This window comes from Aeromonas sp. S41-2, from assembly GCF_027705845.1.
Taxonomy (GTDB): domain Bacteria; phylum Pseudomonadota; class Gammaproteobacteria; order Enterobacterales; family Aeromonadaceae; genus Aeromonas; species Aeromonas hydrophila.
Genome location: NZ_JAPDCG010000003.1, coordinates 173,508 through 230,107, shown reverse-complemented (window position 1 = coordinate 230,107; position 56,600 = coordinate 173,508). Strand labels below are relative to the sequence as shown.

The 56,600-nt window shown below is 61.1% G+C and carries 53 protein-coding genes, 2 tRNA genes and 1 pseudogene; 16 read left to right on the top strand and 40 right to left on the bottom strand.

Going from position 1 to position 56,600, the window contains the following annotated elements:
- Positions 1-49: 49 nt before the first annotated feature.
- Positions 50-1,201 (bottom strand): murein transglycosylase A, encoded by a 1,152-nt coding sequence (gene mltA, locus OKC44_RS09050; RefSeq protein ID WP_011706178.1) that lies wholly within the window; start codon positions 1,199-1,201, stop codon positions 50-52.
- A 150-nt stretch (positions 1,202-1,351) separates the two neighbouring features.
- Here mltA and OKC44_RS09045 point away from each other — a divergent pair, with 150 nt between their 5' ends.
- On the top strand, positions 1,352-1,603 hold the full coding sequence (locus tag OKC44_RS09045; RefSeq protein ID WP_024945260.1) for a DUF1289 domain-containing protein: 252 nt from the start codon (positions 1,352-1,354) through the stop codon (positions 1,601-1,603).
- Positions 1,604-1,638: 35 nt separating this feature from the next.
- Here OKC44_RS09045 and OKC44_RS09040 read toward each other — a convergent pair whose 3' ends face one another.
- From OKC44_RS09040 to OKC44_RS09010, 7 genes are all read right to left on the bottom strand, one after another.
- Positions 1,639-2,796, bottom strand: coding sequence for an AGE family epimerase/isomerase (locus tag OKC44_RS09040; protein ID WP_270812375.1), 1,158 nt, complete (start codon positions 2,794-2,796; stop codon positions 1,639-1,641).
- A gap of 92 nt (positions 2,797-2,888) precedes the next feature.
- Positions 2,889-3,641, bottom strand: coding sequence for a PTS system mannose/fructose/sorbose family transporter subunit IID (locus tag OKC44_RS09035; protein ID WP_270812374.1), 753 nt, complete (start codon positions 3,639-3,641; stop codon positions 2,889-2,891).
- Positions 3,641-4,444: a PTS mannose/fructose/sorbose/N-acetylgalactosamine transporter subunit IIC gene (locus OKC44_RS09030; protein WP_139387907.1), complete on the bottom strand. Its 804-nt coding sequence runs from the start codon at positions 4,442-4,444 to the stop codon at positions 3,641-3,643. The genes OKC44_RS09035 and OKC44_RS09030 overlap by 1 nt, the downstream gene beginning before the upstream one ends.
- A 12-nt stretch (positions 4,445-4,456) precedes the next feature.
- On the bottom strand, positions 4,457-4,951 hold the full coding sequence (locus tag OKC44_RS09025; RefSeq protein WP_024945264.1) for a PTS system mannose/fructose/N-acetylgalactosamine-transporter subunit IIB: 495 nt from the start codon (positions 4,949-4,951) through the stop codon (positions 4,457-4,459).
- A 9-nt stretch (positions 4,952-4,960) separates the two neighbouring features.
- Positions 4,961-5,392, bottom strand: a complete 432-nt coding sequence (locus tag OKC44_RS09020) for a PTS sugar transporter subunit IIA (RefSeq protein WP_270812369.1) — start codon at positions 5,390-5,392, stop codon at positions 4,961-4,963.
- Positions 5,393-5,397: 5 nt separating this feature from the next.
- Complete coding sequence (locus tag OKC44_RS09015) at positions 5,398-6,339, bottom strand: class I mannose-6-phosphate isomerase (RefSeq protein WP_270812365.1); 942 nt, start codon at positions 6,337-6,339, stop codon at positions 5,398-5,400.
- 18 nt (positions 6,340-6,357) lie between these two features.
- Complete coding sequence (locus OKC44_RS09010; protein ID WP_270812363.1) at positions 6,358-7,164, bottom strand: hypothetical protein; 807 nt, start codon at positions 7,162-7,164, stop codon at positions 6,358-6,360.
- 212 nt (positions 7,165-7,376) lie between these two features.
- Between OKC44_RS09010 and OKC44_RS09005 the strand changes: the two genes are divergently transcribed.
- On the top strand, positions 7,377-8,384 hold the full coding sequence (locus OKC44_RS09005; protein WP_270812361.1) for a LacI family DNA-binding transcriptional regulator: 1,008 nt from the start codon (positions 7,377-7,379) through the stop codon (positions 8,382-8,384).
- Between the two features lie 21 nt (positions 8,385-8,405).
- Here the strand turns inward: OKC44_RS09005 and OKC44_RS09000 are convergent, their stop codons facing one another.
- The 4 genes from OKC44_RS09000 to fruB form a co-directional block, all read right to left on the bottom strand.
- Complete coding sequence (locus OKC44_RS09000; protein ID WP_270812359.1) at positions 8,406-8,978, bottom strand: glucose-6-phosphate isomerase; 573 nt, start codon at positions 8,976-8,978, stop codon at positions 8,406-8,408.
- A 185-nt stretch (positions 8,979-9,163) separates the two neighbouring features.
- Positions 9,164-10,900 (bottom strand): PTS fructose transporter subunit IIBC, encoded by a 1,737-nt coding sequence (gene fruA, locus OKC44_RS08995; protein ID WP_270812358.1) that lies wholly within the window; start codon positions 10,898-10,900, stop codon positions 9,164-9,166.
- Positions 10,897-11,886 carry a 1-phosphofructokinase gene (pfkB, locus tag OKC44_RS08990; protein WP_270812356.1) on the bottom strand — a complete coding sequence of 330 codons (990 nt, stop codon included), beginning with the start codon at positions 11,884-11,886 and terminating at the stop codon, positions 10,897-10,899. Before pfkB ends, fruA begins: the two co-directional genes overlap by 4 nt.
- Entirely contained in the window at positions 11,886-12,986 is a 1,101-nt protein-coding gene (fruB, locus tag OKC44_RS08985; protein WP_024945270.1) for a fused PTS fructose transporter subunit IIA/HPr protein, read from the bottom strand. The genes pfkB and fruB overlap by 1 nt, the downstream gene beginning before the upstream one ends.
- A gap of 305 nt (positions 12,987-13,291) precedes the next feature.
- On the opposite strand from fruB, the gene cra reads away from it, so the two are divergent.
- The 4 genes from cra to OKC44_RS08965 all read left to right on the top strand — a co-directional run bounded on the left by cra (position 13,292) and on the right by OKC44_RS08965 (position 17,128).
- On the top strand, positions 13,292-14,278 hold the full coding sequence (cra, locus tag OKC44_RS08980) for a catabolite repressor/activator (RefSeq protein ID WP_029303091.1): 987 nt from the start codon (positions 13,292-13,294) through the stop codon (positions 14,276-14,278).
- Positions 14,279-14,584: 306 nt separating this feature from the next.
- Complete coding sequence (locus OKC44_RS08975) at positions 14,585-15,778, top strand: aromatic amino acid transport family protein (RefSeq protein ID WP_201886167.1); 1,194 nt, start codon at positions 14,585-14,587, stop codon at positions 15,776-15,778.
- A gap of 256 nt (positions 15,779-16,034) precedes the next feature.
- Positions 16,035-16,439, top strand: a complete 405-nt coding sequence (locus OKC44_RS08970; RefSeq protein ID WP_103826848.1) for an antitoxin Xre-like helix-turn-helix domain-containing protein — start codon at positions 16,035-16,037, stop codon at positions 16,437-16,439.
- A complete protein-coding gene (locus OKC44_RS08965) occupies positions 16,439-17,128 on the top strand; it encodes an RES family NAD+ phosphorylase (protein WP_270812349.1) in 690 nt (229 codons plus the stop codon). Before OKC44_RS08970 ends, OKC44_RS08965 begins: the two co-directional genes overlap by 1 nt.
- 106 nt (positions 17,129-17,234) lie before the next feature.
- Here OKC44_RS08965 and OKC44_RS08960 read toward each other — a convergent pair whose 3' ends face one another.
- On the bottom strand, positions 17,235-18,635 hold the full coding sequence (locus tag OKC44_RS08960; RefSeq protein ID WP_024945273.1) for a DEAD/DEAH box helicase: 1,401 nt from the start codon (positions 18,633-18,635) through the stop codon (positions 17,235-17,237).
- Between the two features lie 323 nt (positions 18,636-18,958).
- On the opposite strand from OKC44_RS08960, the gene OKC44_RS08955 reads away from it, so the two are divergent.
- Positions 18,959-19,774, top strand: a complete 816-nt coding sequence (locus tag OKC44_RS08955) for a substrate-binding periplasmic protein (RefSeq protein ID WP_219313475.1) — start codon at positions 18,959-18,961, stop codon at positions 19,772-19,774.
- A 100-nt stretch (positions 19,775-19,874) separates the two neighbouring features.
- On the opposite strand, the gene aroC is transcribed toward OKC44_RS08955, so the two are convergent.
- Both aroC and prmB read right to left on the bottom strand, forming a co-directional pair.
- The gene (gene aroC / locus OKC44_RS08950; protein ID WP_016350634.1) at positions 19,875-20,963 is read right to left on the bottom strand and encodes a chorismate synthase; all 1,089 of its coding nucleotides are present in this window, start codon (positions 20,961-20,963) and stop codon (positions 19,875-19,877) included.
- A gap of 12 nt (positions 20,964-20,975) precedes the next feature.
- On the bottom strand, positions 20,976-21,911 hold the full coding sequence (gene prmB, locus OKC44_RS08945) for a 50S ribosomal protein L3 N(5)-glutamine methyltransferase (RefSeq protein ID WP_024945276.1): 936 nt from the start codon (positions 21,909-21,911) through the stop codon (positions 20,976-20,978).
- Positions 21,912-21,976: 65 nt separating this feature from the next.
- Here prmB and smrB point away from each other — a divergent pair, with 65 nt between their 5' ends.
- Positions 21,977-22,501, top strand: a complete 525-nt coding sequence (gene smrB / locus OKC44_RS08940) for an endonuclease SmrB (RefSeq protein WP_011706199.1) — start codon at positions 21,977-21,979, stop codon at positions 22,499-22,501.
- Positions 22,502-22,594: 93 nt separating this feature from the next.
- On the opposite strand, the gene OKC44_RS08935 is transcribed toward smrB, so the two are convergent.
- A complete protein-coding gene (locus tag OKC44_RS08935; protein ID WP_011706200.1) occupies positions 22,595-23,005 on the bottom strand; it encodes an SRPBCC family protein in 411 nt (136 codons plus the stop codon).
- Between the two features lie 220 nt (positions 23,006-23,225).
- Here OKC44_RS08935 and OKC44_RS08930 point away from each other — a divergent pair, with 220 nt between their 5' ends.
- Positions 23,226-24,521 (top strand): sensor domain-containing diguanylate cyclase, encoded by a 1,296-nt coding sequence (locus OKC44_RS08930; protein ID WP_270812343.1) that lies wholly within the window; start codon positions 23,226-23,228, stop codon positions 24,519-24,521.
- Positions 24,522-24,574: 53 nt separating this feature from the next.
- Here the strand turns inward: OKC44_RS08930 and OKC44_RS08925 are convergent, their stop codons facing one another.
- The 5 genes from OKC44_RS08925 to OKC44_RS08905 all read right to left on the bottom strand — a co-directional run bounded on the left by OKC44_RS08925 (position 24,575) and on the right by OKC44_RS08905 (position 29,628).
- A complete protein-coding gene (locus tag OKC44_RS08925) occupies positions 24,575-25,204 on the bottom strand; it encodes a histidine phosphatase family protein (RefSeq protein ID WP_270812340.1) in 630 nt (209 codons plus the stop codon).
- 49 nt (positions 25,205-25,253) lie between these two features.
- Positions 25,254-25,652, bottom strand: a complete 399-nt coding sequence (locus OKC44_RS08920; protein WP_270812337.1) for a GFA family protein — start codon at positions 25,650-25,652, stop codon at positions 25,254-25,256.
- 134 nt (positions 25,653-25,786) lie between these two features.
- Positions 25,787-26,167 (bottom strand): VOC family protein, encoded by a 381-nt coding sequence (locus OKC44_RS08915; protein WP_270812334.1) that lies wholly within the window; start codon positions 26,165-26,167, stop codon positions 25,787-25,789.
- Between the two features lie 466 nt (positions 26,168-26,633).
- Positions 26,634-28,082, bottom strand: a complete 1,449-nt coding sequence (locus OKC44_RS08910; RefSeq protein ID WP_201973513.1) for a chitinase — start codon at positions 28,080-28,082, stop codon at positions 26,634-26,636.
- 316 nt (positions 28,083-28,398) lie between these two features.
- On the bottom strand, positions 28,399-29,628 hold the full coding sequence (locus OKC44_RS08905; protein ID WP_270812330.1) for a methyltransferase: 1,230 nt from the start codon (positions 29,626-29,628) through the stop codon (positions 28,399-28,401).
- A gap of 213 nt (positions 29,629-29,841) precedes the next feature.
- Between OKC44_RS08905 and OKC44_RS08900 the strand changes: the two genes are divergently transcribed.
- The gene (locus OKC44_RS08900) at positions 29,842-30,420 is read left to right on the top strand and encodes a PhnA domain-containing protein (protein ID WP_016350625.1); all 579 of its coding nucleotides are present in this window, start codon (positions 29,842-29,844) and stop codon (positions 30,418-30,420) included.
- 401 nt (positions 30,421-30,821) lie between these two features.
- Here OKC44_RS08900 and OKC44_RS08895 read toward each other — a convergent pair whose 3' ends face one another.
- Positions 30,822-31,811 carry a Wadjet anti-phage system protein JetD domain-containing protein gene (locus tag OKC44_RS08895; RefSeq protein ID WP_270812327.1) on the bottom strand — a complete coding sequence of 330 codons (990 nt, stop codon included), beginning with the start codon at positions 31,809-31,811 and terminating at the stop codon, positions 30,822-30,824.
- Positions 31,812-32,057: 246 nt separating this feature from the next.
- Here OKC44_RS08895 and OKC44_RS08890 point away from each other — a divergent pair, with 246 nt between their 5' ends.
- Positions 32,058-33,335: a lipase family alpha/beta hydrolase gene (locus OKC44_RS08890; protein WP_270812324.1), complete on the top strand. Its 1,278-nt coding sequence runs from the start codon at positions 32,058-32,060 to the stop codon at positions 33,333-33,335.
- Positions 33,336-33,406: 71 nt separating this feature from the next.
- Here OKC44_RS08890 and OKC44_RS08885 read toward each other — a convergent pair.
- Positions 33,407-34,294 (bottom strand): annotated as a pseudogene (locus OKC44_RS08885) (PhzF family phenazine biosynthesis protein).
- Positions 34,295-34,480: 186 nt separating this feature from the next.
- On the opposite strand from OKC44_RS08885, the gene OKC44_RS08880 reads away from it, so the two are divergent.
- Positions 34,481-34,684, top strand: coding sequence for a hypothetical protein (locus tag OKC44_RS08880; RefSeq protein ID WP_270812321.1), 204 nt, complete (start codon positions 34,481-34,483; stop codon positions 34,682-34,684).
- 77 nt (positions 34,685-34,761) lie between these two features.
- Here the strand turns inward: OKC44_RS08880 and OKC44_RS08875 are convergent, their stop codons facing one another.
- From OKC44_RS08875 to cmoM, 13 genes are all read right to left on the bottom strand, one after another.
- The gene (locus OKC44_RS08875) at positions 34,762-35,592 is read right to left on the bottom strand and encodes a hypothetical protein (protein ID WP_442865718.1); all 831 of its coding nucleotides are present in this window, start codon (positions 35,590-35,592) and stop codon (positions 34,762-34,764) included.
- Positions 35,589-36,098, bottom strand: a complete 510-nt coding sequence (locus tag OKC44_RS08870; protein ID WP_270812320.1) for a GNAT family N-acetyltransferase — start codon at positions 36,096-36,098, stop codon at positions 35,589-35,591. Before OKC44_RS08870 ends, OKC44_RS08875 begins: the two co-directional genes overlap by 4 nt.
- 52 nt (positions 36,099-36,150) lie before the next feature.
- A complete protein-coding gene (locus OKC44_RS08865) occupies positions 36,151-36,636 on the bottom strand; it encodes a GNAT family N-acetyltransferase (RefSeq protein ID WP_270812319.1) in 486 nt (161 codons plus the stop codon).
- 67 nt (positions 36,637-36,703) lie between these two features.
- Positions 36,704-37,315 carry a DJ-1/PfpI family protein gene (locus OKC44_RS08860; RefSeq protein ID WP_270812317.1) on the bottom strand — a complete coding sequence of 204 codons (612 nt, stop codon included), beginning with the start codon at positions 37,313-37,315 and terminating at the stop codon, positions 36,704-36,706.
- Positions 37,316-37,379: 64 nt separating this feature from the next.
- Positions 37,380-37,880 (bottom strand): peptide deformylase, encoded by a 501-nt coding sequence (gene def, locus OKC44_RS08855; RefSeq protein WP_219253008.1) that lies wholly within the window; start codon positions 37,878-37,880, stop codon positions 37,380-37,382.
- 12 nt (positions 37,881-37,892) lie between these two features.
- Positions 37,893-38,363, bottom strand: a complete 471-nt coding sequence (locus OKC44_RS08850; RefSeq protein ID WP_270812316.1) for a GNAT family N-acetyltransferase — start codon at positions 38,361-38,363, stop codon at positions 37,893-37,895.
- A 315-nt stretch (positions 38,364-38,678) separates the two neighbouring features.
- Positions 38,679-38,984, bottom strand: a complete 306-nt coding sequence (locus tag OKC44_RS08845) for a putative quinol monooxygenase (RefSeq protein WP_270812314.1) — start codon at positions 38,982-38,984, stop codon at positions 38,679-38,681.
- A gap of 149 nt (positions 38,985-39,133) precedes the next feature.
- A complete protein-coding gene (locus OKC44_RS08840; protein WP_270812735.1) occupies positions 39,134-39,523 on the bottom strand; it encodes a septal ring lytic transglycosylase RlpA family protein in 390 nt (129 codons plus the stop codon).
- 227 nt (positions 39,524-39,750) lie between these two features.
- The gene (locus OKC44_RS08835) at positions 39,751-40,854 is read right to left on the bottom strand and encodes a RelA/SpoT domain-containing protein (protein WP_270812312.1); all 1,104 of its coding nucleotides are present in this window, start codon (positions 40,852-40,854) and stop codon (positions 39,751-39,753) included.
- Positions 40,855-41,000: 146 nt separating this feature from the next.
- Positions 41,001-45,428, bottom strand: a complete 4,428-nt coding sequence (gene mukB / locus OKC44_RS08830) for a chromosome partition protein MukB (protein ID WP_270812310.1) — start codon at positions 45,426-45,428, stop codon at positions 41,001-41,003.
- 27 nt (positions 45,429-45,455) lie between these two features.
- Positions 45,456-46,193 (bottom strand): chromosome partition protein MukE, encoded by a 738-nt coding sequence (mukE, locus tag OKC44_RS08825; RefSeq protein ID WP_011706220.1) that lies wholly within the window; start codon positions 46,191-46,193, stop codon positions 45,456-45,458.
- Positions 46,174-47,493, bottom strand: coding sequence for a chromosome partition protein MukF (gene mukF, locus OKC44_RS08820; RefSeq protein ID WP_017410171.1), 1,320 nt, complete (start codon positions 47,491-47,493; stop codon positions 46,174-46,176). The genes mukE and mukF overlap by 20 nt, the downstream gene beginning before the upstream one ends.
- A 77-nt stretch (positions 47,494-47,570) precedes the next feature.
- A complete protein-coding gene (gene cmoM / locus OKC44_RS08815) occupies positions 47,571-48,347 on the bottom strand; it encodes a tRNA uridine 5-oxyacetic acid(34) methyltransferase CmoM (RefSeq protein ID WP_029303111.1) in 777 nt (258 codons plus the stop codon).
- A 299-nt stretch (positions 48,348-48,646) separates the two neighbouring features.
- Here cmoM and elyC point away from each other — a divergent pair, with 299 nt between their 5' ends.
- The 4 genes from elyC to OKC44_RS08795 all read left to right on the top strand — a co-directional run bounded on the left by elyC (position 48,647) and on the right by OKC44_RS08795 (position 53,912).
- Entirely contained in the window at positions 48,647-49,417 is a 771-nt protein-coding gene (gene elyC, locus OKC44_RS08810; RefSeq protein WP_270812733.1) for an envelope biogenesis factor ElyC, read from the top strand.
- A 135-nt stretch (positions 49,418-49,552) separates the two neighbouring features.
- The gene (gene tpiA / locus OKC44_RS08805; RefSeq protein ID WP_016350610.1) at positions 49,553-50,308 is read left to right on the top strand and encodes a triose-phosphate isomerase; all 756 of its coding nucleotides are present in this window, start codon (positions 49,553-49,555) and stop codon (positions 50,306-50,308) included.
- Between the two features lie 147 nt (positions 50,309-50,455).
- Entirely contained in the window at positions 50,456-51,427 is a 972-nt protein-coding gene (gene pfkA, locus OKC44_RS08800; RefSeq protein WP_011706225.1) for a 6-phosphofructokinase, read from the top strand.
- Between the two features lie 1,228 nt (positions 51,428-52,655).
- Positions 52,656-53,912: a M20 family metallo-hydrolase gene (locus OKC44_RS08795; RefSeq protein ID WP_270812308.1), complete on the top strand. Its 1,257-nt coding sequence runs from the start codon at positions 52,656-52,658 to the stop codon at positions 53,910-53,912.
- An 82-nt stretch (positions 53,913-53,994) separates the two neighbouring features.
- Here the strand turns inward: OKC44_RS08795 and yjjG are convergent, their stop codons facing one another.
- The 4 genes from yjjG to OKC44_RS08775 form a co-directional block, all read right to left on the bottom strand.
- Positions 53,995-54,675 (bottom strand): pyrimidine 5'-nucleotidase, encoded by a 681-nt coding sequence (yjjG, locus tag OKC44_RS08790; protein ID WP_024946307.1) that lies wholly within the window; start codon positions 54,673-54,675, stop codon positions 53,995-53,997.
- A gap of 8 nt (positions 54,676-54,683) precedes the next feature.
- Positions 54,684-56,180 (bottom strand): M17 family metallopeptidase, encoded by a 1,497-nt coding sequence (locus OKC44_RS08785; RefSeq protein ID WP_044799917.1) that lies wholly within the window; start codon positions 56,178-56,180, stop codon positions 54,684-54,686.
- A gap of 173 nt (positions 56,181-56,353) precedes the next feature.
- Positions 56,354-56,430 (bottom strand) — tRNA-Met (locus OKC44_RS08780).
- Between the two features lie 96 nt (positions 56,431-56,526).
- A tRNA-Met gene (locus OKC44_RS08775) sits at positions 56,527-56,600 on the bottom strand.

The following is a 56,600-nucleotide window of genomic DNA, read 5'->3' as shown; positions in this document are numbered from 1 at the left end:
CTATGCCTAGTGAGCGGGCGGCTGATGTGCCACCCGCCCCCACAGCGCCTTACAGCCAGGGCGCGGCGGTCGGCCCATGGTGCAGGCCCAGCTTCCAGACCCGGCCGAAGTGCTTGTAGTGGCCGGCCGCGACACCGGCCTTCTCGCCCATGCCGTGGTACAGATCGAGGTGGCCCTTCTTCACCGCACCGCCCACATCCAGCGCGATCAACAGCCGCAGCTGGTGCTTGCCGGTCCAGTTGCCCTCTTTGTCCAGCAGCGGCACTTCCGCCAGGATCGGTGTGCCCATCGGCAGCAGGGTCTTGTCGGCGGCCACCGCCGCCATCGGCAGCAGCGGAATGCCGGCGGCCCCGATCACGTCGTTGGTGGGGCGACGCTCGAAGAAGACATAGGAGGGGTTCTGCTCCACCAGCTCCTTGACGCTCTCTTCCGGCTGACGGTTGGCCCACTCCTTGATGGCCTTCATGGACATCTGCTCCTTGGGCACTTCGCCACGATCGATCAGTACCCGGCCGATGCTGACGTAACCGTGACCGTTCTTGCCGCTGTAACCCAGATATTGCAGCCGATCGTCGTCGCCATAGTGAACGAAGCCCGAGCCCTGCACGTCCATCAGAAAATTGTCGATGAGGGACTTGCTGTAACCCAGCTCCAGCCCGCGGTTGGCCAGGGCCCCCTGATGGATCTGGGCCCGGCTCGGGCAGCGCCCGCCGCATTTGGGCATGGCATAGATGGGGTACTTGTACTTGGCATCCGGGCGGTGACGCACCTCCAGCACCGGCGAGTAGTAACCGGTGAACAGCACGTTGCCCATCCGATCCGAGCCGCCCAGCTGGGCCAGGCTGATGCCGTAACGGGTGATCTGAGCGGGATCGCCGCCATTGGCCACCCAGCGGGAGAGTTGATGGTAAAGCTCGCCGTAGCGGCGGGTCATCTTGCCGGAGCGCTCCAGCACCAGCCGGCTCTGGGGGCCGAACTTGCTGTAGTCGGCGCGCTGTCGGCTGTTGACCCGCTCCACTCGCACCAGATCATCAGGCAGGGGACCGTCCAGATACTGCTTGCCCAGATTTTCCGGCACCTCGCAGTTGAGAAAACATCTGGCATCGGGTTTGTTTTTGGGCACCTGAGCTTGCTCAGAATTGCCCGCACAACCGGCCAACCCCAGCACTGCGGCGGTCAGCCAGTAAGCGTGTTTATTCATATGTCCTCATATAACACCAAGGGTTATGTTCGGCGGGGAAGATGCCAAATTTGCAGGGGGAAAGCAAACGCCTTCAGGCCTGTGACGGCGGATTTCTCCAAAGAGGATCTTCTGGGTTATAACAAGGTAACAGGGTGTGAGAGGCCATGGATGGAACAGCTCGAAATCTTCCCGCTGCAGAGCCCCTGCATCGGGGTCTGCGAAGTGAACAACAAGGGCTACTGCAAGGGGTGCCTGCGCAGCCGCGAGGAGCGTTTCAACTGGCTCACCATGAGCCATGCCCAGCAGCAAGAGGTGATGCGCCTGTGCCGGGGTCGCAAGGCGCGGGTGGAAGCCGCTCGCCGCAAAGCGCTGGAGGGAGCCCAACCCGAGCAGCCGGAGCAACCTGGCTGGGATTTTTAAACCCAGCCCTTCTTTTATCCTTCTTTTATCCCTCTTTACCCCTCCCTTTGCGCCACCCGCACCAGCTCGCTGAACGCCACGAACAGGTGATAGAAGGTGCTGGCCGGTGCATGGCCGGCCAACGGCGCCCCCGTCACATCCACCTGATCTATCCACTGACCCGGCAGCGCCGGCATCAGGTAATAGTCAAAGATCCGTCCCACCACTGCGCCAATCCGGCGGGCTGTCTCAGCCTCCCCTCGCCGCTCGTAGGCTGCCAACAGCGCCTTGAGCTGCTCGGTCTGACACCAGAGCCGGCTGGTCGTCCGATGGGGCCGCCCGTCATCACTGAGCTCATCCAGCACCAGTCCGGTCGGCCCGTGGCCGTGAGCGCCGGCAAAGCGGGTCAGGATGGCGATCCCCTCGTCTATCTCGCGCTCACTCGGCCCACACTCCCCCCCTTGCGCCAATGCCCGATAGCGGGCCAGCAGCCAGCACCACTCGTAGTGATGGCCCGGGTCGATCAGGTGCGAATCGGGATGGGTCGGGAGAAGCCGCTCATCGAAGAACTCCCGCAGCAAAGCGGGCTCCAGAAAACGCTGGCGAAACAGCTGATAGAGCCGATGGGTGCGCCCTTGCCAGCGCGGCTCATCAAAGCACTCCGCCGCCACCAGCAGCGCTTCGAACAGATGCATATGGGGATTTTGACTACGCAGCGCGCTTGCTGGAAAGCGGGAGTGAAACCCGCCATACAGGGGATCGGCAAACAGCAGTTCGATGGCCTGATAGCGCGACTCGGCCTGCTGCTGCCAGCGCGGCTCGCCGCTCAAGCGGTAGAGCCAGCACTCGGCCAGCAGGGCAAAGGCGTATTCGTAGCAGCACACCGAAGTGTCAGCAGGCGAGCCATCTGCATTGAGGGAAAACTGCTGGTTGCCGGTACCATCAGCAAAGCGCCTCATGCCGAACCTGGTGCAGCACTCTGCCAGCTCGCCCCCCACATACCAGCCGAGCAGGGCGGCGTGGCTGAACACATAGATCTGGCGGCTCTGCACCCGAAAACGAATGGGCTGCCAGAGCGGCGCGCCTGCGCCATCCAGCCCCTCGGCAAACAGCCCCCGTTCCCAATCAAAGCCGCTTGCCCCCCAGTGAGGCAGCGCCTCCTCCACCAGCCAGCGTCGGCAGCGCTGCGCGGCCTCTCTTATCTCGTCATGCATCTCATCACCTCTCCAGCCAACCCATCACCCAGCCCATAAAAAGGGAGAGCCCTGCTCTCCCCTGTCTGTACTCACCTCACCCCTTGAACGGCCTAGAACAGCCCGACGGCGACCCCGACAAAGGCCACGACCAGCAGCCCCAGCATGGCCTGCAACTGGATGTTGACCCCGTCGGAGGTGACGAAATCGAGCCCGGTGGAGAGATTGACGTAACTGGCCGCCACCCCGCCCATCACGAAGACCCCGAGCAGGGAGAGCGCCTCGCGCAGCTTGACCGACTCCGAGCTCACCAGTGCCTCCACCGAGCCGGTTCCCATCCGGTAGCCCTTCATGAACAGCATGTAGGAGCCGGTGATGACGATGGCGTTGAAGCTGATGATGTAAAAGAGCGGCCCCAGCACGCTGCCGCCAGCGGCCAGCGCCATGCCGATGCTGAGCAGAATGGGCACCAGCATGCCCGGGATCATGGAATCCCCGATCCCGGCGATGGGCCCCATCAACCCCACTTTCAGGGTGTTGATGGTCTCGCCATCGATCCGCTCGCCGTTGGCCCGCTTCTCCTCCAGCCCCACCGCCAACCCGTTGATGATGGCGCCAAGCTGAGGCTCGGTGTTGTAGAAGGAGGCGTGGCGTTTCATCGCCTCCGTCCGCTCCGCCTTGCCGGGATAGAGTTTTTTCAGCGCCGGCATCATGCCAAGGCAGAAGCCGAAGGATTCGAGCCGCTCGAAGCTCATGGAGGAGAGGTTGTACATCATCCAGGCGCGCCAGCAGGCACGCAGATCCTTGGGAGTGAGGGCCACCGGCGCCTTGTTCACCGGCTGACCCGCTTGCGGCTTTGCGTCCATCAGAATTCATCCTCATCGTCGGTTTGGGTGGCAGCGCGGGTAGCCGGTGCAGGGCGCGGCTCCGGCTTGTAGTTGTAGTGGATGAGCGCAAGCAGGGCGCCGATCATCACCAGCCCCACCATGTTGAGCTTGAGAAAGACGATGCCGACAAACCCCACCAGGAAGTAGATCAGCATGCTGCTCTGCTTGATGATCTGCTTGAGCAGGATGGCGATGCCGACCGCCGGCAAGATTCCCCCCACCACCGTCATGGTGCGGATCACCAGCTCCGGCAGGCTGTTCATGAAGCCTTCGATGTACTGGTTGCCAAAATAGACGGCGATGAAGGTGGGCACGAAGCGCAGCACGAAGTTGCTGGCCTGCGGGAAGATGGCGCTGTTGAGGTAGACCCCCTGCTCATCCCCCTGCTCCAGCGCCACGTCGGCCCTGTGGTTCCAGTAGGAGTTGAGCACCATCATGAAGTTGAAGAGGATGGTGCCGGCGATGCCGATGGTGGCGGCAATGGCCACCGCCACCGACGGCTCCTTGCCCGACAGGATGCCCAGCGCAATGGCCGGAAAGGCGACGAAGTTGAGATCCGCCGGCATGGAACCACCCGGCGTCACCATGGCGATATAGACCGCCTGCACCGCCACCCCGATGAGGATCCCGGTCTGGATATCACCGAGGATGGCCCCCACCAGCATGCCCGAGACCAGCGGACGGGTGATGGTGTACCAGCCCCCGGTCAATCCCAGCAGCCAGGGGCTGCTGAGGGCACCGAGATAACAGAGTATCCCGATGAGTGTTGCTTCCAGAAACATGATGTCTGCTCCCTATTTCAGCTTTTTCTGGGCATCCGCCCAGCTGTAGTGGCTGGCATCCGGCACCAGCCGAAAGTCAATGTCGTGGCCAAGTCCAGCCAGGTAGTCGAAGGCGGCGATCTCCTGCGCCGTGACCGACTGGTTGGGGCCTATGGTGGTGGTCTGCTCGCGGGCACTCATGGGCCCGACGTTGATCTTGCCGTTGTGGTTCTCAAGGGAGATGCCGGCGGTGCAGAGCCGCTGCAGGGTGACCGGCGACTTGCCGATCACGAAGTAGCGCTTGTCGCTGGCGATCACCTTGGGCAGCTTGGCAATCGCCGTCGCCACGTCGAACAGCCATACCCGGGTGTCCGGTACGGCACCGATCATCACCTGGGAGAGCAGCGGATCGGCCGCCACCTCGTCATCGATCGCGACGATGCCGTCGCAAGGCAGCTCCCTGGCCCAGCGTGTCACCAGCTGACCGTGGATCACCCGATCGTCAATGCGTACAAATGAAATGGCCATCTCGCTCTCCTAGAAGTTGTCGTCTTGCTGGTGCGCAACCGCCGGGGCCGCGATCACCATGGATTCCAGCGCCTGAACCAGCAACTGGCGGGCCGCCTCGTGCACATCCACGGCATCCAGCAGCTCGGCGCTCATCAGCAGCATGGGGAAGTTGACCCCGGTCACCACCGCCAGCGGCTGTGGCCATTCGGGGTCAAACGCGCAGCGGCACGCCACGTTGTAGGGGGTGCCGCACTCCATGTCGCACAGCACCAGCACCCCGTCAGCCCCCGCGCCATGGCAGCGCAGGGTTTGTTCAAACTCGCTACGAAAGGCCTCGATCCCCCCCTCTTCGGTGAGGGAGACGGTCGCCACCGCCGGCAGTTTGCCGTAAACCATGCTGGCGCTGGCCAGCAGGGCCGGCGCCAATGAACCATGGGTTGCGATAAGGATCCTCAGCATCTTGGTTACCCCCTCACATAGGCCTTGATGGTGGCGATGGTTGCCCCTTCACTCTCGCCGCTCGGGCGGATGCGATAGCGCCCTACCGATGCCGGTACGATGAAGGTCTCGGCGTAGTGCACCACAAACGGCGCGAACGCATGGTCGGGACTCTCCACCGTTGCTTCCCGCCCCTCAATCAGATTGAGTACCTGCACGGTACCGTCGGTGTCGTGCTCCACCGGCACGCTGAACCAGTGGCGACGGGTCTCGATGAATTCCCGCTCGTGCAGCCCGGTGCGCTCCTCACGCCAGCCCGGCCCCTCGGCGATGAGCTCGATGCGATTGACCAGATGTTCACGGGTCCAGTCGGTATCGCGCTCCCACTGGATCACCTTGCTGCCGTGCGCCAGGTGGATGGGGCGCGGGATGCCGTCGAGCCCGACCCGGCCCCAGTCCCATAGCTTGAAGGTGAAGATGTAGGGGGTGGCGCTGATCTCGAGCACCATGGCCCCCTCCCCCGAGCAGTGGACGGTCCCGGCCGGGATCAGGAAGTGATCGTGTTTACGGGCCGGGAAGCGGTTGATGAAGCGCTCGTCATCGAAGGGCTTCTCGCCGCGCTGGGCGGCGGCCAGATCCGCCAGCATCGCCTGCGGGTCGATATCGGTGCGGGTGCCGAGGTAGACGCAAGAGCCCGGCTTGGCATCGAGCAGGTAGTAGCTCTCGTCCTGGGTGTAGTGCATGCCGAACTCCTGCTGGATGTATTCGGTCAGCGGGTGCACCAGCAGGCTGAGCGGCTGCCCCCCCACCGTGTCGAGAAAATCGAACCGGATCGGGAACTCGGCGCCAAAGCGGGCATGTACCCGCTCCCCAAGCAGCGCGCTAGGCTGGCACAGCACCAGGTTTTGCGACGGGATCTCCACCCTCACCTCGCCAAAGCGCAGGTAGAGGCTGTTCTCCTCGGGCACGCAATCAAAGCACCAGGCCTAGTTGGGTTGGGCCGGGTCCAGATCACACACCTGCTTCATCCACTGCCCGCCCCAGACCCCGGGGTCGAAGAAGGGCACCACCCGAAACGGCTGGCGCGCCGCCTGATGCAACCCCGCCAGCAGCGCCTGCCCCGTCACCAGGGTCGGCTTGCCTCGGGTGTTGGTATCGAGCAGGAAATCGATGGTGGGCAGCTGGGCCAGTTTATGGCGGTCAAACACCCGCCACTCGATGAAGAAGGCACGCTTGTAGCGGCGCAGTATGTCCTCCTCCTCGTTGCCGGCCCCCCAGTTGCCCAGCTCCTTGCGCCGCAGTCGCTGCTGGATCTCCCAGCGGGCCAGATCGGCATAGACCCGCACATCCCCTTGCACCACCAGCGAAGCGCCACTGCCCATCACTACCACCAGGCCACGGGTTATCTCTGCGACCTGCTGTTGCAGGCGCGCCAAGGCGACCGGGTCAAAAAACTCCACCATCTTGTGGGGGGCCAGCACACCAAAGACCCGGTCGTCGGTGATGAAGCGCTCCAGCATCGCCAGCACTTTTGATTCGGGCAGGCGGGCCTGCTCCACCTCGATGAGCGTGTGGGGCCCAAGCTTCGCCAGCAGCTGGCTACGCAGCTCGTCCTGATCCACGCCGTGATAGCAGTCGATCACCAGCACCACCCTTGCCCCACCTTGCCCGTCTGCCGCGGCCTGCAGTCGCCGGGCTATCTCGTGCCAGCCGGCGCAGGCGGCGCCCTCATGGCCGGCGACCACCACTTCCGGGAATTTGTCGTAGTTGGAGACGTAACTCGAATGAATCATTGGCTTGCTCTCTCGTTGACACCTGGGAGAGAGATAAATCGATTAACCTGTTAACCACAACCTGATAAACAAGATTAACCTCATAAAATGGTGTATTTGATCGCCAAAATGGGCGAAATATGTGATCATGACGGCAATTTCATCATGGCAAGTTAACAGCCAAAGGTTAATCGATATACCTTTGAGGCCTACTCCCTGACAGGATCCATCCCATGAGCAATGTGACCGTTGCCGACATCGCCCGCCATCTGGGGGTGTCGACTGCCACCGTCTCCATGACCCTGCGCAACAAGGGGCGCATCTCCGAGCACACCCGCCAGCGGGTACTCAGGGCCATCGACGAGCTCGGCTATGTCTACAACCAGACCGCCGCCAACCTGCGCAACAAGAGCAGCAACCAGGTCGGTCTGTTGCTGCACGACATCACCAACCCCTTCTATGCGGAGATGACGGCGGGCCTCAGCCGGGAGATGGAGCATCACGATCTGATGCTGTTTCTGGCCAACAGCGAGGAGTCGGCCACCCGGCAGCAGCAGTTCACCGACTCGCTGCAGCGCAACAACGCCGCCGGCATGGTGATCTGCGCCACCCAGACCACTCCCCGCAGCTTCTTCGAGAGCCTGCAGCGCCGCCGCATGCCCACCATTCTGATCGTGCGGCCGGTGCCGGACGTGGCGATCGACTTCGTCGGCACCGACAACTTCCTGGGCTGCCAGCTGGCGACCGAACACCTGCTGAAGCTGGGCCACCGCCACATCGCCTTTGTCGGGGGCAACCCCGCCTCCATCAGTCGCTCCCAGCGCCTCGGCGGCTACATGAGCAAGTTGCTCGAACACGGCATCTCTCCCAGGCCGGAGTGGATCATCGGCTGCGGCGCCAGCCGGGTGGAAGGCACCCGCGCCATCACGGCGCTGCTGGAACAGCATCCCGAGGTGACGGCGGCGGTCTGCTATCAGGACGTGGTGGCGCTCGGCGCCATTCTGGCGCTGCGCAAGCTGGGGCGGGTCATCGGTCAGAACTTTGCACTGGTGGGCTTTGACGATCTGCCGGAGACGGCGCTGGTAGACCCGCCCCTCACCACCGTCTCGGTGGCGTCGCGGGAGATCGGCCGAAAAGCCGGCGAACTGCTGCTCGAGCGGATGGCCGGCAACGACGAACCCGCCAAGAGCATCATACTGCCCCCCACCCTGGTGGTGCGCCAATCCTGCGGCAGCCCCTAGCGGGCCGCCGCACACGCTGTTTCAAGTGGCTTGCCCCGCAGAAGTGACAATGCGGGGCGTGCCATCCTCCCCGGCCAGCACCCGCAGGCCAAAGCCGCGTGTTCCCAACGCACCGTAATCGTGACCGGCGACGGCGGGCCAGACCGCCAGCGCCGAGAGCTGCGTCTCGCCGGTGTTGATGAGTCGATGGGCCACATGGCCAGGGATATGGTGAACGCTGCCGGCAAAGACCTGCTCCAGCCGGCAGACACCGGCCATATCCTGAAGCAGCAACACCCCCTGCCCGCACAACCCGAAGTAGTATTCCGCCTGCTCGGCGCGTGCATGGAGATGACCGCGGGTCATGAAGAACTCCTGGCCAACCCGGCCCGCCTCCAGATAGGTGACCCCCATATTGAGATCCCCCTCGCCGCCATGGCCGGGCAACATGGCAACCCGATAGAGCCGTGTCTCTGACGGGAGCGCCGCCTCGGCATGCGGGTCAACAAAGAGGCCCTGCAGGTCAGCCAGGGTGGTGCTCTTTTCCACCAGCTCGGCGCCAGCGAGTCTACCGGTCGCAAAGTCAAGAATGGGGGGGATCATGGGGATCATCATCTGCTCCTGGGGATCGGGTTATCGACAGGCGCGTCGGCGCCCTTCGGGGTCCCACGCTAGAGGGTTAATCCATTAACCACAAACCAGATTGCCCTTTCCTCGTCACTTTTTTGGACAATAAATGTGGGCAATAAAAAAGCGGCCCAAAGGCCGCTCTCTTGTATGGCGTGTTGCTGGTTAGCGGATTATGCCGTGGCCAGTTTGGCCTGCTCTTCACCGCGCTTGAGCATGGCGTAGGAGACGCCGGTCAGCAGCGAGCCTGCCGCAATCGCCACGATATACATCATGACGTTGCTGATGGCGTGCGGGATGAACAGCACGAACAGACCACCGTGGGGCGCCATCAGCTCGCAACCGAACAGCATGGAGAGCGCACCGGTCAGGGCGCCGCCGACCATGCAGGCCGGGATGACCCGCATCGGATCCTTGGCGGCAAACGGGATGGCCCCCTCGGAGATGAAGCACAGACCCAGCACGAAGGAGGCTTTGCCTGCTTCCTGCTCAGCCTTGATGAACTTGGTGCGGGCCAGGAAGGTGGCGATCCCCATCCCCAGCGCCGGCACCATGCCGGCGGCCATCACGGCAGCCATGGGGGCGTAGGTTTTGGAGGCCAGCAGGCCGACCCCGAAGGCGTAGGCCGCCTTGTTGACCGGGCCACCCATGTCGAAGCACATCATGGCGCCGATGATGACACCCAGCAGCACGGCGTTGGCGGAGCCCATATTGTTGAGGAAGGTGGTCATGGCATTCATGATGCCGGCCACCGGGCCACCCACCACGTAGATCATCACCAGGCCGGTAAACAGGCTGGCAAACAGCGGAATAATCAGGATCGGCTTGAGCGCTTCCAGGGTCACCGGCAGGCGTACCTTGTCGCTCAGGTACTTGGCGCTGTAACCGGCCAGGAAACCGGCCACGATGCCGCCGAGGAAACCGGCGCCCAAGGAACTTGCCAGCATGCCGCCGATCATGCCGGGAGCGAGGCCCGGACGGTCAGCGATGGAGTAGGCAATGTAGCCGGCCAGCACCGGGATCATCAGGGCAAAGGCGGAGCCGCCACCGATCTTCATCAGGGCCGCGGCCAGAGTGCCTTCCACCTTGAACGCCTCGATCCCGAACACGAACGAAAGCGCGATGATGAGGCCACCCGCCACCACCATGGGCAGCATGAAGGAGACCCCGGTCAGCAGGTGCTTGTAGGGGCCAGCCTTCTCTTCTTTCTTGGGTTGGCTGGCACCGCTGTGGCGATAGGTTTTCGCCTCGCTCCAGGCCTTGTCGAGCTCGGCACGGGTTTTCTTGAGCGCCGCACCGGTACTGGTGCGATAGACCGGCTTGCCGTCGAAACGGGCCATGTCCACCTCGATGTCGGTGGCGAGGAACACCAGATCGGCAGCGGCAATTTCCTCGGCAGTCAGGGCGTTCTGGGCACCGACCGAACCCTGGGTCTCGACCCGGATCTGATGACCCAGCTGTTTGGCCATGGTCTCCAGCGCTTCTGCCGACATAAAGGTGTGAGCCACCCCGGTCGGGCACGCAGTCACCGCCACGATGCGCTTGCCAGCGGCGGCCGGTTTGGCGGCAGCATTGGCAACGGCGGAGGCGGCTTGATGGCGATAGACGCTGGCGCCGCTGGCGGCGGCTTCCAGCAAGGCGGCCGGATCCTGCAAGGCAAGATCCATGCTGCCCTGATAGACCCGTTTGCCATCATAGGCGGCGAGATCCACCGGAGCGCTGGCAACAACCAGCACCAGGTCGGCCGCGGCAATCTGCGCCTTGTCCGGTACCTGACGGGGCTGCACACTGGAGCCGACGTCGAGGGTGAGCTCCCAGCCAGCCAGTTTGGCCTGCTGTTCTATCCGTTTTGCAGCGAGAAAGCTGGTGGCAATGCCCGCCGGGCAAGCCGTAACCAAGATTGCTTTCATTGGGCATCTCCTGAGTTTTCCATTGAGGGGGTATGGCATTGAAACGGTGCCAGCGCATCCAGACGCTGTACGCGCACCTGTTCAAGCAAGGGGTTGAGCACACTGATATCGCTAAAACCGACCGCCACCTGACTGACCGCCAGCGCGGAGACGGCAGTGGCCAGCCGCAGGGTCTGCTCCGGCGTCCAGCCAAGGCTGAGACCATGGGCGAGACCTGCCACCAGGGAATCGCCGGCACCAACCGTGCTGACCACCTGCATGCGCGGCGGAATCGCCTGCCAGACGGCATCCGGTGCAAACCAGATGAGGCCATCGGCGCCGTTGGAGATCACCACGTTGGGGATCCCGCTTGCCTGTAGCGCGCGGGCACATTCGGCCTGCTCGCTCAAAGTCTTGATGGGGCGGCCCGCCCACTGGCTCAGCTCCTCCAGATTGGGTTTGACCAGGGTCGGCGCCGCCTTGATCCCTTCGCTTAAGGCCGCGCCGCTGCAATCGAAGATCACCTGCTTGCCCTTGGCCTTGAGCAGGCGGATCAGATGGGCGCAGTAATCGGGGGCCACCCCTTTGGGCAGGCTGCCCGCCAGCACGAACCAGTCGGCGCGCGCTGTCAGCTCATCGATGGCCTGCTCCAGGGCGCTCACTTCTCCTTGGTGGATGGTGAGCCCCGGCAGATTGAGATCGGTGACCCGACCGGATTGCTCGGAGATCTTGACGTTGATGCGGGTGTTGCCCGCCACTCGCACAAAGTGATCATCCAGCGCCCGCTCTGCAAACAGGGAGACAAAGCTCTGCTGGTTATCGGCGCCAAGCCAGCCGGTGACGCCCACCTTGCGGCCCAAGTCCTTGAGCACCATGGCAACGTTGATCCCCTTGCCCGCCGCACGCAGGTTGGCCTCGCTCACCAGGTTCACCTCGCCCAGACTCATCGCCTCGAGACGGGTGGTGAGATCGAGCGCCGGATTGAGGGTGATCGTCACTATGTCCATCAGTGCGCCCCCTCGCCCAGCCCGGCCGCAATGGCGGCGCCTATGCCCTTGAGCGCCGCTTCGGCATCCGGGCCTTCGACGCGAAACGCCAGACGGTGCCCGCACTTGACGCCCAGACCGATGACCTTCATCAGGCTCTTGGCGGAGACCGCCTCGCCACTGCCATCCAGATTCGCCACGCGGATGTCGGATTCATACTCCTTGGCCACCTTGACCAGCATGGCGCCCGGACGGGCGTGCAACCCGTGGGGGTTGATGATGGTGAAGGTGTCGGACAGACCGCTGGCCGGCCCCGCTTGCAGCATGGCCAGTCCCTCGTTGCCCGCCAGCGTGGCCAGCTGACCGGCAGCCGCCAGTTTGGCCAAATTGTCGAGCTGCGCCAGATGGCTGCTATCTGCGGCGCACAGCAGCAGCAGGGCGCTGACCGGTTGTTCCCCTGCGTTCAGTGCAGTGCTCGGGGTGGCCAGCACCCAGCCGGTCTGGGCGGCTTGTGCCCGCGCCAGCCAGATGCCCTCGCCCAGGTAGGCGGGTTCACTTGCCAACAGGGCGCTCACCATGGCGGCATCGCCCCAGCCGGCGGACTTGGCGCGGGCGGCTGCGCCCAGCAACAGCTGGTCGCGATCGTCCGCCGGGAAGTCGGCCAGGGCCAGGAACTGCACCTCTTTGGCCGCCGTCGCACCGGTCAGGATATTGATGATGGTGTCGGCATCGGTGGCCTCTTTCAATTGCGCCGCCGCCTGCTCGTCACCCAGCACGTGGGTGAGCTGGCGCAAAATGCCCAGATGCTCGTCGGATTTGGCGGCGATGCCGATGGCGACGTAGGCGATTTGCCCCTCGTCCCACTCGATCCCCTGCGGGAACTGGGCCACCATGACGCCGGTGTTCTTCACCAGATGCCGGGTGTCGGTGGTGCCGTGGGGAATGGCGATGCCGCTGCCAAGATAGGTGGCGTGCTGCGCTTCACGCGCCAGCATGCCATCTACATATCCCGCTTCCACCAGACCGGCTTCGGTCAGTTTGCCTGCCAACAGGGCAATGGCCTCGGCCTTGGTCGCCACCGACTGCCCCAGCAAGATCTGCTGTCGCGCCAACTTCAACATAGAGATTCTCCATCAGGTGCCGGGCGGCCTGACCGTACCGGCTCATCAAACATAACCATTCGTACCACTCGCCTGCTGACAATAGACCGGATTGCATCCCTTCGCGGGTCATACCCGATTTTTATGCCCGGCCATCGATTGTCTGCTGACAAGCTGAATCGTTTCACTTACACTCAGACTGAATCGTTTCAGCGAATTGATCAAGTACCCACAAAGAGTGCTTTTCAATGATATGATCCCGCGCACACTTTTCGGTGCCCTCACCAGGCAGTGCCCGTGGGCCTTGCAACTCAAACAGAGCCAACATGATGAAACTGGATGAAATCGCCGCCCTCGCCGGTGTCTCGCGCACCACGGCCAGCTATGTGATCAATGGCAAGGCCGACCAATACCGCATCAGCCAGGCCACCCGCGACAAGGTGATGGCGGTGGTCACCGCCCACAACTACCAGCCGGACAGCCGCGCCGCCTCCCTGCGCGGTGGCCAGACCAAGACCCTGGGCTTCATCCTGCCCGACCTGGAGAACGCCAGTTACGCCAAGCTCGCCAAACGGCTGGAGCAAGGGGCGCGGGTTCAGGGTTATCAGCTGCTGATCGTCTGCTCGGAAGATGACCCCGCCACCGAGAAGGAGCTGGCCGAGATGCTGGCCAGCCGCCACGTGGATGCACTGCTGGTGGCCAGTTGCCTGCCACCCGAAGACCCCTTCTACCTCGGCCTGCAGACGCGCGGCATCCAGGTGCTCGCCATCGACCGGGCCATGGCGGCCGACAAGTTCGTCACCGTGGCCAGTGAAAACCAGAAGGCGAGCTGCGATCTCACCGCCTCCCTGCTCTCGCCGGCAATCAAGCACATCGCCCTGATCACCGCGCTGCCGGCGCTCACGATCAGCCGAGAACGCAAAGCAGGCTTCGAGCAGGCCGTCGCCAGCCACAGCACGGCTTGCCATCTGTGTGAAGGGGCCCACTTCTCCCGCGCCGAGGGCTACCGCCTGATCAAGACGCTGCATCTGCAGCTCGGCCAGCTGCCCCAGGCACTGGTGGCCACCTCCTACATCCTGATGGAGGGGGTACTCGACTATCTACTGGAACAGGAGACCGACATGAGCCGGCTGGCCATGGCCACCTTCGGCGACGATCGCCTGCTCGATTTTCTCCCCTTCGGCATCAACTCCCTGCCCCAGCAGCACGATGCCCTCGCCAGCCAGGCGCTGGAGCTGGCCCTCAAGGCGATTGGCGGTGAATACCAGTGCGGGTTGCACTATGTGAGCCGTACCCTCAAACGCCGCCGTTAATCCTCTCTACATCGCGCGCCGCTGCGACCCGGTTCGCAGCGGCGCGTTTTTTCACCAGCCAAAGCGCGCTCCTGTCATCTTTTATTTCCACTTATTCTGTCCACCCAGAACAAAATCCGCCTTTACACGCTTGTATCCAACATTTTAATTCGCTAAGTTGGCAACCATCTTTTACAACCAGCGGATTTTTCGTAACGATGGGTTCACTCCGATATTGCTAGCCTCCGGTCTCGACCCCGGAGGCGCCTTGCCAACACCTCATATGCCTGCTGCGCACGGCGCAGTTTCTCGATTCGGATGGACACCATGAATACCAAAACCCTGGGATGTACCCTGTTGATTGCCGGCACCACCATAGGCGCCGGCATGCTGGCCCTGCCGCTGGCTTCCTCCTCCCTTGGCGGACCCGCCACCCTGCTGCTGATGATCGGCCTGTGGGGCCTGATGGCCTTTACCGCCATGCTGCAGGTGGAAGCCAGCCTCAACACCGGCAAGTGGTACCTGCACCAGCTGGCGGATCACCTGCTCGGCCCCTGGGGCAAGCGCATTGCCTCCTTCTGCATCCTGATGCTGTTCTACTCGCTAGCCTCCGCCTACATCAGCGGCGGCAGCAGCCTGCTGGCCCAGGCGCTGGCCGATGCCGGCCTGCCCCTCAGCCAGGAGCAGGCGGCCTGGGCCTTTACCCTGCTGTTTGGCGGCATGGTCTGCGTCGGCACCAAACAGGTGGATTACCTCAACCGACTGATGTTCACCGTCAAGCTGGTGATCATGGTGGGTGTGCTGGCGCTGCTGCTGCCGCGTGCCGAGGGGCAGCACCTGCTCTCCATGCCGCTCGGTCAGGGCTTGTTGCTGGCGGGCCTGCCGGTCATCTTCACCTCGTTCGGCTTTCACGGCTCCATCCCGAGCGTGATGCTCTACTTAGGGGATTGCCCCAAGCAGCTGCGTCGGGTCTTCGTGTGGGGCTCCGCCCTGCCGCTCATCCTCTACGTGCTGTGGCAAATCGCCATCCTGGGGCTGCTCGGTCAGCAATCCCTGATCCAGACCGGCGGGGCGCTGGACAGCCTGCTGGCCAACGTCGGCAACCTGGTGAGCTGGCCTGCCTTCAACCAGGCGATGCATCTGTTCGCCGATCTGGCGCTGGCCACCTCCTTCCTCGGGGTGACGCTGGGACTGTTCGACTTTATGGCCAAGGTGACCCGTCGCAAGGACAACTGGCAGGGCCGCACCCAGACCGGCCTCATCACCTTCGTGCCGCCGTTGCTGTTTGCCCTCTACTTCCCGCAGGGCTTCATCATGGCGCTCGGCTACGCCGCCATCGCGCTGGCGGTGCTGGCGGTGCTGCTGCCGGTGACCCTGGTGTGGCAGAGCCGCAAGCGGGCCGAGGCGCACCACTACCGTGCCCCGGGCGGCGTGCTGGCCCTGGGCCTTGCCGGCGCCATGGGGGTGCTGATCGTCGGGGTGCAGATAAGCGTCAGCATGGGACTGCTGCCCGCGCTCTAAGCCAGAGTCGGTGCATGCCCTAAAGCAAAAGCACAAAAGCCCCACCAACCCAGTTGGCGGGGCTTTTTCTATGCCATCGGTATATGCCATCGATATAAAGGGGTCCGCCTGCGCGGTGATCATCTCCTTGATGCATCAAACGTTCATATATGCACCATCATCGACACCCTGTATATATATGAACAATTCTTGTACACTGATAACAGATCGCCTTTTTGGCAACAGAACACACGCTCAATCCAGCAAGGAGCCTGACATGGTCGCAACCGCACACCTTCAACGGCAAGATGGCGCCGTTGATCCCAGCAAGGCGCTGCCGGTGGTGTTTCGCATCCTGGACAAATGGCAGTGCAACACAGATGAACAGTTGCGACTGCTCGGCATCTCTTCGCGTTCAACTTTGAACAAGTACAAGGAGTCCCACGGCGGGATCAGACTGAGTGCGGATCTGCAGGAGCGAATGAGCTACCTGCTCAACATTCACAAGAGCCTGCGGGTACTGTTCAGCGCGGACGAGAGCATCTATGGCTGGGTGCGCAAGTCCAACAGCCACCCCTTCTTCGCCGGCCGCAGCGCCATGGAGGTGATGCAGGGTGGCAGGGTGGCCGATCTCTATGAAGTCGCTACCCGCCTGCACGCCTGGCGCGGAGGCATGGCCTGATGCAGACGCCCCCACAGCGCGCATTCAAGGACGAGTCCGCCTACCGGATCATCCCGAGCCGCTACCCCACCATCTGCCTCTATGAGGATGTGGCCAACGCCGACGAACTGGAGGCAGTCTGGGCCATCGAAGCGCTGACCAACGACAGGTTGAGGGAAGAGGCCGGCGAGCTGACGCGGGTGCCGAAAGCGGACTGGCTGGTGGGCTTGGCCGGCGGCAGCCATGTGATGGCTGCCTTCACTCACCTCAATCCAGAAGGGGCCCGCTTCACCACCGGCGATTTTGGCGGTTATTACTGCGCCCCCAGCCTCGACACCGCCATCAAGGAGACGGTCTACCACCAGGAGCGCGTCTTCGGCTACACCCGTGAACCCGCCCAGAAGGTGCAGATGCGGGTGATCCATGCCGAGTTCAGCGCCAGCCTTATCGACATTACCGGCGAGGCCTTTCTCGCCACACCGCTCTACCATGCGACCGACTACGGGTATTCCCAGGCCTTCGCCCGCGAGCAGAAAGCCCTGGATGTGGACGGCATCTGTTACCGCTCGGTGCGCCACAGCGGCCACGACTGCTACCTGCTCTATCGCCCGCGCCTGGTCAGTCGCGTTCATCAGCCCCGCCATCTGGAGTACCACTGGAACGGCAGCGCCATCGCCAACGTGCTGCAGATCACGCTCTATGGCGAGTGACGGGCACTGCCCGCCTCACTCGACCGATTCCCGGATATAGAAAAGCCCCGCCAGAGTGGCGGGGCTTTTTACATCAACCGAACGAGGGATCAGGCTCCCAGGCCGCTTACTGGTTGTGGGTAGCGCGACGGGGACGACGAGCCTGAGCCGGTTTGCCGGCGCCGCCTTCAGGGCGCTGGCCACCCTGGGGCTTGGGCTTGCCACCGTTGCCGGAGCGGTTACCGCCGCCATTGCCACCGTTGGCAGAGCGACCGGCGCCCTGACGCTGGCCTTGACCTTGCGGGCGCGGCGCACGGCGCTGCTCGCTCGGATCGCGCGGCTCTTTGCGCAGCGGCGCACCGATGCCACGGGCGATGTTGTCGAGGGTCTCGCGGGAGGCTTCAAAACCGGCCACCTGCTCGCACGGAATGTTCTGCTTGGTCAGCCGCTCGATAGCCTTGATAAGCTTGCCTTCATCGGCCGCAACCAGGGAGATGGCGTGACCGGCAGCGCCAGCACGGCCGGTACGGCCGATACGGTGCACGTAATCTTCCGCCACGTTCGGCAACTCGAAGTTGACTACCTGCGGCAGCTTGTCGATGTCCAGACCACGGGCAGCGATGTCGGTCGCCACCAGCACCTTGACGCTGCCATCCTTGAAACCGGCCAGGGCGCGGGTACGGGCACCCTGGCTCTTGTTACCGTGGATGGCGGCGGCGCTGACGCCGTTCTTGTCGAGGGTCTCGGCAACGCGGTTGGCCATGTGCTTGGTACGGGTGAACACCAGCACCTGCTGCCAGTTGTTGCTGGTGACCAGATGGCTCAGCAGGGCAATCTTGTTGGCCTTGTCGCAGGGGTGTACCAATTGCTCGATACGCTCGGCGGTGCTGTTGCGCGGGGTCACTTCGATCACCGCCGGGTTGTCCAGCAGGCCGGTGGCCAGCTCGCGGATCTCGTCGGCGAAGGTGGCGGAGAACAGCAGGTTCTGGCGCTTCTTCGGCAAGAGGGCCAGGATGCGGCGGATGTCGCGGATAAAGCCCATGTCGAGCATGCGATCCGCTTCGTCCAGCACCAGGATTTCCACTTCGTCGAACTTGACGGCGTTCTGGTTGTAGAGATCCATCAGGCGGCCCGGGCAGGCCACCAGCACGTCCAGACCACGGCGGGTGGCCATCATCTGCGGGTTGATGCTCACGCCGCCAAATACCACGTGGCTGCGGATCGGCAGGTGCTTGCCGTAATTGCGCACGCTCTCGCCCACCTGGGCGGCCAGCTCGCGGGTCGGGGTCAGCACCAGGGCACGAATGCGATTCGGGGAGACCTTGCGCTTGCTTTCAGTCAGACGCTGCAGCATCGGCAGGGTAAAACCTGCGGTCTTGCCGGTCCCGGTCTGGGCGGCGGCCATCAGATCACGGCCAGCCAGTACCGCCGGGATCGCTTGTTGCTGAATGGGAGACGGGGTGTCGTAGCCTTGCTCGGCAACGGCACGCAACAAGGGTTCGGCCAGACCGAGGGAAGTAAAACTCATAGTTACCTGCTAGGGATAGGGGCGCCGACAATCCGGGATGGGGCTCCTCTGCTGAGCCGATGCCATCTCGCCAGACTCGGGCCTGTTGAGAACACAACGATTTCCCCGGGGAGCAGAGCAAAGGGGAAAGAATAGGGGCGCAGTCTAACGGAGTTATTGAGGAGAAACGAGAAAAATGTGACGTTCCTCCCAGCATGTTTGCCAAAAGCAGGTCACCGTCCCGCCCGGAAAAGCCGCTCAAGAACTCATTCGAATCAGGCTATGCTTGATGCCAGATAACGGCGATACCGCCGCATCCGTCCTGTACAAGGAGGTTCAGGTTCATGCGTGTTCATCTTCTGTCGGCCGCCCCTGGCTGGCTCTTGCTCTTCCTGCTGGCAGTTGGGCTCTCTCTGCCGCTGCAGGCCAAGCCCAGGCTGTCGGTGGCCTGGAGCCACTGGCCCCCGTTCAGTTACATCAATCCCCAGGGGACGCTGGATGGGCTGGACGTCACCCTGACCCGCCAGATCTTGAGTCAGGCGGGGCTGGAATCCCACTTTCGCAACCTGCCCTGGGCCAGGGCCATCCATCTGCTCGAGCAGCAGCAGCTAGACGTGGCCATGGGGGCGCTCGATACGCCGGAGCGGCGCGCCTTTGCCCGCTTCTCGGTGCCCTATCGGCGCAGTACCTTCGTGCTGCTGAGCAACAACCCCATCCCGGGCCAGCGTGATCCCTGGCTGGCGGTGTCAGACCTGTCGCAGCTTTGCCAGCAAAGCCAACTGCGCCTTGGCAAGCTGCGCGGCACCCGCCCCATCCAGTTGATGGAAGCGTGTCCCGCCCTCAAGCAGGCGAGCGAATACAACGCGGATGACCGACTGGTCGATCTGCTGCTGGCCCGTCGGTTGGACGGCGTCATCATGGAGTGGCAATACGCTCGCTACCGGCTGCAACAGCTGGGGGCCGACGGCTTTATCCGCTGTCAGTTGCTGCTCCATCACCAACCGGTCAGCCTGATGTTTGCCAACTCGGCCGTCACCGACGAGCAGCTCGCCCGAGTCAATGAGGTGATTGCCGGCCTGCCCCCACCCGGCCGTGATGTGGCACCGCCCCCCTGCCGGCTCGACAACCCGGCGGCTGAGCAGGTAACACCCAACCAATAACCCAGCGCGATGAAGGCCCATGAAAAAGGCGACCCTGAGGTCACCTTTTGACTGTGACTGCGTCTGCACCACTCGATCAACCGAGCGGTAAGCAGGCCGATCAGCGCAGTTGCGGGGTATGGGTCAACACGCCCTGGTTCTGGGCACGGTGGCGCAGCAGGTGATCCATCAGTACCAGTGCCAGCATCGCCTCGGCGATGGGCACGGCACGGATGCCGACGCAAGGATCATGGCGCCCCTTGGTGATCATCTCGGTGGCCTCGCCCTCGGTGGTGATGGTCTTGCCCGGAACCGTGATGCTGGAGGTGGGCTTTAAGCCTAAGCTCACCACGATATCCTGGCCGGATGAAATACCGCCCAGAATGCCGCCCGCATGGTTGCTGGCAAAGCCGGCCGGGGTCATCTCGTCACGGTGCTCGGAGCCTTTTTGCTCCACCACCGCGAACCCGTCGCCAATCTCCACCCCTTTCACCGCATTGATGCCCATCATGGCATGGGCGATGTCGGCGTCGAGGCGATCGAACACCGGCTCACCCAGTCCCACCGGCACATTGCTGGCGATGACCTGCACCTTGGCACCGATACTGTTGCCCTCTTTCTTCAAGTCGCGCATGTATTGATCGAGCGCTTCCAGCTTGCCAGCATCGGGGAAGAAGAAGGGATTCTGCTCGATCTGGGCCGCGTCGAAGGCTTCTGCCTTGATGGGGCCAAGCTGGGAGAGAAAACCGGTGATCTCGATGCCGTGCACCTGTTTCAGGTACTTCTTGGCAATGGCTCCCGCCGCCACCCGCATCGCGGTTTCACGGGCGGAGGAGCGACCGCCGCCGCGATAGTCGCGCTGGCCATACTTCTGGTGATAGGTGTAATCGGCGTGGCCCGGGCGGAACAAGTCCTTGATGTCGGAGTAGTCCTTGGAGCGCTGATCGGTGTTCTCGATCAAGAGCCCGATGGAGGTACCGGTGGTCTTGCCCTCGAACACCCCGGAGAGGATCTTCACCTCGTCCGGCTCGCGGCGCGGCGTGGTGTAGCGGGAGGTGCCGGGCTTGCGCCGGTCCAGATCCCCCTGCAGATCCGCTTCGCTGATCTCCAGTCCCGGCGGGCAGCCGTCGACCACGGCGCCCAGCGCCAGGCCGTGGCTCTCGCCGAAGGTCGTCACACGAAAGAGTTGGCCGAAACTGTTCCCTGCCATGAGTGCTCCTGCTTAGCTCTTGTAAATCGCGAAATAGTCCTGGTATTGCACCAGATCGGCACGGCTCATCACGAACACGCCGTGACCACCGTTCTCGAACTCGACCCAGGTAAAGGGTACGTCCGGGAACTGGGCTTCCAGATGGATCATGCTGTTGCCCACCTCGACCACCAGCACGCCATCCTCTTTGAGGAAGTCGGCGGCATTGGCCAGCAGGCGTTTGGTGAGTTTGAGGCCGTCAGAGCCGGAGGCCAGCGCCAGCTCGGGTTCGTGACGAAACTCGTCCGGCAGATCCGACATGTCTTCGGAATCCACGTAGGGCGGGTTGGAGACGATGAGATCGTACTTGTCGCCGACCGGCAGATCGCGGAACAGATCGGAGCGGATCGGAATGACCTGCTGCTCCAGCCCGTGATCGTTGATGTTACGCTCGGCCACGTTGAGGGCATCGACACTGATGTCGATGGCATCCACTTCGGCTTGTGGGAACTCGTGGGCCATGATGATGGCGATGCAGCCGGAGCCGGTGCACAAGTCCATGATCCGGGTCGGTTCATGCTTGAGGAAGGGGGCGAAGCGGTTGGCCACCATCTCGGCGATGGGGGAACGGGGAATCAGCACCCGCTCGTCCACGTAGAACTCCCAACCGGCATACCAGGCCTTGTTGGTCAGGTAGGCGGCCGGTACCCGCTCCTGCACGCGGCGGATGATGAGCTCGGCGATGCGGTGCCGTTCGCTGGTGGTCAGACGGGAGTGGCGCATGCCCGGATCCACGTCCGGCGGCAGATGTAGCGCGGGCAGTACCAGCTGCACGGCTTCATCCCAGGCGTTGTCGGTACCATGTCCGTAGAAGATCCCGGCGTCGTTGAAACGACTCATGGCCCAGCGCAACATGTCCTGGATGGTGTGCATCTCGGCAACCACCTCATCGATAAATATCTTGTCCAAATCCACCTCCAAGTCGAGTAATATCCGGCCCGAGAATTCTATACAGCGAGCAAGACGAGTACCTGATGAAAAAAACGCCCTCACCGACAGACGAGGAAACCCAGCTGTTCCGCGATGCGATAAAAGGTACCCGGAAAATCAAGCAAGATACCATAAGGGCCGACCTGCGCCCGGTCAAGCAGAAACGCGAACTGCGTGAGAGCCGCGAAAAGCTTGGGGTTGACCACTATTTCAGCGATGAGTACCAACCCCATCTCGAGGCCGATGGACCGACCCGTTACGTGCGTGAAGATGTGTCAAAATTCGAGCTGAAAAAGCTCAAGCGCGGCAGCTATCCGCCGGAGATCTACCTGGACCTGCACGGCATGAACCAGCAGCAGGCCAAACAGGAGCTGGCAGCCCTGCTGACTCTCTGCCAAAAAGAGAACATCCACGTCGCCTCCGTGATGCACGGCATCGGCAAACATATCCTCAAGCAGCGCATCCCAAGCTGGCTGGCCCAGCACCCCAACGTGCAGGCGTTCCATCAGGCCCCCCGCGAGTGGGGCGGCGACAGCGCCATCCTGGTGCTGCTGGATATCGAGGAGTAACGCTCCTGCCTTCTGGCATGCTCTGACGAACAGAGCAGCATAAAAAACTACCGCGACCTGGCGGTGGTTTTTTTATGGGCGCAGGCGCCTCCCCTAGCCTGCCGCTTCCACATAACGCTTGAAGTTGTCGAGGATCCCCTGCCAGCCCGCCTGCTGCTGAGCCGGGGTGTGGCTCGTCTCGGCATCGAAGGTTTCCTGCACCCAGGTGCCGCCCGGTTCGCTCGCAAACTGCACATCCACCTCGCGCCCGTCATCCATCACGAACGAGAGGCGGGTCGGCGCCTCCACCCGGGTAAAGGTGCCGGTGAAATCAAAACCGGCGCTGCCATCCTTGGCGGCCATGTGATGGCAGAAACGCCCGCCCACCACCAAGTCGACCCGACTGCCAGTGGTGTGCCAGTCACTGGAGGCTGCATTCCATCTGGCGATGCAGTCCGGATCGTTCCAGGCCCACCAGACGGCCTCTATCTCCTGCTCGATATGTGCCTCGATGCTGATCTTCATGACGCGCTCCGTGCTAGTTTGCTGTGGGAAGACTGGCCATGCCGGCCAGCTCGCTTGCAGATGCCTGCAAGTAAAGCCCAGCGGATGGCGCCGAGCCAGTCCTTCTGGCAGGGCTCATCACCGCCAACCCAGTGGCAAGGCGTTGTTCTGCCTGCGGGACAAGGATCAAAAACGGCCGCACTATACTGAATATCAATACGTTATTCGCCATGGAGGTTGCATGTTCACACAGGGTTCCCATGCCGACATCAAGTCGTCTCTCGATGCCATCGGTGCCGCCGTTGCGGTGTTTTCCCTCGACGACGACGATCGCTTTACCCTGATCTCCGCCAACGACACCTTTGCCCAAGCCTTCGAGCTGGATGTGCTCGGCAGCATCGGCAAACGCCTGAACGAAATGTTTCCCCGCTACATCACCGGCAGCATCGAGCAGCCGATGCACGAGTGCGTGAGCCAGCAGACGGGGCTCGAGAGCGAGCTGCCCATCGACACCCTGTCGCGCACCAGCTGGTGGCGATTTGTCATCTCCCCCATCATTCCCGAGCAGTCCCGCATCACTCGCATCATGGTCACCGCCATCGACATCACCGCCAAAAAGCAGCTGGAGGAGGCGCTCAAGATGAGCCGCAAGCGCTTCGAGGCGGTGGTCAACTCCGCCTACGACGGCATCATCAGCGTCAACAGCGAGTCGCGCATCGAACTTATCAACACCGCTGCCTGCGAGATGTTCGGGGTGGACGAAAGCTACCTCGGCAAACGGCTGGAGACCCTGCTGCCCCAGCGCTTTCGGGCCAACCACGACGGCTACTTCAAGGCCTTCAGCAACTCCCCCATCAACTCGCGCCCCATGCATGCCCGCGCCTCCGTGATGGGGCTGCGCCGCGACGGCAGCGAATTTCCGCTGGAGGTGACCATCGCCAAGATCAACCTGGGTCAGACCACCGAGATGACCGCCATTCTGCGGGATATCTCGGAGCGGGCCCGGCTGGTGGAGGAGCTCAAGGTGGCGGCTACCACGGATCCCCTCACCGGGATCGCCAACCGGCGCCGCTTCGACGAGCTGGTCAAGCTGGAGATGCAGCGCTGCCAGCGCTTCGGCCACACCATGAGCCTGCTGTTGATCGACATCGATCACTTCAAGCAGATCAACGACACCTATGGCCACCAGCAAGGGGATCAGGCCATTCTCAGCCTGGTCAGACGGGTCGCCAAACAGCTGCGGGAGGTGGACATGCTGGGCCGCTGGGGTGGCGAGGAGTTCATCGTGCTGCTGCCGGAAACCTCGCTGGAGCTGGCCTGGGCCAGTGCGGAGCGGATCCGCCTCGCCGTCGAGTCGCAGCTGCATCAGCTGGGCGCAGGCACCGAGGTGCCGCTCACCATCAGCATCGGCATCAGTGCCAGCCTGGGCCCGCAGGATACGGTGGAGCGCATGGTGCGCCGGGCCGATACCGCCCTCTATCTGGCCAAGAAACAGGGACGCAACTGCTCAAGGAAGGCACTGCCAGACGCCCCCTGACAGGCAATACGCGTCAGGCCTGAGAAACACTTATCAGGCCTGGCGCTTCTGGCTCAATTCAAGGCCGCGACGCCATGTTCATTGCCCGGCCGGGCAAAGAGACCCAGTGGCCCGCCAGCATCGCCACATGCAAGAGACACCTCCAGCACGGCCCCGTTGGCCAGCTGCCACTCGAAGAAGTCGTCAAATCCCGCCACGGTCAGCGCCCGGATCACCTTGGCCACCACGCCGTGTGCCACCAGCAGCACCCGTTCCTGGCAGCCGCTCTGCACCAGTTTTGCCAGTCCCAGCCCGACCCGGGCAATGACTTCGTCCAGCGACTCGCCCCCAGGTGGCGCCTCGGCCCAGCGCCGGGTGATGTTGCGTGCCCACAGCGCAGGGTAACGCTCCCTCGCCTCTTGTTGGGTCAGCCCCTCGAACACCCCGACATGGCGCTCGCGAAAAGCGGGGGCGAGCGTCACCGGCAACCCCAGCTCGTCCGCTACCAGGGCCGCGCTTTGCCGTGCCCGCAGCAAGGGGGAGCTCAGCAGCCGCTGAAACGGAGCCTGCGCCAAGGCCAGCGCCCTTGCCTGCACTCTGATCTGGGCCACCCCGGTGTCACTCAAACCGATATCCAACGCCCCCTGATAGCGCCCCTCGGCATTGGCCGGGGTTTGCCCGTGGCGCATCACCACCAGTTGCATTGTCTGTTCCTTTGATTGCGGCCGATGCTCGCACTGCCCAGCCCCGTTCTCACGGCTTGGGGGCAAATTGATCAAACACCTGCTGACCGGTCAGGGTCGGTGTCTCGTTTTTCAGCTCGTAGAAATCGGGCTTTTCATCGATGAAGATCTGGCTCGCCAGCTGGAAGGATTCGCTCTGAAACAGGCCGGCTGGCACTATGTACTCATCCGTCGACAACAGGTGATAGAAAAGGTGGGTACCGCAGGTGGGGCAAAATCCTCGCTCCGCCCACTCCGAGGAGCGATAGGCCACCGGGGTGAGCCCGCGAAAGCGCACCTCCTTGCCACAGTGCACCGCAAACAGGGGGCCGCCTGACCAGCGCCGACAGGTGCTGCAGTGACACAGCCCCACCTCCTGGTGATCGCCAGCCGAGACCTCAATCCCACCGCACAAACAATGTCCCTTCATCACGCCTCCTTGCCTCTTGTTGTCGCTTGCCATCGCTGACGTGACCGCGCCATTGCGGCCACTGCCGGATCAGATGAGTACCATGTTGCGCCCTCGTCGGCCACCGCCCATCACAAAACCGGCTGTGGGATGGCTCACGAGGCCGACAGCCAACGCTCCTGCAATGCAATCCGGTTGCCTTCCGGGTCCTGAAACTCGGCCACCTTGATGCCCTCCCCGACCTGCGTCACCGGATAGAGCAGCCGGGCACCGGCCGCCTGGGCCGTTGCCATCACCCGCTCAATCTCGCTGACCGCGAGATAGATCCGCGTGCCGTCGATACTGGGCACATAGCTCTCCCCTTTGGCCAAGGCGCCGGAGCAACCCTCCACCCCTTCTGTCAGCGGGAACAGCGCCATCTCGTTGCCATCAATCTGCGTCAATTCGAACTCGATGCCAAACACACGGTGATAAAACGCCGTGGCACGCGCCATATCCGTTACCGGGATTTCAAAATGCATGGCAATATTGAACATGAAGCCTCCTCTGATTTGCACTCATCGGCACAGTGATACCTCATTGCAGAGTGACGGCCAATGCTTTTTAACCGCTGGATATGCCTGCTTCGATAAAAATGAATATTCTGGCGATGGGTATCTAGCGAAAAAAAGGAGGCAGAGCAATAACACCTGACAGTCACCAATATCGGTCCTAAAAAATACTGTTCAATGGCATCTGCCCCAGATTATAAACAGTACCTGACCGATATTTCTGACTGACCATCCTCATCCTCATCCTCATCCTCATCCATTATTGTCAGCTATTTTTATCACCGAGCACGCTTATACGCTGATAGACATCCAGCACCGCAATCTACCTCACCCAATTGGACACTGGCTTTATTTTACAAGGCAGGATATCGAAAAGGGGAACAATATTTCCCCCGACTTGGCAAGAGAAGTGTTATCCATTACCGAGTTTATTGATACCAGCCGCTTTATGCTATTTCGCCGGTACCAGCACCCAGGGATCGCCCTTGCCCGGTTCATTGCCCTGGGTCCACCACTTGGCCTGATAGATGGCGCCCTTATAGCTCACCTTGTTGCCCGCCGTATAGACCTTGCTGGCGCTCCAGGCGGCCACATCCCCCACGGGAGGATCGGTCGGATCAACCGGCGCAGGATCCAGTTTGGCCACTACCCGCACCTTGGGCCAGTTGGCGTGGGAGCCGTAGAAGTTGGTCACGCACTTCTCGTAATCCCCCGGTACCAGTGCCGAGTAGGCGGTCTGGAACCCTACCAGCTCACATTCGAACGAGTAGCCGCCGGGCCGATCCGGGTAGTATTTCCAGTTGCCGTCCCAGTTGGTGTAGAGCACGTCGGTGGCACCGTTGAGGTTGAGGCTGCCATAGGGGGTCTGCTGCCAGCAGGTGTTCTTCTCATCGGCCTTGACGGGGATCTGATAGTGTTCGGCCAGCCCTTCCCAGTAGCGGATGCGGTTGACCGGCTGGCCCTTGTTCTTGTTCTGCTCGCCGCACTCGATGCCGCCATTGATGACGTTGATGGTGGTACCAAAGCCGTAGCCGATGCCGGCGGCGATCTCGCGCTGGGAGGGCACCCAGGTGCGATCAATCACGTGCAGCATGGCGGGTTTGGGCGCCTGCGGGGTCAGGAAGAACCAGATGGCGGAGGCGAGGTTGAGCCAGGAGTCCGCCACCAACCCGGGGTTGTTCAGCAACACGGACGCATCGCCGTCAAACATCGCCTCGGAGAAGGCGCCGTAGTTGAAGTGATAGGAGAGCTGCTTGGCGCCGCGGCCGAAATAACCCTGGCCTGTGCTGCAGGGCCACTTCTTGTTCTGCCAGTCGTTCTGACCGCAGCCGGTGGTGTAGCCGGTCTGTCCCTCCGACCAGCCCATCTCGCGCACGTGCACCAGCGCCTGCTGCCACTCCTCCAGCGCCAGCGGGTTGTCGGAGATATTCTCCTTGGCGATGTGGCCGCCGGTCTCCTGGGCGAAATGGGCGAAGGCGGTGATGATGGATTTTTTGCAGATGGCATCGGCATCGCGGCCATCGGTATATTCGCCGCAAAAAGCCGGGAATTTCCCGACCGCCCGCAAGAAGCGCTCATAGGTATATTCCGGCGCCGCCATCTGGGTTAAATAATCCCAATCCGATTCGGTGAATACCCGCTCGACCCGTTTGACGTTATCCGGATTGCTGGCCGCCCTTGGTTTGATGGCATCGACAATGGTATTGGAACGTGTCGCCAACGCTTTTGCCCAAATCCCGTACATGGGATTGGCCGTCTTGTTTTTTTCAACCGCCGCCAGATCCGGGGCGGCAATGACATATCCACCGGCATTTTGTGGGTCAGGTTGAATATTCATGGCATAACTTGGCAATGCGCAGGCAGCCGCAACCAGCCAGGCACAATGTGTAGGCTTGAACATAACAGACAGTCCTTATGTCAGAATAACGTCGGGATAAGAGTCGCCTCGAGAATAATCCTACAGGCCACTAAATTCACGGTGAAAATTAAGAATGTTGTCGGAACTGTGAGCCAATTCACTCTGCCGGTTGGCGAGCATAAAATGCATTGTGAAGCGACGTGATGACGAGTCTTTCGGTTATATGAAAATAAACCGAAGAAAAATGAGAAAAGAGCGGTCACGCCGCTCTTTCAACGACACGATCGCCTCAACGGGAAGCATCAAAGGGTAAACAGCACAATGCTGCATCAGGCCCCGCCGCGACGAGGCCCACCGCTTATCCGTGCCGTGCTCGCACCGCGCGGATCAGAATATTGCGGGGGGTCATGGGCTTGTCGCAAAACTCGCCCACCTCCACCCGGTAGCCCTGCTCTTGCAAGAAGAGGGCGCGATCCAGCACCAGCCAGAGTTCCAGCGGACGACGAAACAGGTGACGCACCAGCTCCATGCGGGCGACATCGCCATAGCGCGCCTCCCCTTTTGCCAGAAACCCGGCGTAGTCGAGGCCGGCCGGCAACACCAGCCCCTTTCGTTCGGCGGCCCAGCCACAGAAATCCTCGAAGGTACCGGTCAGCAGGCTCTTTTGCATGTTGGGCACCGGCAGATACTCGTCCACCCCGCGCACCTGGCGCTGCAGACAATCAAAGGCCAACCGCCAGGCCACTTCCTGCTCACGCAGGCGGGCGATGCGGGCGCCACCGGTGACCGTCTCCTGCAGCGGCAACTTCAGATCGCTCTTGGCAAGCTGCAGCACACTGGCCTTTGCCGGGCCGGAGAGCGGACGGTAGTGGCTGGTGCGGATCAGGTGATAACAGCAGGGGGAGAGGGTCACCCCCTCGGCACCGCTCGCCGCCACCTGTTCAATCAGATGGGTGTGCAGCTCGCCGCAGGCGTGCAGCGCCATGGCGTGATGGGCCGGGGCGATCAGCTGGGCGGTCTCATCGGCGAAGGCGTCGGCACAGACAAATGCCATCCGGGCGCCGTCGCGAGCGGCCAGCTGGCGCCCCTCCTCGCACAGTGGCGCCTGCAGCTCCAGGCTCAGCACCTCGGCTTGACGGTGCAGGGAGACCAGCCGCCCCAGGTGGCCCTTGCCCGCACACCACTCCAGATAGGGGCCGCGGTGCGCGGGCAGACAGGCAGTGAAGGCTTCAATCTGGGCCTGCTTGCGCCCCGGCATGTACATCGCCATGGTTCGCTCGCACGGGATGGGCTCGGCCGTCAGGGTCGGCAACGCGCTCAGGGCATGCAGCGCCGACCCCTGCGGGATCCAGGGGACAAGCAGCTCGCACAGGGCAGGCATGTCGCCATCGAGCCGTTCAATCTCGGCCAGCGACAGGGCATTGAGCCGCTCAGCCAGCGCAGGCGCCGCCTTGGCAAAGGCAAGGTCCAGGTGGTGGTAAGGTTGGTATTGCCACCAGTGCCGGGCTTCGCTCAGCAATCTATCCAGTTGTTGAAAACGTTGAGCCAGCACGCGCGCCCCTGTTCTGCCGTCAAAATGGAGGCTCATTCTAGCGATCCCGCGTCAAAAAGCACTCTCATCTATGCCGCACCGTTATGGCTGCCCCGCAGTCTTCCGTGCCAACAGGTTTCGATGATGCCCCCGATGTCCTGCGACCGGGCTTAGCCTGACAAAGAGCGGGGTTTTGTGGTATATTACGCCCCTTCATTATCTTGGCCCGCCCATCGCGGGCCATTTTACCAACGTGAATGGAACCAAAACATGACCATCAATGCCATCCTGCAAGCGCGCGCGGGCGCCAAGTGTGAACTGTGCGGTGCCGAACAGGCGCTGACTGCCTTCGCGGTCCCCCACTCTCCGGCCAGCGATGATGATCACAGCGTTGCCCTGTGCGACACCTGCCGTGGCCAGCTGGAGCAGCCGGCGACCACAGTGGTCAACCACTGGCGTTGCCTGGGCGACAGCATGTGGAGCCAGGTGCCTGCGGTACAGGTCATGGCGTGGCGCCAGCTGAAGAACCTCTCCGCTCAAGGCGAGGTCTGGGCCCAGGACATGCTGGACATGATGTACATGGAAGAAGAGACCAAGGCCTGGGCCGAAGCGGGCATGGCCAGCGACGATGACGACAGCGTGCCCACCGTTGACTCCAACGGCGCCGTATTGGTCGAAGGTGACTCGGTTACCCTGATCAAGGATCTGGACGTCAAGGGCGCAGGCTTCACCGCCAAGCGCGGCACCCTGGTGAAGGGCATCCGCCTCACCAACAACCCGCTGCACATCGAAGGCAAGGTCAACGGTGTGCAGATCGTGCTGGTCGCCGCCTACCTCAAAAAGGCCTGATCGCCCTCTGCCCTGCCAGCAAGAGCGCCCCACGGGGCGCTTTTTTTGTGCCTGCCGATAACACTACCGCCCCCCTGTTCTGGCTTCGAACCATCGCGACACAAGGCCCTACGCCGGCACGCTGTCTGCCGTTATTTTGAGCGAAAGGTTGGTGTCATCAGCGACCCTGTGGCACTCTGGCGTTTCATGGACTGACCTACCCCCGACACCGCGAGTGTCATCACTGCAAAAGGAGCACGCCAGATGGCCAAAGTCAGCAAGAAAGAGATCAAGCAGAAGATTGCCGCCCGCCTTGAGAAAATTGCCAAGCACGAGAGCAAGATCAAGAAGCTGAAGAAAGCCCTGAAATAAGGGCCGGCAGAACAAAAAGACCGCCTGATGGCGGTTTTTTTGTGGCGATATCAGTCGCAAGTCACGTTCAAAGGCCATGCTTGCCATCCTCTGGCCAGTACCAATACCTCCTGCTCCAGCCACAGACCTTGTCCAATCAGATGCATGAGCGCCTCTGCCAGCGGATTGCCCTGCCCGCCGGTCTCAGGCTCAATGCTCCAGGGCGTCTTACCTCTGCTGATCAGTTGCCCCTCCAGACGCTGAGTCAGCGGGCGGGCATAGTGATGAACATACGCCACCAATGCGTCGGGCAACCAGAGCACCAAGGGGCGATGGAGGACATTAGCCAGTTCAGCAGCAATATCCAATCCCCGCTGATCCAGGTCGCCAAAGTGGGCCCAAGGAACAACCGCCGGCAGCAGCGGGATCACTTGCCGCGCCAGTCTGGTATTGCGGCCAGGCACATAAAGCAACAACTCCCCTGCTTGCAACGGGTAATCCACGAAGGCCCCCTTGTTCTCCACCGTGACTATCTGCTGCCCTTGCCACTCGATGCCCTGCAACTTGCAAAGACAACGCTCCGGCAAGACCAGCTCTCCCAATAGCGCCAACTGTGCCGTCATATCATGACGCTGGCCGCTCTTATCAATGAGTCGCAACGGGCTCATGGTACGCAGCCGGACCACCTCATCCTGTGTCAATGTTATCTCGATAGCATCATTATCTGGACCTATCCCACTCTTGCTGTCCCCATACCAGAGGGCATGAAAGCTGGCCTGGTTGAGGCTCGTAGGCAGGTCCACCCCGAGAGCAAGTAAAGTGTCACGCCTGTTCGCCATCGTTGGCGCCACTTGCGCTAGCTGTCCGGTGAGATAAGCACGCCCGGCATCAGTCAGCACATGACGAGCGCCTCGCCCCACCGGCTTGATTCCGTCCACTGCCTGCAACAGGGTATGCAACTCACGGCCATGCCTGCTAGCAAGTGAATCCCCTTTCTCATTGGTACCCGCCAGCATGCGCACACACAAATCCTGTACCCTACGCTCATCAAACAGTGACATCTTTGCCTCCCCATTTCGGTGCCATATGGAAAAGAAGTAGAGTGGATTTTACTGCTAGCTGCCGTGACCCGACTCGCACCAAGGAAAGATCACGCTCCTAGCCTTTAGGCGCACTAGGTAGCCTTCTCGCCAAGAACCGTCGGCGCGTCACTGGCAAACCCAGGGCAAACGGCGCAAGCTGGTTGTCATACTGCCACCCCGCTGCCGGGCGGGAGCAGGCCGGCGATACCTTCACAGGGGCTTTTCATGACGCAACCAACAGCACCGCAACCCGCCTCCTCCTGGCATCTTGCGGACATTCGCGAGCTGACCCGACTGTTCATTCAGGCCCTGCCTGCAACGATACAGCTCACCGAGGCCGTCCATCAGGCGGTATTGAGCGGCATGGGCTTCAAGGGGCGGGAGGAAGGAAAGACGGCGGGGATCACCGGGCTGGTCTACAAGGGGGTATATGGCGCCGCCAGCGCGCTGGGCAGCGGTATCCATGCCCTGCTTGCCCGTCTGCCGCCAGCCCCGCCCCTGCAGCAAATTCCCGACACGCCCAGCCGCGCGGCCCTGCTCGCCACCCTCAATGGCGTGATGGGGGACAAGCTGGTCGAGAGTCACAATGCCCTGGCCACCCCCATGACCCTGCGTTATCTCGGCAAGCCCCTGAGCTGGCCGGCCCTGCAGGCGCCACTGCCCCCTCGCGCACGGGTGCTGCTGATGGTGCACGGGCTGTGCATGAACGATCTGCAGTGGCAGACCCGGCATCAGGATGCGCCGGTCAATCACGGGGAGATGCTGGCCAAGGCGCTGGGTTACGTCCCCATCTATGTGCGCTACAACTCGGGCCTCTCCATCGTGCAGAACGGTCACGCACTGGCCCGTCAGCTGGAACAACTGGCGACCCACTGGCCGGGCGGCCTTGGCGAGATCAGCGTGCTGGCCTACAGCATGGGCGGGCTGGTGATCCGCAGCGCCTGTCACAGCGCCGACCTGGCCGCCCATGCCTGGCCGGCTCACCTTAAAAACCTGTTGTTCCTCGGTACGCCCCATCATGGCGCACCGCTCGAATCTGCTGGCCACTGGCTGGAGCAACTGCTGCCGACGACTACCTACAGCGAGCCGTTCGTCAGGCTGGCACAGCTGCGCAGCGTCGGCATCAAGGATCTGCGCCACGGCAAGGTGATGGACTCATCTCCTGCCCGAAATCCCCCTTCTTCCCCCTTGGCCGATCCTCGCGCGCCCTTACCCCTGCCCGGCGGAGTCCGCTGTTTTGCCATTGCGGCCACCACGGCGGCCAAACGCAGCGTGTTGGCAGATCGGTTGATTGGTGATGGTCTGGTGCCCCTGCGCAGTGCCCTTGGCCTGCATGACGAGACACGCCACCAGCTGGCTTTTCTCCCCGCCCATACCATGATTGCCTATCGCACCAGCCACATGGCGCTGCTCGGCAGCCCGCAGGTGGCTCGCCAGCTGCTGCACTGGCTACAGAGCGATCACCAGGAACAGAGCCCGGCTGGGGAGCACGACCCGCAATAGGCCAAAGCGGCCGGTTTGCCCCGACATAAAGTAAAAAACCGCCAGCCGGCGGTTTTTTCATTGTCTGGCAGTCACATCAGGCGGGCGCGGCCAAATACCCGGATTGAGCTGCCGGGCTCGGGGGGGATCTCGGCATGCAGGTGCGACGCCATCCCCATATCCTCCCCTTGAAAGAGGTCGATGATGCCGCCGTGGGGCCAGTGCAGATCCCGCAGGTAACCGGCAAAGGCCGCGGTAGCGGCGCCGGTGGCGGGATCCTCATACACGCCGCCATAGGCAAAGGGGTTGCGGGTATGAAACAGCTGCTCGCGGGCGGCATACGCCAGCAAGATGGTGACCAGCCCCTCTTGCTGCATCAGGGTCCGTCCCTCAGCCATCTGGTAGTGCATGGCCGCCAGGGCGGCGCGACTATTGAGCGCCAGCACCAGATGATCGGCGCCGCCATGAATGAGGGCCGGTGGAATGCGGGGATCCAGGTCTGCCTGGGTATAACCAAACAGCGCCAGCGCGGCGCTCACCAGTTCGGCCGGGGCTGGTGAGCTTCGGGTGGGGGGCGATTGCAGCGCCGCCTGCCACTCCCCTTCCCCGTCCAGCCAGCTCGATACCGAGATAGTGGCCTGATTGAGTTGCAGCTGATACTCGCCGGCGCCAACCCGGCGGGCCAACGCCACCCCGAGGGCAATGGTAGCGTGACCGCAAAACGGTACCTCGGCGGCAGGAGAGAAATAGCGAACCCGCCACTGCCGCAAGCCAGCCTACTCGTTCCCCGGCGTTGCTGGCGCTGGCAAGGGCGCGGCGAACGCGGTCTCCGAAAAGCCCACCTCGGCGGCGATGCGCTGCATCTCCTCGACACCGGGCAGCTGCGGCCCCAGCCAGACCCCGGCCGGATTGCCGCCCTTGGCACCGGTGGAGAAGGCGGCAATGCGCACCAACTCGGGTTCCCACTCACGCTCTGTCATCGCTCGCTCCTGACTGTCGCCGACATGATTGGCCTGCACTTGCCACAGGCCGCTTTCCATAAGATAGCGAGCCCGCCGCGGCCGGTAAATTAAATGGTGCGCGGGTGCCGCTTGGGCGCCGCAGATCCGGGCCACAGCAGCTACGTTTGATGCGTGTCTGTATAAGGTCCTGTTGTGGAGCACCCTATGTATTCTTACACCCTCACCTTCAAGGAGGAGGTCGACAAGCTGACCGCCCCCGAACATGAAATCAGCCTGCACACTCCCGCCCAGGCCGGTGATTTCATCATCCTCTCCGATGGCAGCCGTCATCAGGTGATGTTTGTCACCCACCGCGCCAACTACAGCAGCCTCTATCTCGACAAGGGGGTACGAGTGCCGCAAGGCTAGCAAAACCGTCAACCGTTGCAGACAACAAAAGCGCGGCCCTTGGCCGCGCGGTGAACGTTCGGGCAGATCAAGGGATATCAGAGCACCTTGATCACCGGCTGGTGCATGATGGCAACCTCGTTCTGATAGACCACCAACTCGCCCGGCGGCGTGCCGCGCTCACCCAAAAAGGTCACGGCGCACTCGTAGCGGTAAGGGCCGCTGGTGAATAGATAGGTGTGGTTGCCCCCCGTCCCCTCCACCCTGACGGTGCCATTTTTCAGCACCAGATCCGGCTTGTCGCTGAGCGCCTTGCCCTTGGCCCAGGAGGCATAGCGATAACGGCCGTCACCCAGCTCGTCGATGCGAATGGTAAATTTCTCGGTCTGCCACATCAGCTCAGGGCGCTGGTACTCCCGCAGACCGGGATAAAGATCGCTTTTCTGTTTGGCGACAAGCTCAGCCTTGCGTTTTGCAGCCTGCGCCGTCTGATGATTGATGCCGATCACCTTGCCATCGAAATCCAGCCACACCTCGCCACTGCCCAGCATGATGCCGCGCCAGCCCATGGCCTGCCAATCCTGCCCGACCCGGGAGCTGGCGATGCTGTTTAAAAGGGCGTCATCAAACACCTCGTCGAAACGGGCCACCATCTCGGATGGGCTCTTGATGACCGGGATAGGATACTCCTGCTTGAAGGGATACTTCATATGACGGGCAAGGGCCTGTGGATCCCGTGCCTTGGCGGCATCGATCACCTTCTGTACCAGAGGGCGATACTCGGCGCCGAGCTGCGGCTCCTCGGCATACCCTGGCGCCATGGTCAGCAGCCAGCCCAACAGCACCACCAGCACAAGCGCCCCCCCTCCGCGCACACGCCTTGACGACCAAGCGACGTTCCAGGAAACCTGCCACTGCATCTTGCTCATGCCCCCTCCTCAATCAGCTTGGCCATTATATATTCATCGACATATGCACCATCGACCCTCATCGTATTGCGTTTGACCCCTTCCACCTCGAATCCGCAGGCGCGGTATAGCGCACAAGCCCGGGCATTGTGACACATGACGCTCAACTCCATACGGGTAAAGCCGTGCGTCCTGGCCCACGCCTCCAGCGCAGACATCATTTTTTTGCCAAAGCCCTGTCCAGTTGTAGAGAGTTGAATGCCGATAACGCAATACAGTACATGTTTGTTGCGATTTGCCGGTTGACCGATGCCGACAATAAAACCAGCAATCTCGTCATGCTCCGACAGAACCAGCATGACTCTGTTGTCTGCATCGATAAACGAGGCCAATATTTGAGCTTGCTCGATCTCAGTCGTGGTGCGCTCACCCGGCTCATAGAGCATAAAGGTTGTTTCATTGTCGAGTCTGTTCATCAAGGCCAGTAGGTTATCTGCATCCGATACCCGGACCTGTCTCACTTCCATCTATTTTCCCCTCCATGGGACTTTGTTTTTCCTTTTCAAATACGGCTACTGATCACGCAGGGTCCGGCAACCAATATTCATAGAAATCTGTCTCGGCATGCTTGGGGTTTGGCCCCAAATATTGCCACCCGCTGCGCTGATAGAAACGCAGCGCCCGCGGGTTGAGACGGCTGACCGACAACACCACTCGCCGGCAGCCAGCCTGCCACAAGGTGCGACCGATATATTGCAGCAGCATATCGGCCATGCCTTGACCACGGGCCTGTGGCGTCAAATAGATCAGGTATATGTAGCCGGTTTCCGGTTCGGCTGAGACAGTGCAAAACTCCAGCTGCCCCACTATCTCGTCCCCCTGCCAGACATGCAGATAATGCCACTCTTTGTTGGTCAGCCTCGTCGCCATCCGCTCCCGATAGCCCGCCAGAAACGCCTCAAATCCCTCGTTGCGATGGAAGCTGCAAACATAGGCGTCCCGGCGAGCCGCCACACAAACCCCATAGTCACGCGCCAGGTTTATTTTTTTGAATTCGAGGTGCATGCGCCATCCTGTTTCATTGGGCAGACAGGCTATGGGTCCAGACAGATATAAACAGTGAGCAATGGCATCAGTCGAATGACTCTTCAGCCTCTCTGATAGTGGAGGAGATCAGCTGTTCGAAGATTTCCATTTGTCCGGCAGGAATAAGCTGAGATTGCATCAATCTACGTTTTTCCGGACCAAAACACCGTTCGGCCACCCAGCCAATCAAATAAACCAGTGAGAGGCAGCCACCTGCCGTTGCAATATTTCCTTGCACGACCAGAGGAGCGTCCTGAACATCCCCCCCCATCTCCAGCAACTGGGCTTTGGCTGCAGGGTTGGTTGTTAATTTCTTTCCCTGCAGCAAGCCCAGCTCATGCAATATGAATGAACCAGCACAAATTGAGCCAATCAGTTGTCGCTGCGGATCCAGCCGCAATGCGGACATGAACTCATGGTCTTGCAGCGCGGCAGGGATACCACGCTGCCCGCTGGTGATCAGCACTACATCCTGATCCTGTGCTTCCGCCACATATCCATCCGTCTTTACGTTGATACCCAGTGCAGAGCCATGCTCAGGCTTGGTTCCCAGTATTTTCACCGACCAGCTCTCTTTGCATCTCCCAAGCAGGTCATACATCAAGAAAAAATCCACATCGGTGAAATCATCAAATAAAACAATACCAACCTTGTACATGGCTACCCCACCCTCCTGTGCAGATAATCAAATGGATATGTAATGCGCCGCATGAAATATCACGTCATGTCGCCTTGAGGTGTTTTTTAACCTTCTTCAACGCCATCTTGCGCTTTAGCGGCGAGAGATAATCGATAAACACCTTGCCCTGCAGATGATCGATCTCATGCTGCATCACGATGGCCAGAAAATCGCCGCTCTTGACCGTGATAGGCACGCCATGGCGATCCAGTGCCGACACCACCACCGAGCCGTAACGCTCAACATCGGCATAATAATCCGGTACGGACAGACACCCCTCTTGGCCAAACGCCGGTTCGGTGCCGCTTATCACTTGCGGATTGATCAACACCAGCGGCTGATCCCGTTTTTCTGACAGGTCGATGATGACAATGGCCTCCTTGCGCCCCACTTGCGTGGCCGCCAGACCAATACCATTGTCGGTGGCATAGAGGGTCTCCAGCATGTCATCGATCAGGCCTTGCACGGCCGCAATATCCTCAACCGGTTCGGCTTTGATGCCCAATCGCGGGTCGGGAACCGTTAAAATATCCAGCCTTGCCATCAATACTCTCCCTCAACCATGGGCACCCCATGACTCTTCTCTCGTCACCGGCCGAGACAAGGAGACGAACGCCGGCTCTTCCGCTACCACCTGATAACCGAGGCGCCGATAAAACTCTATCGCCCTCTGATTGGCGCTAAAGCTCGACAGGGTCACCCTATGCCTCCCTTCACATGCTGCCTCGCGATGCAGCCGCGCCATGACGGCCGAGCCAAGCTGCCGGCCCTGATAAGGGGGGAAGATAATCAACAGATGAATGTGCAGCGCATCGTCGTATGGCTTGCAACAGAGCAGACCGACTCGCTCCCCCTCTGCCAGGATCCACGAAAACCAGTGTGGCTGATATTCGCTGGTCAACCGCTCGCGCTGAAAGTCGTCATCCCAGCCAAACACCGCCTCGACATAGGAAAAGATCCCCTCCTTGACGGCCGCAAAGCGCTGTTCAAACTCACTTGGCGCTATCCCCGCCAGTTCGATCTCCATTCCCTCTCCTCGGCTCAACCATCTTGGCGGCCTGATGACCGCCCTGGTCAGAGCGCCCACCCGCCATGGCGTTCATGTCGCTTGGCCCCAAAATTGATTTTCATTTGGGTATCTTACCGAACAATCTGGAGATGAAAAGACGGCAGGCATAAACAGGTGGGATAAGAGCAATAAGCCCCCACTCAACCTCTCGGTAGAGGATGCAGAGGCGCAGACCAGGGGTGCCATGATCGGATGGGATAGCGCCCGGGGCGACATCGAAGCATGAGTGTCGGAGCATGAACAACAATCGGGCCAGCCTTGGGCCCGATGGGTTTAAGGGGGGCTCACCTCCTCCATAAAAATCAGCCGCAGCGGCTCTGCCAGCAGCGCCTTAGCCTCTGCGGCAAAGGCCTGGAAATAGTCCGTCTGGCAGTGACTGTCCAGCGCAGCCTGATTGATGAACGCCTCGCGCATGTAGAAGGTGCCCGGCTCGTCCTGCAATTCAAACAGCACGTAATCCAGGTTGCCCGGCTCACGCCGCGTCGGCGCAATGAGCTTTAGCAGCTCGCGGCGCAGTGGCTCTCTCATGCCGGCGCGGGCTTTCAGCACGGCGATGGACACCCGTTTCTGTTCACTCATCTTGGTCTACTCCATGTTCTCAAGGGTAAGCAAAGGGGCCCAGATCCGGGCGCTGCCTTTGCGTCGAGCTGCAGTGTAAGAGGAGCGGCCAGGCGGGATATAGCCGGGCAGGATGGACACTCTGTTCAAGCCACTGAAGGAATCAGCACCTAGAGCGCCTCTATCTTCACCTTGATAAGCCCGGCGCGAGGATTGCCGATGGCGCTGAAGGCCGCTTTGGAGAGATCGATGATGCGCCCGCGCGGGAAATTGCCCCTGTCGTTGACCCTGACCACCACGCTCTTGCCGTTGGCGAGGTTGGTGACCCGCACCATGGCGCCGAAGGGCAACTCCATGTGAGCGGCGGTGTTGGCGTGGCGCTGATAAGGCTCACCGCTGGCGGTGCGCTTGTTGTGGTAGCGATCGGCGTAGTAGGAGGCAAGCCCCGTCTCGCTATAGCCGCGCCAGCTGCCGCCGTGGCTCTCGTCATAGCGGCTGCTGCAGGCGGCCAGCAGCAGGCACAGGGAGGCCAGCAGCCCTTTTTGCACCATGATCCTCATCATCTACTTCCTCGACCCGTTATGAGATGTCGCGTTCGCCCCGTCCGGCTGTCATGGCCAGACGGGCGCCCGCGAGCAGGAGCCTACTCTCTCACATTTCCCATGAAAAACGGGAGGCCCAAGCCTCCCGTTTGTGTGTTCACCCGTCAGCCCCTGTCAGGGGAACAATATGCTGATCGATATATGCCTAGTTGTACAAAACAACCAAAATGTAGTCTCCACCAATACTACCCCAAATCCCCCCTTTGCCTTTCGAGAAAGTCACTAAATTTTCGTGTGGAGCCAAAATAATTTGGGTATGCCTGTTTTAGAGCACGGACATCAGAGGCGGAGACAAGAACAGATATAATTATCTTTTCATTTAAATCAGCTTCATTTAACTCAGCAAGAGCTTTTTCACTGTTTTTCATTGAGAAGTGTTTAACTGTCACCTGTATTTTCTTTTCCTGTTCTTCGAGTATGTGCATGCAAACCAGAAACAATCCCTGTCCATTCCTCCCTTGCTTGACAGCTTTATGATCTGTCGTAAATGTTATGGCTAATGTATACCTTGCAAGTTTTAATACAACATCTAACTTATCAGCAAGTTCACTAAGCTCCTGCCTAAGACTTATAAGAGTTTGTGCATCTTCGATAACACATGCTTTTTCTTCATGTGATACCAATCGCCCAGCGATGGAAAACAGCTTACGCCAGTCATCATGCCCATCATGCCTTGTCTTAAGATTAATCTGCTCAAGAGTATCAATAATCTCTAGACTTGTAGCCCAAGCATGCTGTAACTCAGTTCTTAGCTGAACTTCAACCTTTGCTTTTTTCCATTCGTGATCAGCCAGTTGATTTTCATAGCAACTGTACACCAAATGAACACCGCCATATCCACTTTCTTTAGGTGTGAGATAGTCTTTGATACTCACTATTTTATGAACCGAGCGACTACTCTCTAATTTTTTTTGAAGCTGTTTCAACTGTTTTATATTTTTTACTATAGCTCGACAGCCAGCAATGTCTTGCATACGCGTCAATTTAATTGAATTAGTATTGTGCCCATCTAGCGTCGGTCTTTCCAACTTATCAATGATGGTTGAAAGCCGTTTAAGTCGTCTCGCAACTAAGACTTTGTTACTAACCTGAGATGCTATTCTTGCCAAATGATTTTTCATCAACATTAATGGGTAAAGATGATATTCACGAAATCCTTGAATCCTTCTTATAGCTTCAGAACGCCCCGTATCATCCATGCCATGCCTAATATCTCTAGCCGCACGGTCTATTTCATTTTTACTATATTCAAGTGGTTTCTTTTGGTTTTTATACTGTGAAATTGCCATTTCAAATCCTTTTGTCATTCTGGCCAGTATAGATGTCAATATTATTTTGACAGTTTACCGTTGCTTTAACTGTAAAAAAAGATGCATTGCTCATGTAAAACGGGAGGCCAAGCCTCCCGTTTTCATACCTCCTCCGTCAGCCTCTGTCAGGCGATGAGCTTGTCGTCGGCGAAGCCAAAGCCGCGCAGACCCACCACATGCACATGCTCGTGCTTGCCCTGCACCTTGCGGATGAGCTTGTAGGTGGTGCCCTTCTCGGGGCTGATGTTCTCGGGTGCCGCAATAAGCAGCTGCATATCCTGCCGCTCGCACAGCTCGAACAGGGTGGCGATGGATTTGCCATCCAGACGGGCTGCTTCGTCGAGGAAGAGCAGACGGCACGGGGCGATGTCCTTGCCGCGCAGACGGCGGGACTCCTCCTCCCAACTGATCAACACCATCAAGAGGATGGCCTGACCGGTACCGATCGCCTCACCGGTGGAGAGCGCGCCGCTCTCGGCACGCAGCCAGCCATCGGCCCCACGCTGCACCTCGATCTCCAGCTCCAGGTAGTTGCGATAGTCGAGCAGCACGTCGCCCATCACCTGATAGCTGCGATCTCCCTGCTCCACTTGCGGGTTCAGGCGCTGGAACAGCTTGGCCATCGCCTCGGAGAAGCTGAGCTCCTTGTCGGCGAACAGATCGTTGTGCATGGCGGTTTGATCGGCCAGCGCCGTCAGCAGACGGGTGTGGGCCTCGCGGATATTGACGTTGAGGCGCACCCCGCGCACCAGACCGAAGGCGATGTTCTGCAAGCCCTGGTTGAGCACCCGGATGCGGTTCTGCTCGCGGCGGATGATGTTGGTGATCTTGGCCGCCACCTCGTGAGAGGAGAGCGACAGGTGGGTTTCCCGCTGTTTGAGCTCGTCTGCCAGACGGGCCAGCTCGATCTCCATCTCCTCGATCGCTTCGACCGGATCATCGGAGCGGATAATGTCGTTGCGGATGCGATCTTTCAGGTAGCGGTAAACCTGCACGTAGAAGGCGACCTTCTGCTCGGTGCTGCGATTACCCTCGGAGAGACGCAACGCATCGCGCAGGGCCTCGTCGTGGGCCACCGCCACCCGCAGGGCGCCGAGGGCCTTGTCCGACATGGAGCGCAGCTCGTCGCTGTCGAGGTAAGCCAGCTCGCGCTTGTTGAGGCGCTTCTCGACGTCGGTCTCCCGTGCCAGCCGCACCACCCGCGACCAGCTCGCCTTGTGACCCACCAGGGATTTACGGGCGCTGTAGTAATCCTTGCCTTCCAGCTTGAGACGACCACCAAGGGATTCGATCTCGCGCTTGGTGACCTGCAACTGGGCCTCGGCGCTGGTGCGACGGGAACGGGTGCGGATCAGCAGCTCTTCAATCTCTTTCTTGTGGGCGCGCGCCTTCTCTTCCATGTCGTCAGAGAGGGTCAGGCCCATGGCCGCCAGCTCCTGCTCGAACTCGGTCAGGGTCTGGCGCTTGGCCTCGACGCTGGAGTTGAGGGCGGTGCGCAGCTGCAACGCCTCGGTATGGCGCAGGGCAATCTGCTTGTGCTGCTCGCCAGCGGTGCGGGCCGCCAGCTCGGCCGCTTTCAGCTTCTCTTTGAGTCGCTCGCTCATCTCGGAGGCCTTGCCCAGCAGGTCTTGCGCATCCTGATAGGCAAAGTGCGGCAGTCGTGCCACCAGCTGATCGAGGGCATAGCAACGGCGCTTCTGCTCGGCCAGCAGATCGCTCACCTCATCGTAAGCTGCCTGCAGCGCGGCCAGATCCTGCGGATCCTGGCGCAGCACCTGCACCATGGTTTCCAGTTTTTCCAGCGACTTGCCGTGTTTGGCGATAAAGGCTTCGGCTTGTTTCAGGGCTTCCACGTCGGCGTGGGCCGCCTCGAGGCGGGCCGCCAGGTCTGTCTCGGCAAACAGGTGGGCAAAGGGCAGCATCCCCTGCACCAGCTGGATATGGCGGGTCAGCTGGGCGGCAGCCGCTTTGGCATCGCTCAGCTGCTTGTTGCACTCGGCGATTGTTTCTTGCAGCTTGCGCTGCTCGTGCTGCTTGGCCTGCACTTCGGCTTCGGGGTCGGGACGGAAGGCGATGTCCAGATGCTGACCGATAAAGTCGCGGAAGTGACCGTAGAGACGGTGGTACTTCTGCTGCTCGAAGGCGGCCTTGGCGTAACCCTCGATGAGGCCCTCGCGCTCAAGGTCGAGCTGCTCAATGCGTTTTTCCCGGGCGGCGCGACCAAACAGCGGCAGCTCGGGGTAGCGGGAGAAGCGCACCTGACGCTTGCTGGTGCGCACCAGCACGGCATCGCCCAGCTCGTCCGCTTCCACCAGATCCTCGTCAAAGGAGTCGGGGTTGCCCTGAATGAGGTAGATATCCTCCGGGCAATCTTCCAGTTTCTTCAGCCGCTCGATGGCGCCTTCGAGGTCGAGCACCACCAGGGCGCTGCGGGCCGGGCCATAGAGCGCGGAGTAGTAAGGGGCATCGTCGATGGAGATGTCGTCGTAAACATCGGAGAGCAGTACGCCCCCCACCTGCTCGGCGATGCGGGCCAGGCGCGGATCCGCCTCGCCAGCCCCCAGCTGCAGGTTGCGAATTTGCAGCTCCAGCGCCTGTTTCTGCGCCGCGATGCGGTTGCTCTCCTGCTCGAACTCGCGCTCCTTGTCGAGCACGCTCTGCATGCCGGAAGAAAGTTCTTCGGCGGTGGTGAGCTGCAGACCGCTCTGCTCGCGCAGCTGCTCGAGTTTTTCAAAGGATTTGAGCCAGCGCGGAGCCAGCTTGGTGAGCTCCGCGATATCGCGGCCGAGCTGGACACCCTGATGCTCGAGGCTGGCGCGGCGCTGATCCACCTCTGCCCGCAACTCACTCAGCGCCTCCTGACGGGTACGCTGGGCTTCGAGGAAGATCTCCAGCTCATCGCTGCTGGCGATAAGCTGGCCAGAGGCCTGCTGCAGCTCGTCACGCAACTTGAAGAGGTTTTTCTGGCTCTCGCTCTCTTTCTCGAGGCGAGCCAGCGCGGCGCGCAGCCCCTGCCCCTGGGCGATGCGGGCCTTGTCTTCGATGTGACGCTTGAGCAGCGCCTGCGCGGTGGGCCAGGCGGCCTCACGCACTGTCTCGGGGGCGATGCTCAAAAGCAGCGCCAGCGCCGCTTCATGCTCGGCCACCGCCGCCTTGGCCAGCGCCAGCTGCTGCTCGGCCCCCAGCACCCGGCTGGTGAGGCTCTGCTCGGCGCTGCGGAACTGGTGCAAGGTGTCGCTCGCCTGTTCGGCGGTCAGCCCCGGCAGCTCGCACTGTTCGCGGGCATTTTCCATCGCCTGCACCGCCTGACGGTACTGGATGGCGCGGGTCTGCTGGATATCCAGCGCCTGCTGGTAGTCGGCCAGCTGGGTCTTGAGGCTGTCGACTTCTGCCTGTGCCAGCTCCTTGCGCTCTTCCACCTCCAGCAACTGGCCATGGATCTCCTCCACGATCGCCTGTTGTTGCTCCAGCTTGTCCATCAGCTCCGCCAGATCGGCACGGTACATCTCGATCTTTTTCTGCAGGGAAACCGCTGCCATCACCTTGGCCAAGTGCTCGGCGGCAGACTCCAGCTCGTCGGTCAGCAATTTCTCGCGGTTGGTGAGCTGCTCCACCTCGTCGGCCAGATAGATGGCGCGCTGCTTCTCTTCGGCCAGCAGGCGACGCTTGCCTGCCAGCTCCTGGCGCGCTTTGAGGGCCAGCTCGGAGAGGCGATTCTTCTCGGCGGCGTTGCGCACATAGTCCGCCGCCACATAGTGGGTGGTCTCGGTAATGAGGTTCTTGAACAGATCCCGCTGACCCTGGGTCTCTTTAATGGCTTCCAGAGTACGGCGGTTCTCGTAGATGGCCGCCTCCATGTCCTGGAAAGCCTTGCGCACGCCGGAGTTCTCCGGCAGCAGGTATTCACGCAAGGAGCGGCTGATGGACGAAGAGATGCCGCCGTAGAGAGAGGCTTCGATCAGGCGATAGAACTTGCCGCGATCCTTTTGATCACGCAGCTTCTTCGGGGTGATGCCGAACTCGAACATGAAGTTGTGATAGTCGGTCACCGTATTGAACTTGGCGACTTTCAGCGCCCCCAGCTCGGCGGCCGCCCCTTTCAGATCGGCGAAGGCACGTACCCGGCCCTTGCCGTCATCGAGCTTTTCCAGCAGCAGATCGGTGGGTTGCAACTGCTCCGGCACATCCACCAGCGCGAACGGGGTGATGTTGACCTTGTTGTCGCGGTTAGCCACCTGCTCGAGGTGAACGCCGACCCAGATCCGCTGCTCGCGGCTGTTCATCACTTCCAAAAGCGAATAGCAGTGGCCACGCTGCAGCTTGCCGTAGAGCCCCTTGTCACGGGAGGCGCTGCTGGAGCCCGCTTCCGTGGTATTGCGGAAATGGAGCAGGGACTGGTCGGGAATGAGCGCCGCGATAAAAGCCGCCATGGTGGTGGACTTGCCCGCGCCGTTGCCGCCGGACAGGGTAGTGACCAGCTGGTCGAGATCGAAGGTGCGGGCGAAGAAGCCGTTCCAGTTGACCATGGTCAGGGATTTGAATTTGCCTCTCACAACTTTGCCTCCATCTGGGCCTTGGATTTAACGCTGCAGGTCATCTTCCACCTCCAGTTCAAGCTGCTCTTCATCGAGATCCGCCTCGATATCCTCAAACAGCGAGTCGCTGCTCGGCATTTCGTCGTCGTGGAAGATGGCCTCGCCCTCCTGGATCATCCGCAGCTGGACGGCACGCGGATCCTCATCGGAACGCACATCGGCGGCAAAGCGGAACACCGACTCGTTGACCCGGAATTTGTCGCTGTTGCCAAGGGCGGTGATCATGCCAAGGCGGCGCAGGCGGCGCATGGAGGTACGGATCTTCTCCAAGAGCTTCTTCTTGTCCAGATCGGTACCGCCGGAGCGACTGTTGACCATCCGCAGCAGCTGCTTCTCGTCAGCCAGGCTCAGCACCTCCTCTTGCAGTTCGCCCATGGCGAACACCCCTTCCGAGGCGAGCCGGTCCGGGCTCAGGTAGAGGTAACAGAGTACCTTGCCCACCAGCATGTCGAGCTCGGAGAGGACAGTGGTGCCGATGTCGGCGCTCGGGCGCGGGCGCAGATAGAAGAAACCTTCCGGCGCCTTGATCAGTTCAACCTGATAGCGGCCGTAGAAGATCTCCAGCTCCTGGTGGTACTCCACCAGCGCCGAGTGCTGTTCGAACTCGTCGGCACTGATGTGGCGACCGGAGCGCAAGGCGGTGTCAATGCGCGGAAACAAGGGGTTGGCAATCGCCTCTGCGAGCCGCAGCGGCAAGGGAAACTCAGTATTGATCAATGACATAGGCCTGAACCTTGGATCCAGCTTGGTTAATGGGTTTCCATGCGGGCTGACGATGCAGCTGGTGCTCGCCGCTGGCATGGCCCAGGCGCACGGCCTGGTCGATCAGAAGACGCGCCACGTCGAAGTGGGCATGGGCCGGGTAGTCCAGCAGGTACTCGCGCAGCACATCGGCGAGATCCAGTTGCTGGCCCTGCTCGGGGTAGCGAGCCAGGTAGCGCTCGATGCGCTCGGCCAGCTCCTGGTTGATGTCCACCATCTCCATGTACTCCATCTCAAGTGGCACCTCGCCGGTCACCTCCTCGTCGTGGATGGCGATGGTTTCGTCACGCAGCTCCAGCAGACGCGGCTCTTCGGCCACTCGCAGCAACCAGTTGTGCTGCTCGAAATTGCGGATGGAGTCGCGCAGCCGCTGGCTGAAGGCGCGGTTCTTGTCCATATCGATGGCGTTGCGGATGAACTTGTGGACGTGCCTGTCATAGCGGGCCCACAGCTCGATACATTGCTGACCCCAGCTGGTGATGACGTCCAGCCGCCCCTGCAGGGCGTGAGTCAGCTCCTCGACGTGGAACAGATCCTCGCGCCCCTGCGCCGCTTCCTGGATGTTCAGCAGCCCCGCCTGCAGGCGGTGGCCGGCGGCGTCCAGGGTATCTTGCAGCTCGCGCAGGGTCTGACCGGTCTCGTGCAGCAGTTTTTCGCAGCTGTGGATGGCATCGACCCAGTTCTGGGTCAGCAGGGCCGCTATTTCGTTTTTGACCTGATTCTGCTGCTCGTCCATGGCGCGCTGGGTGAGATCGATCCGCCCCAGCGTCTCTTCCAGCGAGAAGGTGAGCCGTGGCAGCACCTCGGCATCCCACTGCTCGCGGGTATTGGTCTCGAGCGCCGCCTTGCGGGCGGTGTCGAGCTCGGCCGCCAGGTGTTCGAGCAGGATGGAGAGCTTGATGGAGTCAACCTGGCGCTGATCCATGAAGAAATCGACGATGCTCATGCCAAGGCGCGACAGGCGATAGAGGCTCTCCCCCGCCACCATGTCGGTGTTGAAGCGCGACAGCAGCTGCTGGCGAATGAGATCGTTGATGGCGTTGTTGGCGCGACCGGTGAGGGTCTCGTCCATCTGGCCGAAGGCGTTGCTGACGTAGCCAAAGGCATCGTGCAGCGCCGCTTCCGACAGATCCGATTCATCTTCGGACAGCGTCTTGATTGCAATCAGAAAGGCCAGCCGATCGGTGGGCAGGTTCAACGCCAACCCCTCCTGCCTGACCCATCCCACCATTTCGGGCAGGGTACGGGATGTACTCATCATGATGTTGTCATCTCGTTGTTGTATTGGGCGCAAAGCCTTGCGCGCGGCTACATCCGGTAGCATCAAAAAAGGTGGCCTCAGCCGGTGGGTTTTTGCGCCATCACGTGGATATAGCGCCCCAGGGAGATAAACGGCTCCTGCCGGCAATATTGCAGCTCCATGGCCAGCAGATCATCGAACTTTTCCCGCTGATCCTGCTTGTGGCGCATGTAGTCGTGGATCACCCGCACCCCGGTCTTGCCGATGATCTTGAGCCCGCCCCGGCCAATCCAGTCGTAGACCTGCTCCGGCAGTTGGGGATTGGTGGGGGTCAGCGCAGTCTGGCGCTTCTTGTTGAGCCCCTGGCGCACGTAGTCAAAATTGCCCACCACCAGGCTCTGGAACAGCAGACCGTGACGGTTGTAAAAAAGCAGCGACAGTATGCCCCCGGCATTGACGAAAGGGAACAGACCGAGCAAGGTCTGGCGCGGCTCGGCGAGCCACTCCAGCACCGCGTGACAGAGCACCAGATCGAAGGTGCCGGTCACGTGTGCTTTAAGATCCTGAATGGGGCAATGGATGAGACGAATTCTGTCTTCCAGCCCCTTCTCGGCGATCTGGCTGCGCGCCAGCGCCAGCATTTCAGCCGACAGATCGCACAGCTCCACCTGATGGCCCATGGCCGCCAGCTTCTGGGCGAAATAGCCAAAGCCGCCCCCCGCATCCAGGATGCGCAGCGGCCGGTTGCCAAGGCGGGCCAGGCAGGCTTCGATGTCGCTCCACACCACTGTGGTGCGGATGCGCCCCTTGGTGGAGTCATAAATGTTGCGGGCGAACTTGTCGGCGCGCCCGTCAAAACTCTGATCTTGCTTCAAGACGAACTCAACTCTGTGGCCACGGGAAACGGGCCTGACGAAAAAGAGGGTATTCTGTCACATCCCGAATTTGCTGAAAACTCAAGGCGCAGCTCCCTCCCCCGGGTGATGGAAAAAACATCGTTTGGCGCCCACTTTGCCCCCGTTTCTCGCTTTTCGAGGTTGTGCGGGCAGGCACTGCACAACCTGTGTGCCTGGATGGCGCCATGCAGCCTTGGGAAGAGGCGCCTATACAAGGGCGCCAAAATCCTTAATAATTTTTTAATTCATTGTTATATAAGGAATAACAAGTGGACGCCCTGTTTGACCTCAAAAAGTGGCTGGGCCAGCTGCTGATGCCGCTCCCCTTCTCCCTCAGCCTGCTGCTGCTGGCGCTATTGCTGCTCTGGTTCACCCGTTTCCAAAAGAGCGGCAAGCTGCTGGCCACCTTCTCGCTGCTGCTGGTCACCCTGATGGGGATGCGACCGGTGAGCTACGAGCTGGCTCGCGGGCTGGAGCAGACCTTTCCCCCCTTCGAAGTGAGCCCGCATCCCGACATCGAGGCCATCGTGGTGCTCGGCAACGGCCATGTCAGCGACCCGGCGGTGCCCGAGCGATCCTGGCAGAACAATATTGCGCTGGCCCGCACCCTCGAGGGGGTACGGCTGGCTCAGGCGTATCCGCAGGCGGAGCTCATCTTCTCCGGTTATGTGTCCGGGGATCCCCTGTCGAACGCCGAGGTCAACGCCCGCATGGCAGTGAGTCTCGGCATTCCCCGCGCGCGGATGACGTTGTTTGAAAACAACAAAGACACCCACGACGAGGCGGTCAGTATCAGCCGTCATCTCAAGGGCAAGCAGGTGGCGCTGGTGAGCTCGGCAACCCATCTGCCGCGAGCCATGGCGCTCTATCAGGGGCAGGGGCTGAACGCCGTGCCCGCCCCCACCGACTACACCGCCAAGCAGAGTCAGGTGGCCCAGCCCCTCTACAGCTACCTGCCAAAAGGGCGCTATCTGATGTATTCCGAGGCTGCCATTCACGAATGGATTGGGGTATGGTGGGCCCGTTTGCGAGGGCAGGTTAACGATTGAGCAATCGAGCCTTTCATTCCTGATTTGGATCAGGAAAGCGAAAAAAAATTACGTCATTTGCCGCCGGGTCAGCTATCTTGGGCTCGGTTCAATTCATATAATGTCGCGCAATCAAATGCCTAGGAGATATACAAGATGAGACAGCACCTGGTAATGGGTAACTGGAAACTGAACGGCACCAAAGCTTCCGTCGAAGCTCTGATCAAAGGACTGACCCCGGCTGCTGCCGCTCATCCTTCTGTGCAAGTCGCCGTCTGCCCGCCGGTTATCTTTTTGGGTCTGGTTGAGCAACTGACCGCCGGCAGCAAGATTGCCTACGGTGCCCAGAACGCCGACGTTCACGAGTCCGGCGCCTTCACCGGCGAGAACGCTCCGTCCATGCTCAAAGCCTTCGGTTGCACCTACTCCCTGGTCGGCCACAGCGAGCGTCGTACCCTGCACGCAGAGACCGACGACGTGGTGGCTGCCAAGTACGAAGCCATCCAGAAAGGCGGCCTGATCCCCGTGCTGTGCATCGGTGAGACTCTGGCTCAGTTCGAAGCCGGCACCACCAACTCCGTGGTCGAAACCCAGCTCAAAGCCGTGATCGACCGTTGCGGTATCGCCTCCTTCAACAACGCCGTCGTGGCTTACGAGCCGGTATGGGCCATCGGTACCGGCAAGACTGCCACCCCGGAAATCGCTCAGGCCGTTCACGCTCACATCCGTCAGTACCTGGCCGGCTTCGACGCCGCCGTGGCTGCCAAGGTACAGATCCTGTACGGTGGTTCCGTCACCGGTGCTACCGCTGCCGACCTGTTCGGTCAGCCGGACATCGACGGCGGCCTGGTGGGTGGTGCGTCCCTGAAAGTGGACGACTTCTCCCAGATCATCGCTGGCGCGGCCAAGTAATCGGCTGCCATGGAGGGGGCGCTTGCCCCCTCCTGCATATCGCTTTTCCTATGGCCGCCGCCGCATCCCATAGGAAAGCCGATATAGTAAAAGTGGCTTGTCTCATTCAACCATTTCGTATTCGACAACTCAGATCCAGAGGCACTCATGACCAAACAAATCAAACGTATTGGTGTTTTGACCAGTGGTGGTGACGCACCGGGTATGAACGCAGCCATCCGCGCCGTGGTGCGCGCCGGTCTGCATCATGGCCTGGAAGTCTACGGCATCTATGATGGCTACCTCGGTCTGCACCAGGACCGTATCGTCAAGCTGGAGCGTCACAGCGTCTCCGACGTGGTCAACCGTGGTGGTACTTTCCTCGGCTCCGCCCGTTTCCCCGCCTTCAAAGATCCGAAAGTGCGCGCCGAAGCGATCGAAAATCTGAAAAAGCACGGCATCGACGCCCTGGTGGTGATCGGTGGTGACGGTTCCTACATGGGCGCCAAGAAGCTGACTGAAGAGGGTTTCCCCTGCATCGGCCTGCCGGGCACCATCGACAACGACATCGCCGGTACCGACTTCACCATCGGCTTTGATACCGCGCTGAACGTGGTGGTAGACGCCATCGACCGTCTGCGCGACACCTGCAGCTCCCACCATCGCATCTCCGTGGTCGAGATCATGGGCCGTCACTGCGGTGATCTGGCCATGTCCGCCGCCGTTGCCGGCGGTGCCGAGTACGTGATCGTGCCGGAAGTGGCGTTCGACAAGGACAAGCTGCTGCAACAGATCAAGGAAGGCGAAGCCAAGGGCAAGAAGCACGCCATCATCACCATCTGTGAGCACGTCACCGACGTGAACGCCCTGGCCAAGGACATCGAAGCCCTGACCGGCCGCGAAACCCGCGCCACCATCCTGGGCCACATCCAGCGTGGCGGTACACCCACCGCACGTGACCGCATCATGTCCAGCCGGATGGGCGCCTACGCCGTCGAGCAGCTGCTGGCCGGCCACGGTGGCCGCTGCGTCGGCATCCAGCGCAACGAGATGGTGCACCACGACATCATCGACTGCATCGAGAACCTCAAGCGCCCCTTCGATCAGGAGCTCTACGATCTCTCCACCACCCTGTTCTAAGCCCCGCTTTCAGGTTGCTGTGACAAAAGCCCTCCACTGGAGGGCTTTTTCATTGGACCTTTCTCGCCACGCCCGGGGCCATGACGCCACCTCGTTGCAACTATGCCTGCGCTCCTCGCAGCGCTTCCTCTGTTTATCGCCTGCCCATCACACCCTTCTTCGGCTAGGGCTCCTTGACCCGTTAACCGATTCAAGTGGCATTGCTTCGATTCAGGACCACAGCAACACGGTACACGGCCCTCTGCAGCCCGGCTTCTGCCAAGAACAGCAGACCTCTCTGCACACTCTTCTTGCTCTGCACACTCTGCTTGTGCTCTGCACCCTGGCGTTGCCGACCGCAGGCGCCCCATCGGGCCGCCAACATGCCTGGAAAAGATCCGAACAGAGACGAAAAGTGGGCCAACAGAGCACTATCAGCGAAGGGGATTTTGTAAAAAGACGGAAAGAGACATGTCAGAAGGTGGCGTCACGGCAGGGAAAAACCGTTCGACTGCGACAAAAACATGTTGGAGACGGGAAATGGTGCTGACAGCCGCCCAAACCATGGCGGGGTCATAACTCCCCCCTAAAAATCGTCTTTTTTTGCCGACATAATTTTAAAAAAACAAAAAAGCCTCATATAAACCCCATCATTGATATCGGAACGGAATGAACTAATTCATTGTTTTAATTGTAATAACTAAAGAGATCACGTCTCTACACCGCATGACATGACCATCAAGACGATAAAATGAGCTTAAAAATGCAAAAATGAAGCTTTCGATATACATCAGACACATTCAAGCCAATAAATGCAATCTACTATTGTTTTACCGCACAATTGTGGTATCTTGGTTCCATCAACAGTCAGCCAAGGGAGACAAAAATATGAAAGAGTTTGTGGTCACTGCAGTTTTTACTGTGTTTTTCACTCTGGTTGCCGTCTCTCTGCCGTCACTGTCACAGCTTTGAGGCGGTTAGTTGCCCACCCAGTGATTCTGATGGGCAACGACAGGCATCGCCACGCTGGTTAATTCGCCGCTTAATGTCATTTTTTGGTGGTTCATCGAAAACAGCGACCAATACGGCCATTAGTACGACCAAGCGAACATAATTACAGCTACCTGCCAGAGGCAGCGCGTCAACAGGGGGAGCCAGTGGCTCCCCCTGTTGCATTTGCGTCTGCGGGATTTACTCTTGTCCCCCTGCCCGTCACAATGTCCGCTGGATTCGCCATGCAGGAATTACCATGACACAAGATGCGCTAAGCCATTGGCGTCGTGATCTTCATCGTCTGCCCGAAGCGGCCTGGTGTGAATTTCGTACCAGCGCCCTCATCGCCCACCACCTCAGTGAACTCGGTTTCTCCATCATGCTGGGCGACAAGCTGCTGGCCAGCAACCTCATCATGGGCCGCAACATCGACGTGCAGGCCCAGAAGGAGCGAGCCCTGCGCCAGGGAGCCCATCCGGACTGGCTGGGCAGGATCGAAGAGATAACGGGGGTGATGGGGCTGTGGGACAGCGGCCGTCCCGGCCCGACCCTGGCCTTTCGCTTCGACATCGATGCGGTGGAGGTCGAAGAGAGTCAGGATGAGCTGCATCCCCCCAGCCAGGAGGGTTGGCACTCGCGCAACGCTGGCTGGATGCACGCCTGCGCCCATGACGGCCATACTGCCATCGGGCTGGTGCTGGCCGAGCGCATAGCCGCCCTCGCCGATCGGCTGAACGGCCGCATCAAGCTGTTCTTCCAGCCCGCCGAAGAGGGCTGTCGCGGCGGCAAGGCGCTGGCCGCCGGCGGTCAACTCGACGACGTGGATGCCCTGCTGGCGCTGCACATCGGCATTCATGCCAACAGCGGCGAGTTGGTAGTCAATCCCACCGAGTTTCTCTGCTCCACCAAGTTCGACGTGGAGTTCATGGGGCGTGCCGCTCACGCGGGACTTGAGCCCAACGCCGGCAGCAATGCGCTGGCGGCGGCCTGCATGGCCACCACCGCCATGCTCGGCATCGCCCGCCACCGCGATGGCATGACCCGCATCAACGTAGGCCAGCTCCATGGCGGCAGCGGCCGCAACGTGATCCCGGGTCACGCCCTGTTGCAGGGGGAGACCCGGGGCGCCACGCCGGCCCTCAACGACTACATGTTCAGCCAGGTGCAGCAGATGGTGGAAGGGGCAGCCATGATGCAGGGCGCCACCTACCTCATCCGCAAGCAGGGTGAAGCCATCGGCATCGACAACAGTCCGGCTCTGCTCGAAGAGATCATCCCACTCGCCCAGGCGCTCAAGCTGGAGACCATCCATACCCGCCGTTTCGGCGCCAGCGAGGACGCGGGTTTTCTCATCGAACGGGTGCAGCGAAGCGGTGGTGAGGCAGCCTACCTGATCCTGGGGGCCAATCTGGCAGCCCCCCATCATCACCCGGAGTTCGACTTCGACGAGGCCGTGCTGGCCCCCGGCGTGGCACTGCTGGAGTCCTGGCTGCTGACTCGCCTCGGCCGCTAGCAAACAGCCGGATACAAACAAGGCAGCCCGTGGGCTGCCTTGTTTTGTTTCACCCCTTGCCTGGCAAGGGGGTCTGTTGCATCTACTGTCCCAATACGATGGCCGAGAGGTGGGCGAAGTGGTGGATCTCGTGGGTCGCCTCGCACGGGCCATCCTGGCGAGCCGGGTTGTACCAGCAGGTTGCCAGCCCCTGCGCCGCGGCGCCGGCGATATCGGTCTTGGGGTTGTCCCCCACCATCAGCACCCGCGCCGGATCCGGGCGCTGCATCAACTCGAGGGCATGCTGGAAAATGGCCGCCGCCGGCTTGGTCACCTGTACCTCGTCCGAGATCACCAACGGCTCGAACCACTCGTTCCAGCCCAGCTTGTCGAGGCGGCCGCGCTGCGGCAGGCTGAAACCGTTGGTGATGATCCCCATCTTCACCTTGCTCTTCAACGCCTGCAGGGTCTCCACCACCCCCTCCAGCGGCATGCTCAGGGCGATGATCTGCTGCAGGAAGGTATCGTTCATCGCCATCGGCGCCACGTCCACCTGTTCGGCAAACAGGGAGAAGCGGGTCTGCTGCAGGTGAGCGGCATCGATCTCGCCGGAGTTGTACTGCTGCCAGAGCCGGTGGTTGAGGGCATGGTACTCCGCCATCTTGGGCGGGGTCGGCGTCACGCCGTAAATGTGCAGCGTCTGTTCCAGCGCCTGGGCGACCGGGAAATCGAGCAGTGTTTCATCCAGATCGAACAACACCCAGTCATAACTTGGTACTTTCACGGGATCCCTTACTGTTCTGGTTGATCAAATTCATTGCGCCGCCCCAGCGGGCCGGCCAGCAGATCCAGTGTCAATCTGACCCCGAATCCGGTCACCTCGCTGCTGACCACGCCATTGCCGCCCTTGTTGCGAAAACCGCTCAAATCGAGGTGCAGCCAGGGGGTCTGGGCGGGTACGAAGCGGCTGAGGAAGCGGGCCGCATCGATGTGATCCGGCGACGAGCCCGGCGCACACTGTAACAGATCGGCCCACTCGCTATCGAGGTTGTCGTCGTAGTCCTCATCCAGCGGGAAGGGCCAGATCCGCTCGCCGCTGCGCTGGCCCAGATTGATCAGCTCCCCCAGCCACTGGGGGCGGTTGGTGAAGGCGCCGCTGTAACGGCTGCCGAGCGCCCGCTTGCAGGCCCCGGTCAGGGTGGCGTAGTCGATCAGCAGATCCGGATTGTCCTGCACCGCCATGCAGAGGGTATCCGCCAGCACCATGCGCCCCTCAGCATCGGTATCTACCACCTCGATGGTGGTGCCGTTGAGGGCGGTCACCACCTCCCCCGGTCGGTAGGCGAGCGGGCCTATGTGGTTCTCGGCGATGGCGAGCCAGCAGTGCACCTCATAGGGCAACCTGGCCCGACTGATGGCGTGGAGCGTCCCCAGCGCCACCGCACTGCCACCCATGTCCAGGTGCATGCCATACATGCTGCCGGAAATCTTGAGGTTGTAGCCGCCCGAATCGTGGCAGATCCCCTTGCCCACCAGCGCCAGCCGCCGCACCGCATTGGGCGGACAGTAGCTCAGCTTGACCATGGCGGCCTGGTTGTCTTCCGAGCCGCGCGCCACCGCGATGAAGGCACCGGCTCCCCGCTCGGCGAGCTGGGCCTGATCGTACTCATGCCACTGCCAGCCCTCGCTCTGGGCGAGCTGGCGTACCCACTCCCGGTAGCTGCGGGCAGTCAGATCGGAGGCCGGCGACACCGCCAGATGGCGCGCCAGACCGTTGCCCTCCGCCTCGGCATAGATCCGCGCCAGATCCAGCACGCAATTGGGGGACACAGCGATCTGCTGGTAGCGCCAGGGATCTTCGCTGCGATGCTTGTGACTGGGCAGCGGCACGTTGGCGGCCAGCAGAGTAGCCAGCACCAGTTCGGCCAACAGCGTGGTATCGGCCTCGTCAAAGCCTTCCAGGTGCAGCCCCAACCGCTCGATCTTGAGCCCGGCCAGCGGCGCAACCCAGCCGCGCGCCTGCTTGTAGAGGGCGTGATCGCGCGCGGGGTGTGCCGGCAGGAAGATCAGCAATTGCAGGGTATTGTGCAGCACCAGGCTGTAGGGCGCTTTTTGCCCCAGCGCGATCTGGGCGCCGACGGCGGCAAACTCGGGCAGGGCCAGCAGGCTTTCGCGGCGATCTTCGGCGCAGATCAGCAGATTGGCGGCCAGGCCGTTGGTGAGGACGGCAGCGAGGCCGGCGTCGTGAATGTCGATCTGCGGCGGCAGATAGGTAAATGGTTGCATCATTGGGCAAGGCCCTCGTCCATGAAGAGATACCAGTGATGATACCCAACAAAGCGGGGTCACAGCCAGATTTGCACTTGAAAATCAATATCAAGCGTGAAGGCGACACAAAGCAGAAAGACCGCGAAGGCGGCTGGATGACAAACTGTGAGATTGAGGTAATAGAGAAAGGAAGTTGGTTGCGGGGGCCGGATTTGAACCGACGACCTTCGGGTTATGAGCCCGACGAGCTACCGAGCTGCTCCACCCCGCGTCCGAATTGTACTGCCACCACAAGAGACAGAGCAGTTGCCCCTTGCTGTCTTCGTCTCCACCGCAGGCGCTAGCGCTTGCCATGGATACAAATAGTTGGTTGCGGGGGCCGGATTTGAACCGACGACCTTCGGGTTATGAGCCCGACGAGCTACCGAGCTGCTCCACCCC

Bases quoted from the DNA above. Each gene is read 5' to 3' on its own strand.
- mltA (WP_011706178.1), bottom strand. From the start codon at position 1,201: ATGAATAAACACGCTTACTGGCTGACCGCCGCAGTGCTGGGGTTGGCC.
- OKC44_RS09045 (WP_024945260.1), top strand. From the start codon at position 1,352: ATGGAACAGCTCGAAATCTTCCCGCTGCAGAGCCCCTGCATCGGGGTC.
- OKC44_RS09040 (WP_270812375.1), bottom strand. From the start codon at position 2,796: ATGCATGACGAGATAAGAGAGGCCGCGCAGCGCTGCCGACGCTGGCTG.
- OKC44_RS09035 (WP_270812374.1), bottom strand. From the start codon at position 3,641: ATGGACGCAAAGCCGCAAGCGGGTCAGCCGGTGAACAAGGCGCCGGTG.
- OKC44_RS09030 (WP_139387907.1), bottom strand. From the start codon at position 4,444: ATGTTTCTGGAAGCAACACTCATCGGGATACTCTGTTATCTCGGTGCC.
- OKC44_RS09025 (WP_024945264.1), bottom strand. From the start codon at position 4,951: ATGGCCATTTCATTTGTACGCATTGACGATCGGGTGATCCACGGTCAG.
- OKC44_RS09020 (WP_270812369.1), bottom strand. From the start codon at position 5,392: ATGCTGAGGATCCTTATCGCAACCCATGGTTCATTGGCGCCGGCCCTG.
- OKC44_RS09010 (WP_270812363.1), bottom strand. From the start codon at position 7,164: ATGATTCATTCGAGTTACGTCTCCAACTACGACAAATTCCCGGAAGTG.
- OKC44_RS09005 (WP_270812361.1), top strand. From the start codon at position 7,377: ATGAGCAATGTGACCGTTGCCGACATCGCCCGCCATCTGGGGGTGTCG.
- OKC44_RS09000 (WP_270812359.1), bottom strand. From the start codon at position 8,978: ATGATGATCCCCATGATCCCCCCCATTCTTGACTTTGCGACCGGTAGA.
- fruA (WP_270812358.1), bottom strand. From the start codon at position 10,900: ATGAAAGCAATCTTGGTTACGGCTTGCCCGGCGGGCATTGCCACCAGC.
- pfkB (WP_270812356.1), bottom strand. From the start codon at position 11,886: ATGGACATAGTGACGATCACCCTCAATCCGGCGCTCGATCTCACCACC.
- fruB (WP_024945270.1), bottom strand. From the start codon at position 12,986: ATGTTGAAGTTGGCGCGACAGCAGATCTTGCTGGGGCAGTCGGTGGCG.
- cra (WP_029303091.1), top strand. From the start codon at position 13,292: ATGATGAAACTGGATGAAATCGCCGCCCTCGCCGGTGTCTCGCGCACC.
- OKC44_RS08975 (WP_201886167.1), top strand. From the start codon at position 14,585: ATGAATACCAAAACCCTGGGATGTACCCTGTTGATTGCCGGCACCACC.
- OKC44_RS08970 (WP_103826848.1), top strand. From the start codon at position 16,035: ATGGTCGCAACCGCACACCTTCAACGGCAAGATGGCGCCGTTGATCCC.
- OKC44_RS08965 (WP_270812349.1), top strand. From the start codon at position 16,439: ATGCAGACGCCCCCACAGCGCGCATTCAAGGACGAGTCCGCCTACCGG.
- OKC44_RS08960 (WP_024945273.1), bottom strand. From the start codon at position 18,635: ATGAGTTTTACTTCCCTCGGTCTGGCCGAACCCTTGTTGCGTGCCGTT.
- OKC44_RS08955 (WP_219313475.1), top strand. From the start codon at position 18,959: ATGCGTGTTCATCTTCTGTCGGCCGCCCCTGGCTGGCTCTTGCTCTTC.
- aroC (WP_016350634.1), bottom strand. From the start codon at position 20,963: ATGGCAGGGAACAGTTTCGGCCAACTCTTTCGTGTGACGACCTTCGGC.
- smrB (WP_011706199.1), top strand. From the start codon at position 21,977: ATGAAAAAAACGCCCTCACCGACAGACGAGGAAACCCAGCTGTTCCGC.
- OKC44_RS08935 (WP_011706200.1), bottom strand. From the start codon at position 23,005: ATGAAGATCAGCATCGAGGCACATATCGAGCAGGAGATAGAGGCCGTC.
- OKC44_RS08930 (WP_270812343.1), top strand. From the start codon at position 23,226: ATGTTCACACAGGGTTCCCATGCCGACATCAAGTCGTCTCTCGATGCC.
- OKC44_RS08925 (WP_270812340.1), bottom strand. From the start codon at position 25,204: ATGCAACTGGTGGTGATGCGCCACGGGCAAACCCCGGCCAATGCCGAG.
- OKC44_RS08920 (WP_270812337.1), bottom strand. From the start codon at position 25,652: ATGAAGGGACATTGTTTGTGCGGTGGGATTGAGGTCTCGGCTGGCGAT.
- OKC44_RS08915 (WP_270812334.1), bottom strand. From the start codon at position 26,167: ATGTTCAATATTGCCATGCATTTTGAAATCCCGGTAACGGATATGGCG.
- OKC44_RS08910 (WP_201973513.1), bottom strand. From the start codon at position 28,082: ATGTTCAAGCCTACACATTGTGCCTGGCTGGTTGCGGCTGCCTGCGCA.
- OKC44_RS08905 (WP_270812330.1), bottom strand. From the start codon at position 29,628: ATGAGCCTCCATTTTGACGGCAGAACAGGGGCGCGCGTGCTGGCTCAA.
- OKC44_RS08900 (WP_016350625.1), top strand. From the start codon at position 29,842: ATGACCATCAATGCCATCCTGCAAGCGCGCGCGGGCGCCAAGTGTGAA.
- OKC44_RS08895 (WP_270812327.1), bottom strand. From the start codon at position 31,811: ATGTCACTGTTTGATGAGCGTAGGGTACAGGATTTGTGTGTGCGCATG.
- OKC44_RS08890 (WP_270812324.1), top strand. From the start codon at position 32,058: ATGACGCAACCAACAGCACCGCAACCCGCCTCCTCCTGGCATCTTGCG.
- OKC44_RS08880 (WP_270812321.1), top strand. From the start codon at position 34,481: ATGTATTCTTACACCCTCACCTTCAAGGAGGAGGTCGACAAGCTGACC.
- OKC44_RS08875 (WP_442865718.1), bottom strand. From the start codon at position 35,592: ATGAGCAAGATGCAGTGGCAGGTTTCCTGGAACGTCGCTTGGTCGTCA.
- OKC44_RS08870 (WP_270812320.1), bottom strand. From the start codon at position 36,098: ATGGAAGTGAGACAGGTCCGGGTATCGGATGCAGATAACCTACTGGCC.
- OKC44_RS08865 (WP_270812319.1), bottom strand. From the start codon at position 36,636: ATGCACCTCGAATTCAAAAAAATAAACCTGGCGCGTGACTATGGGGTT.
- OKC44_RS08860 (WP_270812317.1), bottom strand. From the start codon at position 37,315: ATGTACAAGGTTGGTATTGTTTTATTTGATGATTTCACCGATGTGGAT.
- def (WP_219253008.1), bottom strand. From the start codon at position 37,880: ATGGCAAGGCTGGATATTTTAACGGTTCCCGACCCGCGATTGGGCATC.
- OKC44_RS08850 (WP_270812316.1), bottom strand. From the start codon at position 38,363: ATGGAGATCGAACTGGCGGGGATAGCGCCAAGTGAGTTTGAACAGCGC.
- OKC44_RS08845 (WP_270812314.1), bottom strand. From the start codon at position 38,984: ATGAGTGAACAGAAACGGGTGTCCATCGCCGTGCTGAAAGCCCGCGCC.
- OKC44_RS08840 (WP_270812735.1), bottom strand. From the start codon at position 39,523: ATGAGGATCATGGTGCAAAAAGGGCTGCTGGCCTCCCTGTGCCTGCTG.
- OKC44_RS08835 (WP_270812312.1), bottom strand. From the start codon at position 40,854: ATGGCAATTTCACAGTATAAAAACCAAAAGAAACCACTTGAATATAGT.
- mukE (WP_011706220.1), bottom strand. From the start codon at position 46,193: ATGTCATTGATCAATACTGAGTTTCCCTTGCCGCTGCGGCTCGCAGAG.
- mukF (WP_017410171.1), bottom strand. From the start codon at position 47,493: ATGATGAGTACATCCCGTACCCTGCCCGAAATGGTGGGATGGGTCAGG.
- tpiA (WP_016350610.1), top strand. From the start codon at position 49,553: ATGAGACAGCACCTGGTAATGGGTAACTGGAAACTGAACGGCACCAAA.
- pfkA (WP_011706225.1), top strand. From the start codon at position 50,456: ATGACCAAACAAATCAAACGTATTGGTGTTTTGACCAGTGGTGGTGAC.
- OKC44_RS08795 (WP_270812308.1), top strand. From the start codon at position 52,656: ATGACACAAGATGCGCTAAGCCATTGGCGTCGTGATCTTCATCGTCTG.
- OKC44_RS08785 (WP_044799917.1), bottom strand. From the start codon at position 56,180: ATGATGCAACCATTTACCTATCTGCCGCCGCAGATCGACATTCACGAC.